The 44443-nt window shown below is 63.6% G+C and carries 43 protein-coding genes and 1 tRNA gene; 19 read left to right on the forward strand and 25 right to left on the reverse strand.

What is annotated here, in order from left to right; all coding sequences use genetic code 11:
• Positions 1–302 precede the first annotated feature (302 nt).
• The 8 genes from BZL41_RS20640 to BZL41_RS20670 form a co-directional block, all read right to left on the reverse strand.
• Positions 303–803: a DUF4411 family protein gene (locus tag BZL41_RS20640; protein ID WP_095601009.1), complete on the reverse strand. Its 501-nt coding sequence runs from the start codon at positions 801–803 to the stop codon at positions 303–305.
• The gene (locus BZL41_RS20645) at positions 800–1936 is read right to left on the reverse strand and encodes an ImmA/IrrE family metallo-endopeptidase (RefSeq protein WP_095601010.1); all 1137 of its coding nucleotides are present in this window, start codon (positions 1934–1936) and stop codon (positions 800–802) included. Before BZL41_RS20645 ends, BZL41_RS20640 begins: the two co-directional genes overlap by 4 nt.
• A gap of 316 nt (positions 1937–2252) precedes the next feature.
• Complete coding sequence (locus BZL41_RS28195) at positions 2253–2735, reverse strand: hypothetical protein (protein WP_143518137.1); 483 nt, start codon at positions 2733–2735, stop codon at positions 2253–2255.
• Between the two features lie 170 nt (positions 2736–2905).
• Positions 2906–2981 (reverse strand) — tRNA-Phe (locus BZL41_RS20650).
• 91 nt (positions 2982–3072) lie between these two features.
• Complete coding sequence (locus BZL41_RS20655) at positions 3073–3345, reverse strand: oxidative damage protection protein (protein ID WP_095601011.1); 273 nt, start codon at positions 3343–3345, stop codon at positions 3073–3075.
• Positions 3342–4409, reverse strand: a complete 1068-nt coding sequence (gene mutY, locus BZL41_RS20660; protein WP_095601012.1) for an A/G-specific adenine glycosylase — start codon at positions 4407–4409, stop codon at positions 3342–3344. Before mutY ends, BZL41_RS20655 begins: the two co-directional genes overlap by 4 nt.
• Positions 4406–6631 carry an AsmA family protein gene (locus BZL41_RS20665; RefSeq protein WP_095601013.1) on the reverse strand — a complete coding sequence of 742 codons (2226 nt, stop codon included), beginning with the start codon at positions 6629–6631 and terminating at the stop codon, positions 4406–4408. The genes mutY and BZL41_RS20665 overlap by 4 nt, the downstream gene beginning before the upstream one ends.
• A 60-nt stretch (positions 6632–6691) precedes the next feature.
• Complete coding sequence (locus tag BZL41_RS20670) at positions 6692–7795, reverse strand: NAD(P)/FAD-dependent oxidoreductase (protein WP_095601040.1); 1104 nt, start codon at positions 7793–7795, stop codon at positions 6692–6694.
• Between the two features lie 115 nt (positions 7796–7910).
• Here BZL41_RS20670 and BZL41_RS20675 point away from each other — a divergent pair, with 115 nt between their 5' ends.
• Both BZL41_RS20675 and BZL41_RS20680 read left to right on the forward strand, forming a co-directional pair.
• A complete protein-coding gene (locus tag BZL41_RS20675; protein ID WP_095601014.1) occupies positions 7911–8189 on the forward strand; it encodes an Hsp20/alpha crystallin family protein in 279 nt (92 codons plus the stop codon).
• A gap of 111 nt (positions 8190–8300) precedes the next feature.
• Positions 8301–9518 (forward strand): sterol desaturase family protein, encoded by a 1218-nt coding sequence (locus BZL41_RS20680; protein WP_095601015.1) that lies wholly within the window; start codon positions 8301–8303, stop codon positions 9516–9518.
• Here BZL41_RS20680 and BZL41_RS20685 read toward each other — a convergent pair.
• Entirely contained in the window at positions 9515–9913 is a 399-nt protein-coding gene (locus BZL41_RS20685; RefSeq protein WP_095601016.1) for an acetyl-CoA sensor PanZ family protein, read from the reverse strand. The genes BZL41_RS20680 and BZL41_RS20685 overlap by 4 nt on opposite strands.
• Positions 9914–10034: 121 nt before the next feature.
• On the opposite strand from BZL41_RS20685, the gene hisB reads away from it, so the two are divergent.
• The 7 genes from hisB to BZL41_RS20720 all read left to right on the forward strand — a co-directional run bounded on the left by hisB (position 10035) and on the right by BZL41_RS20720 (position 15630).
• Positions 10035–10628 carry an imidazoleglycerol-phosphate dehydratase HisB gene (gene hisB / locus BZL41_RS20690; protein ID WP_084335868.1) on the forward strand — a complete coding sequence of 198 codons (594 nt, stop codon included), beginning with the start codon at positions 10035–10037 and terminating at the stop codon, positions 10626–10628.
• Positions 10628–11266: an imidazole glycerol phosphate synthase subunit HisH gene (hisH, locus tag BZL41_RS20695; protein WP_095601017.1), complete on the forward strand. Its 639-nt coding sequence runs from the start codon at positions 10628–10630 to the stop codon at positions 11264–11266. The genes hisB and hisH overlap by 1 nt, the downstream gene beginning before the upstream one ends.
• Before the next feature lie 84 nt (positions 11267–11350).
• Positions 11351–12094: a 1-(5-phosphoribosyl)-5-[(5-phosphoribosylamino)methylideneamino]imidazole-4-carboxamide isomerase gene (hisA, locus tag BZL41_RS20700; protein ID WP_084335866.1), complete on the forward strand. Its 744-nt coding sequence runs from the start codon at positions 11351–11353 to the stop codon at positions 12092–12094.
• Positions 12095–12151: 57 nt separating this feature from the next.
• Complete coding sequence (gene hisF, locus BZL41_RS20705; protein WP_095601018.1) at positions 12152–12922, forward strand: imidazole glycerol phosphate synthase subunit HisF; 771 nt, start codon at positions 12152–12154, stop codon at positions 12920–12922.
• 259 nt (positions 12923–13181) lie between these two features.
• A complete protein-coding gene (locus BZL41_RS20710; RefSeq protein WP_095601019.1) occupies positions 13182–13919 on the forward strand; it encodes an ABC transporter substrate-binding protein in 738 nt (245 codons plus the stop codon).
• Positions 13920–14026: 107 nt separating this feature from the next.
• The gene (locus BZL41_RS20715; protein ID WP_095601020.1) at positions 14027–14782 is read left to right on the forward strand and encodes an ABC transporter substrate-binding protein; all 756 of its coding nucleotides are present in this window, start codon (positions 14027–14029) and stop codon (positions 14780–14782) included.
• A 92-nt stretch (positions 14783–14874) separates the two neighbouring features.
• The gene (locus BZL41_RS20720; protein ID WP_095601021.1) at positions 14875–15630 is read left to right on the forward strand and encodes an ABC transporter substrate-binding protein; all 756 of its coding nucleotides are present in this window, start codon (positions 14875–14877) and stop codon (positions 15628–15630) included.
• Positions 15631–15663: 33 nt separating this feature from the next.
• Here the strand turns inward: BZL41_RS20720 and BZL41_RS20725 are convergent, their stop codons facing one another.
• The 4 genes from BZL41_RS20725 to gpmI all read right to left on the reverse strand — a co-directional run bounded on the left by BZL41_RS20725 (position 15664) and on the right by gpmI (position 20740).
• The gene (locus BZL41_RS20725; protein ID WP_095601041.1) at positions 15664–16395 is read right to left on the reverse strand and encodes a divergent polysaccharide deacetylase family protein; all 732 of its coding nucleotides are present in this window, start codon (positions 16393–16395) and stop codon (positions 15664–15666) included.
• A 42-nt stretch (positions 16396–16437) separates the two neighbouring features.
• Positions 16438–17781, reverse strand: a complete 1344-nt coding sequence (locus tag BZL41_RS20730; protein ID WP_095601022.1) for a S41 family peptidase — start codon at positions 17779–17781, stop codon at positions 16438–16440.
• Between the two features lie 30 nt (positions 17782–17811).
• The gene (locus BZL41_RS20735; RefSeq protein WP_095601023.1) at positions 17812–19068 is read right to left on the reverse strand and encodes a murein hydrolase activator EnvC; all 1257 of its coding nucleotides are present in this window, start codon (positions 19066–19068) and stop codon (positions 17812–17814) included.
• A 136-nt stretch (positions 19069–19204) separates the two neighbouring features.
• Positions 19205–20740 (reverse strand): 2,3-bisphosphoglycerate-independent phosphoglycerate mutase, encoded by a 1536-nt coding sequence (gene gpmI / locus BZL41_RS20740; protein WP_095601024.1) that lies wholly within the window; start codon positions 20738–20740, stop codon positions 19205–19207.
• Between the two features lie 137 nt (positions 20741–20877).
• On the opposite strand from gpmI, the gene BZL41_RS20745 reads away from it, so the two are divergent.
• From BZL41_RS20745 to secB, 3 genes are read left to right on the forward strand one after another with little or no spacing between them, the layout of a single operon-like run.
• Positions 20878–21291: a rhodanese-like domain-containing protein gene (locus tag BZL41_RS20745; protein ID WP_084335858.1), complete on the forward strand. Its 414-nt coding sequence runs from the start codon at positions 20878–20880 to the stop codon at positions 21289–21291.
• A gap of 1 nt (position 21292) precedes the next feature.
• Positions 21293–21559: a glutaredoxin 3 gene (grxC, locus tag BZL41_RS20750; protein WP_095601025.1), complete on the forward strand. Its 267-nt coding sequence runs from the start codon at positions 21293–21295 to the stop codon at positions 21557–21559.
• Positions 21560–21609: 50 nt separating this feature from the next.
• Positions 21610–22098, forward strand: a complete 489-nt coding sequence (secB, locus tag BZL41_RS20755) for a protein-export chaperone SecB (protein WP_084335856.1) — start codon at positions 21610–21612, stop codon at positions 22096–22098.
• 54 nt (positions 22099–22152) lie between these two features.
• On the opposite strand, the gene trmL is transcribed toward secB, so the two are convergent.
• Positions 22153–22611: a tRNA (uridine(34)/cytosine(34)/5-carboxymethylaminomethyluridine(34)-2'-O)-methyltransferase TrmL gene (trmL, locus tag BZL41_RS20760; protein WP_095601026.1), complete on the reverse strand. Its 459-nt coding sequence runs from the start codon at positions 22609–22611 to the stop codon at positions 22153–22155.
• On the opposite strand from trmL, the gene BZL41_RS20765 reads away from it, so the two are divergent.
• Positions 22610–23050 (forward strand): hypothetical protein, encoded by a 441-nt coding sequence (locus BZL41_RS20765; protein ID WP_095601027.1) that lies wholly within the window; start codon positions 22610–22612, stop codon positions 23048–23050. The genes trmL and BZL41_RS20765 overlap by 2 nt on opposite strands.
• Positions 23051–23399: 349 nt before the next feature.
• Here BZL41_RS20765 and ntrC read toward each other — a convergent pair whose 3' ends face one another.
• The 5 genes from ntrC to glnA all read right to left on the reverse strand — a co-directional run bounded on the left by ntrC (position 23400) and on the right by glnA (position 28875).
• On the reverse strand, positions 23400–24836 hold the full coding sequence (gene ntrC, locus BZL41_RS20770; RefSeq protein WP_084335853.1) for a nitrogen regulation protein NR(I): 1437 nt from the start codon (positions 24834–24836) through the stop codon (positions 23400–23402).
• Entirely contained in the window at positions 24833–25918 is a 1086-nt protein-coding gene (gene glnL, locus BZL41_RS20775) for a nitrogen regulation protein NR(II) (RefSeq protein ID WP_084335852.1), read from the reverse strand. Before glnL ends, ntrC begins: the two co-directional genes overlap by 4 nt.
• 209 nt (positions 25919–26127) lie before the next feature.
• Entirely contained in the window at positions 26128–26736 is a 609-nt protein-coding gene (locus BZL41_RS20780; protein WP_174706192.1) for a DUF4124 domain-containing protein, read from the reverse strand.
• 2 nt (positions 26737–26738) lie between these two features.
• Entirely contained in the window at positions 26739–27305 is a 567-nt protein-coding gene (locus BZL41_RS20785; RefSeq protein ID WP_095601029.1) for a DUF4124 domain-containing protein, read from the reverse strand.
• 166 nt (positions 27306–27471) lie between these two features.
• Positions 27472–28875 carry a glutamate--ammonia ligase gene (glnA, locus tag BZL41_RS20790; protein WP_095601030.1) on the reverse strand — a complete coding sequence of 468 codons (1404 nt, stop codon included), beginning with the start codon at positions 28873–28875 and terminating at the stop codon, positions 27472–27474.
• 331 nt (positions 28876–29206) lie between these two features.
• On the opposite strand from glnA, the gene thiI reads away from it, so the two are divergent.
• Both thiI and typA read left to right on the forward strand, forming a co-directional pair.
• Positions 29207–30712: a tRNA uracil 4-sulfurtransferase ThiI gene (gene thiI / locus BZL41_RS20795; protein WP_095601031.1), complete on the forward strand. Its 1506-nt coding sequence runs from the start codon at positions 29207–29209 to the stop codon at positions 30710–30712.
• Between the two features lie 162 nt (positions 30713–30874).
• A complete protein-coding gene (gene typA, locus BZL41_RS20800; RefSeq protein WP_084335847.1) occupies positions 30875–32695 on the forward strand; it encodes a translational GTPase TypA in 1821 nt (606 codons plus the stop codon).
• Positions 32696–32767: 72 nt separating this feature from the next.
• Here the strand turns inward: typA and BZL41_RS20805 are convergent, their stop codons facing one another.
• Positions 32768–34132, reverse strand: a complete 1365-nt coding sequence (locus BZL41_RS20805) for a CSLREA domain-containing protein (protein WP_168191046.1) — start codon at positions 34130–34132, stop codon at positions 32768–32770.
• Between the two features lie 292 nt (positions 34133–34424).
• Here BZL41_RS20805 and BZL41_RS20810 point away from each other — a divergent pair, with 292 nt between their 5' ends.
• Positions 34425–35372 (forward strand): DUF808 domain-containing protein, encoded by a 948-nt coding sequence (locus BZL41_RS20810; RefSeq protein ID WP_095601033.1) that lies wholly within the window; start codon positions 34425–34427, stop codon positions 35370–35372.
• Here BZL41_RS20810 and BZL41_RS20815 read toward each other — a convergent pair.
• The 4 genes from BZL41_RS20815 to BZL41_RS20830 all read right to left on the reverse strand — a co-directional run bounded on the left by BZL41_RS20815 (position 35369) and on the right by BZL41_RS20830 (position 38977).
• Positions 35369–36121: an ABC transporter substrate-binding protein gene (locus tag BZL41_RS20815; protein WP_095601034.1), complete on the reverse strand. Its 753-nt coding sequence runs from the start codon at positions 36119–36121 to the stop codon at positions 35369–35371. The genes BZL41_RS20810 and BZL41_RS20815 overlap by 4 nt on opposite strands.
• 101 nt (positions 36122–36222) lie before the next feature.
• A complete protein-coding gene (locus BZL41_RS20820) occupies positions 36223–37278 on the reverse strand; it encodes a serine hydrolase (RefSeq protein ID WP_095601035.1) in 1056 nt (351 codons plus the stop codon).
• On the reverse strand, positions 37275–38366 hold the full coding sequence (locus tag BZL41_RS20825) for a serine hydrolase (protein ID WP_256578213.1): 1092 nt from the start codon (positions 38364–38366) through the stop codon (positions 37275–37277). Before BZL41_RS20825 ends, BZL41_RS20820 begins: the two co-directional genes overlap by 4 nt.
• A gap of 158 nt (positions 38367–38524) precedes the next feature.
• Complete coding sequence (locus BZL41_RS20830; RefSeq protein WP_174706193.1) at positions 38525–38977, reverse strand: YkgJ family cysteine cluster protein; 453 nt, start codon at positions 38975–38977, stop codon at positions 38525–38527.
• A gap of 133 nt (positions 38978–39110) precedes the next feature.
• Here BZL41_RS20830 and BZL41_RS20835 point away from each other — a divergent pair, with 133 nt between their 5' ends.
• From BZL41_RS20835 to BZL41_RS20845, 3 genes are all read left to right on the forward strand, one after another.
• Positions 39111–41561 carry a glycogen/starch/alpha-glucan phosphorylase gene (locus tag BZL41_RS20835; protein ID WP_095601037.1) on the forward strand — a complete coding sequence of 817 codons (2451 nt, stop codon included), beginning with the start codon at positions 39111–39113 and terminating at the stop codon, positions 41559–41561.
• A gap of 96 nt (positions 41562–41657) precedes the next feature.
• Positions 41658–43088, forward strand: coding sequence for a cardiolipin synthase (cls, locus tag BZL41_RS20840; protein ID WP_095601038.1), 1431 nt, complete (start codon positions 41658–41660; stop codon positions 43086–43088).
• 91 nt (positions 43089–43179) lie between these two features.
• Entirely contained in the window at positions 43180–43698 is a 519-nt protein-coding gene (locus BZL41_RS20845; RefSeq protein WP_095601039.1) for an N-acetyltransferase, read from the forward strand.
• Positions 43699–43749: 51 nt separating this feature from the next.
• On the opposite strand, the gene BZL41_RS20850 is transcribed toward BZL41_RS20845, so the two are convergent.
• Entirely contained in the window at positions 43750–44190 is a 441-nt protein-coding gene (locus BZL41_RS20850; protein ID WP_371916557.1) for a hypothetical protein, read from the reverse strand.
• Positions 44191–44443: the final 253 nt, after the last annotated feature.

Below are 44443 nucleotides of genomic sequence, written 5' to 3' on the forward strand. Positions count from 1 at the left end.
CTCACGCGCCTGCCGACGCAGAAGGCCAGCGCCCTGGCCGAGCTGCTGCCGCACAACTGGGTGCCCGCCGGCAAGGTGTGATGCCCGTTCGCTTACCACTAAGCTCGGTGTTGGTAGATTTTTAAGGCGCAAAACAAAAGCCCCGAAACTTTGCAGTTTCGGGGCTTCGGCATTCATGGTGCCCAGGGACGGAATCGAACCGCCGACACTGGCTGAAGACCTGTAAACCCGCTCTGAAGCAACTCCTTGGGGAGCTTGTAGGGCGTGAAGTGTACCCGGTGCGTGTACCCACGCCCAGAGGTTTAATGTTGTGGCAGCACGAATTGAGCGTCCAGAGCGTGGAGTAGCTCGAACGTATTCATATAAGGGACCTGAAAGTGCTTGCAGACATTGGGGATAATAAATTTCCGCTTCACTTCCAGGTTTAGGACCTCGTGGGTGACCACGGTGGCTCCTGTGCACATGGCTTTGGCGATAAGCCACGGGTCTGCCCCAGACAGAAATTCTTCCAATGCTCCTGGCTTCATGTTGGGGGACAGTTGGGCTACATGCGCGGCGACATCAATGTAGGCAGCCTGTGTCTGCTCATCGCTAATGGTGTGGAAGAAAGCCGGGTTATTGGCAGTCCATTCCGCCAACTCGTCTTTGCCTTTGGCTATCTCGTCCATCACTGATGTAATGCTGGCTAACTCCAGTGCTTGGTTCTGCAGGAGCAACCATTGCCAGAATGCAGGGCAGAAGGCCATGCCGTAATAGCGGTTCTTGGCTTCGATTAGAGTGTTCGCGTCGAGTAGATGCTTCATTCCGTGAGCTTATTGGCGAGAGTCCTTAACTTGGCCGGCTGCACACCCAGGATGAATCCCGCGTCGCGCAATAGAAGTCGGCCGCTCAGTGCTTCGTTTAGTACTGCTCTACTTAGGCGCGCGCTATTTTTTGCAGTCGCGTTCCTGTAGTAGTCGCCCATGCCACCTTCTTTGTCCTGAAAGTCCTTGAGGACGCGTCGATAATAGGCGCTGTATTGGTGCTGAGTAATGTACTCAAGGTCAAGCGCTCGACGGCCTATAGCCAGCTTGCTGAGATGGAAGCGCGTGGACATGGGGGCAAGATTTTCTTCCCAGGAAATTTGAGCATTCCACGCCGCTCGGAATAGGTCTTCTGGGGCAAGGAACTCACCTGCCACAGCGTTGCAGAAGCGCTCTTCTGCTCTGCCAGCAGCGGTATTTCCATCAGAAACACCACTGCTACCGATCCAGATATGCGCAAGCTCATGCATTAGCGTAAAAAGGCGCGCGGTTGGTGCATCGGCGCTGTTGATGAAAACGACAGGTGCGTACGCATTGCTGATAGCAAAGCCGCGAAACTCATCAACCTCTAATTTACGGTGAGTGTTCCCAAGGGCAATGCCGCTGCGCATTACCAAAACTCCGACATCTTCTGCTGCCTTGATGAGTGCGCGGCTGTATTTGTCGTAATCAAGCCGTGCAGCGTCAGGGTTAACCCCCAAGGTCGCGCGCATGTCGGCTACAACTGCCTTTACTGGAGATTGCGGTGTAAATCGGCCAACGAAGGGCAGCTCTTCACGTTGTTGGTCTTGAAGATATTCAAGGTACCAGTCTTGCTTGCGTATGGCGTCTTTCACAGTGTCCAGCAGATTAAGGCTGGGCCGCTCGGGAGCGATTCCTCGTACGGTTCTCAGGTCCGGTAGAGGAAGCTCTTCTGCTGGAGGCTTTGGAAGAAAGAGAAAGCCAAAAGGGATATGAGCAACATTTGCCCACTTTTGAGCCTGCAAGAACGTAGGTTTTGCCTCTCCTGCTTCCCATTTTTTGACGCTCTCAGGTTTGACGGGAAGCTTTTTAGCGACCTGCTCAGCAGACAGACCTGCACGTTCGCGGGACCACGTCAGAATGGTCGGATTTACCAAGGCTGCTTGGGTCATGGCATTACGGACGAGTAGAAGAGATAAGTAGGGCTTTTGACAGCATTGCCAGTAAATGTGCTTGGCCTTACTCGATCATAGCTATCTGGCATGGCCCTTCTCCTTGGCTCATCTCAAAGCGCCCTCTTGGGGGCGGTGAACTTTACGTTATTTGTAGGTGACGCGTTCGTCAATGTGATGGATGGTCGCAAGCCTATCCCCGCTTGTAGAGGCGGCGAGGTCCACCAAAAATTTCAAGGGGCATGTAACTGATGATCGCTCCGGCTATTTCCCCATTACTGGTGCTTCTATCGGCATACTCAGTGCGGTTGCATGGTCATCGTGATAGCGCTTGAAGGCTATCTCCGAGAGCTCCAGTGTTTGGCAAGGAACGCCTCTCGAAGGCTGAGCCATGGGCTGCCGGGGGGAGGTTGTGTCGAGACAGTTCTTCAGAAATGACGTTGTCGAGGCTCGCCATACGGCTTGATCCGAAGTCGCGCCGCTTCAGCATGTCCCTCGCTTTCCCTGCGCCAAAGCACGAGGCCAGTGTTTCTACATCGTCATCCGTGCAGATGAGCCATTGCTCAAAATTGCCTGATTGCTCGGAATTCTCAAGCTCACGCTTTGCCCACCATGCGGCCATCTGTACGGCATCACGAGCACTTGGTTGGCAGCCGCCCTGATTCTGAAGGCGCGCTCGGCCAAAGAGCTCTTCGGATCTGGTCCACTCTGCTGCGAAGCGGGTCTTGGCTTCGAGTCGGCAGGTCGTCTCAAGGCTGCGCTTGTAGAACTCGCCGAATTGGGGGAGTTGGGGCTTCACGTCCTTCGGGACGCGGCGGCGAATGTAGTAGATGCCGCTTCTTGGGTCTTTCCAGGGGGGGCCATAAACGCCATCGTGTACCCGCCGTGTGCACTCAAGTGGGGCGGGCTACAGCTCCTCCAGAAAGACGAAGCCCCCGAAACCTCGCGGAATCAGGGGCTTACATGTCATGGTGCCCAGGGACGGAATCGAACCGCCGACACGGGGATTTTCAATCCCCTGCTCTACCGACTGAGCTACCTGGGCAACGGGGCGCCATTAAACGGATTTGGCTTCGCAGTGTCAAGCGAGGCGAAGAAATTTTTTCAGGCTTGACGGGCGGTTACGTTTGTCGGTCTCACTGGCTCGGGGGTACGTAGCCTTCCGCCTGGGCGTATTCCTGGCCGGAAAGGAACTTGTCCATCTCCTGCTGGAGGAACTTGCGGTCCTCGGCGTTCATCATGTTCAGGCGGCGTTCGTTGATGAGCATGGTCTGGTGCTTCTGCCACTCGTCCCAGGCTTTCTTCGACACGTTGTTGTAGATGTCTTCGCCCTTGGCGCCGGGGTAGGGCGGGCGGTCGAGGCCGGGGAGGTCTTCGTTGTATTTGCGGCAGTGCACGGTGCGGGTCATGACATCTCTCCTGCATTCAACTCATCGGCGGCGCGCTTGAGCAGTTTTTTCACCGGTGCGGCGAGGCCCAGGCGCGGCGGGGTGGCGAGGTTATACCAGAGCCAGTCGGCCTCGGCCACGGCGGGGGTGGCAGTGTCTACCCGGACCAGCCAGGGCTCGATGGCCAGTTGGAAGTGACTGAACGTGTGAGTCAGGCCGGGCAGTTCGCGGCGCTCGCCGAGGCGCAGGGCGTGTTGGGCGGCGAGCGGGGCGAGGGCCTCGAGGTCGTCGAGTTCCGGCAGGCTCCAGAGTCCGCCCCAGAGCCCGCTGGAGGGGCGCCGGTAGAGCAGAATGGCACCTTCCCGGTTGGCCAGCAGGGGCATCAGGGTGCGTTTCTGCGGCAGTGCTTTGCGCGGTTTCGCCGCAGGGAAGTCGCTTTCCCGACCCAGCAGGTTGGCTCGGCAGCCGCTGCGCAGTGGGCAGAGCAGGCAGCTCGGCTTGCTGCGGGTACAGAGCGTGGCGCCCAGGTCCATCATCGCCTGGGTGTAGTGGTTGACCCGCTCGTAGGGGGTGAAGCGTTCGGCGGCGTCCCAGAGCTGGCGGGCCACCCTGGGTTCGCCCGGGTAGCCTTCCTGGGCGAGGTAGCGGGCCAGGACTCGCTTGACATTGCCGTCGAGGATGGGCGCACGCAGGCCCATGGACAGGCTGGCGATGGCGCCGGCGGTGGAGCGGCCGATGCCGGGCAGTTCGGCAAGCTGCTCGACGTCGCGCGGGAATTCGCCGTCGTGGCGTTCGACCACGATCTTCGCCGTCTTGTGCAGGTTGCGGGCTCGGCTGTAGTAGCCGAGCCCGGTCCACAAATGCAGCACTTCGTCTTCTTCCGCAGCGGCCAGCGCCTGGACGGTGGGCAGGGCGGCCATGAAGCGGTCGAAGTAGTCGAGCACGGTGCTGACCTGAGTCTGCTGCAGCATGATCTCCGAGACCCAGACCCGATAGGGGGTGATGCCCTGTTGCCAGGGCAGGTCCTTGCGGCCGTGGCGGTCGTACCAATCCAGTACCGCCGCGCCGAATTGCTCGGGTGTCATCGCTTGAACAGGCCCTTGAGTGCGTCTTTGAGTTCCGGACTGACTTTGTCGCCGAGTTTTTCTTCCAGCTTTTCGCTGATCTTGTCGCCGGCCAGCTTGGCGGCGATCTTGCCCATGCCGTCCTTGTCCAGACGGCAGGCCTTGGCGCCGAGTTCCAGCGGGCCACGGCAGTGCAGCGGCCATTCCAGGCCGACGTAGCGTTCGTTGACCTGGCAGGCCGGGTCTGGCATGGCGTTCTTGTCGCCTTCGATGACGATGCCGACGCGGTAGTCCATGCCCAGGACTCGCAGGTCCACGTCGCCGTTGCCGTTGACGGTCAGGCCGGGGATGCGGGCCTTGAGGTCCGGGTTGTTGGCCACGCCGTTGCGGAACACCAGGTTGCCCTTCAGCTCTTCGAAGGGAGTGTCCTTGCCGCGCGGCTCGCCGCTCAGCGACTTGCGGTTGAGCGTGGCGATGCCCTGGCAGAGCTGCTGTTCCAGGTTGGCGTCTACCAGTACGCCGTCGTTCAGGACGAAGCTGGCGTTGCCGTTGAGGGCATCCACCCAGGCCTTCTGGCTGTTGCCGCTGGTTTTGATGTCGGCGGTCATGTCCAGCAGCCCCTTGACCGGCGGCTTCTCGCCCTGGGTCTGGATCAGTTTTTCCACGGGAATCCGGGCGACGCGTTTCTGCACGCTCAGTTGCGGTACCTGCTGACGGACATCGAGCTGTCCCTTGGCTTCGAAGGTGCCGTTGTAGAGATTGCCGCGCATGTCTTCGAGGTTCAGCAGGCCGCCCTTGCCCTTGGTTTTCAGGGTGGCGTTCTCGATGGGCAGCTTGTTCAGGGTGAGCTGGGCGAGGCTGAGGGTCGCCTCGACGTCGAGTTTGCGCAATGGCTCCAGCGGCAGCACCGGTTCTTCGCTCCAGGCCTGCTGGGTCGGTGCCTTGGGCAACGGCGTGGTGCCGCTCTGGCCGGCGCTGGCGACGGCTTCCTTCACTTCGGTCTTGCGTGCGGCGCTGGCGCCTTCGGCTTCCTTGGACTTGGGCGGCAGGTAGCGGTCGAGGTCCAGACGGTCGCCCTTGAGTTGGACGCGCAGGGCCTGCTTGGCGAAGTCGGCGATGGCGATGCGGCCAGTGAAGCTGCTGTCGTCCAGTTTCAGGTTCAGCTCTTCCAGGGCCAGGCTGGCCGGGGTGCCGTTGAGGCGCGCGACCAGCTCAGCCTTGCCGAGAGCATCGGCGTCGGCCATCGGTGGCAAGGGTTGGCCAATACCTTCGAGGAATTCGCGCAGGTTGAATTGGGCGATGGATAGGCCGCCGGTGAGTTTCGGCTCCTTGTCCAGGTCACGAACCTTCAGTTCGCCGAGGCCGCGCAACTGGTTGGCCGAGAGTTTCAGGCTGTTCCATTCGGCGACCTGGGCGGCGAGGTCGGCCAGCAGCTCGCCCTGGGCGCCGAAGGTGAGGGTCTTGCCTTGCAGCGGCTCGCCGGAAACCTCGCCGGAGAGCTTGGCGTTTTCCAGTTGGTAGCGCTTGAGCGCGCGGTCGAAGCGCAGGTCGCCCAGCAGTTCGGTACGGGCGCGTATCACAGGCTGGTTGGTGCCGAAGAAGGCGCTGAGCTTGAGTGGAATGCTGCTGCCCTCACGGATGGCGCCAGTGGTGAGTTCGATGCCTTCGGCGCTGAATTGCTGGCCCGTCTTGGCGTCCTGGTAGTCGATCCGGGCGTTGTTCACGGTCAGGCTGTCGATGTCCAGCTTGATCGGTTGCGCCGGTTTTTCCTCGACCGGTTCGGTGGGTTGCGGCGCGGGCTGCGTTTCCGCCGGTTTCCCGGTGGTGGTGCTGGCCTGTGCGGGACGGCCGATATCTTCCCAGTTGCCACGGCCTTTTTCGTCGCGGCTGAGGGTCAGGTTGAGGCCCTCGATGCGGATGTCGCTCATCTGCACTTCCTTGCGCAGCAGCGGCAGCACGCGGACCGACAGACCGATCATCTGCAGGTCGGCGAACGGCTTGTCCGGTGTGGCGGCGCTGGCCAGGGTGGTCTGGTGCAGTTCGAGGCCGAGCCAGGGGAACAGGCTCCAGCCGATGTCGCCATTCAGGGCCAGTTCCAGGTTGGCCTTGTCGCGGGCGATCTGGCGGATCTCGTCCTTGTAGTCGTTGGGGTCGAACAGGTGGGTCAGGGCGAAGCCCAGTGCCACGACGATCAGTAGCAGACCGAGGAAGAAGAGGCCCAGGATCTTGCCAAAGGCTTTCATGGACGAGTCCTTGTGTGAGTGCAAAACAATCGAAGGCGAGGAGTATAGCGCTCCGGGCCCTCACGAACCGCCGATCCGCTCGGCGATCGCGAGGCTGGCTGTCAGGCCCGGCGATTCGATACCGAACAGGTTGATCAGGCCGGGGAGGCCATGATCGGGTGGGGTTTGGATGAGGAAGTCGGCGGCCGGTTCCCCGGGGCCGGAGAGTTTCGGCCGTATGCCGCTGTGGCCGGGGCTCAGGCGGCCTGGGTCGAGGCTCGGAAAGTAGCGGGCGATGGCTAGGGCGAAGGGCTCGCGCAGGGCTTCGTCCACCGTGTAGTCGAGGGCATCGAGATAGTGCACGTCCGGGCCGAAGCGCAGTTGCCCGCCCATGTCCAGGGTGGCATGGATGCCGAGCCCGGCCGTGTTGGCCTCCGGCATCGGGTAGATCAGGTGCTGGAACGGCGAGCGGCCGGAGTAGCTGAAATAGCGGCCCTGGCACAGGTGCAGCGGCGGTATCAGGTCGGCGCGCAAGCCTTCGGTTCGACTCGCGAGTTGCTGGGCGAATAAACCTCCGGCGTTGATCACCTGTTCGGCACGCAACTGAAATGGTTCGCCGCTGCTGACGCCTTCTACGATCCAGCCATCAGGGGCTTGCCGCAGGCGTTCGACGCGGGTATCCAGCACCAGTTGGGCACCGCGATTTTCCGCGGCGGCTAGGAGCGATTGCAGGTAGTGGTGGCTGTCGATGATGCCGGTACTCGGCGAGAGCAGGGCCGCCACGCCGCGCACGGCCGGTTCGAGGCGCTCCAGTTGGTCGCGTTCGAGCGGCTGCAGGTCGTGGACACCGCAGGCATCGGCATTGGCGGCCAGGCTTTCCAGTTTGCTGCGCTCGGCGTCTTCCACGGCCACCAGCAGCTTGCCGATGCGCCGATGGGGCACGCCATATCGCTCGCACCAGGCGTAGAGGCGTTCGCGGCCCTCCAGGCAGAGTTCTGCCTTCAGCGAGCCGGGTGGGTAATAGAGGCCGGCGTGGATCACTTCGGAGTTGCGGCTGGATGTGTGGCTGCCGATCAGTCTTTCCGCTTCGACGATCAGCAGGCTGCGCGAGGGCGAGGCCAGGCGCGCGGCACAGGCCAGGCCAAGGGCGCCGGCACCGATGATGAGGGTGTCGATACTGTCCATTCGGTAGTCGGTCATGGTTCTTTCGCTTGATGCAGGTCAAGGCCCCCCGGTGTCTTACGCATAGCGTTGAGAGGCGGCCATCCCGGCCGTTTCGAGTCCAAAGAGGAGGCCCGTCATGTCGCTTACCCGTTGGAATCCGCTGCGTGAATTCGATGATTTCTTCAACCATTATCCACGCCTGCTCGGCAAGAATTTCCCTTCCCTCAGCCAGGAGATGATGACCGCCACCGACTGGGCGCCGGCGGTGGATGTCAGTGAAACGCCAGAAGCCTACCTGATCAAGGCCGAGCTGGCTGGCGTGAAGCGCGAGGACATCCAGGTCAAGGTGGATGGCGGTCAGCTTTGCCTGCGTGGCGAGCGTTCGCCGCGCTCGCGGGACATCAGCGTCGAATGATGCAGCCGCCGGCCGGTTGGCGTCATGGGCCGGTGAATCTGGCGGCTTCGGCAGGCGGAGGAGGGAGCATCGGCGTTAGGCTCGAGGGACAAGAACGACGGAGCCTGTCCCATGAACGTCGCCGTACTCGCCTTTCCGCTTTACGTTCTGCTGATGCTGCTGGAGCTGGCCTATGAGCGCCATGCCGGCCGGCACACCTACCGCCTCGCCGATGCGAGCACCAGTATCAACACGGCGGTGCTGCGGGTACTGCAGGAAGGGCCGCTGCGGCTGCTGTTGATCGTTCCTTATGCCTGGCTCTACGAGCATGTCCGCCTGTTCGAGCTGGATGCGGCGTCGCCGTGGGTATGGCTGGGTGGCTTCGTGGCGGTGGACTTCTGTTTCTACTGGGCCCATCGCAGCCTGCATCGCTACAACCTGCTGTGGGGCGCGCACCAGCCGCACCATTCCAGCGAAGACTTCAACCTGTCCACGGCCTTGCGCAAAGGCGCCTTCCAGCCGGCCTTCGACTGGCCGTTCTATCTGCCGCTGGCGTTGCTCGGCGTACCGCTGCCGCTATTCCTGGTGCTGCTCGGCATCCAGTTGGCCTATCAGTTCTGGATTCATACCCAGCATGTCGGCCGCCTGGGTTGGCTGGAGCGGGTCTTGGTCACGCCCTCGCTGCACCGCGTCCATCATGGGCAGAACGCCTGCTATATCGACCGCAACCATGGCGGCGTCTTCATCGTCTGGGACCGGCTGTTCGGTACCTTCGCCGAGGAATCCGAGCCGGTGTGTTACGGTGTGACAACGCCGGTGCGGACCTTCGATCCGATCCGGCTGCAGTTCTCCTGGTGGCGCCTGCTCTGGGACGATGCCCGGGCGACCCGGCGCTGGTGGGACAAGCTGCGTCTGTGGTGGATGCCGACGGGCTGGCGGCCGGCCGACGTGCTGTGCCGCCCTTGGCCGAAGATGGGCGAGGAAAAATTCGCCGAGCGTTACCCGCCCGGTCTACGTGGTTATGCCCTGGTGCAGTTCGTTGCGATCAATGCGCTGGCGCTGGGCTTTCTCGCCAGCGTCGCGCGGGCCGCGTTCTGGGAGCCTTGGCTGCTGGCGTTTTCGATTCTCGCAGGTTGTGTCGGCCTCGGCCTGCTGTTCGAAGGCCATGCCGGCGCAAGAGTGGTGGAGATCGCCAGGTTGACGGGCATGGCGCTGCTGGCGTTGGTGTGGAGTCTGTGGCTGACGTCGGGCCAGCAGGCCTGGGGGCTTGGGTTGGCCGGCTTCTGTGTGGTCAGTCTGTTCTGGTTGCGTGGATCGAGGGGAAAGCCTTCGGCGCTGGGCCAACGCTAGAGCGATTCCATCGGTAATTGCAGGCGCGCCGCCAGCGCCTGGCTTTCCAGATGACCGTCCGGGGCCGCCAGATGCAGCGGCTTACCCGCCTCGAACGCCAACCGCCGGGCTTCGTCGAGCAGGCGCCGGCCGACGCCACGGCCGCGCGTGACCCGGCGCACGCAGAGATGGGACAGGACCCAGCGATCCGCGTACTTCCGCAGGCGGCCGGCGCCCAGCAGGCGGTCATTGAATCGACCGGCGATAAACGTACCGTCATCCAGGCAGGCAGCGATCAGGCTACCGGTATCGGCATGGGGGACGATCAGCCAAGCCGGCGCATCGGCGTAAATCTTCGCCAGGTCGGCGCGATCCTGTTCGCTCGGGGCACTGACGGCTTCGACGATCACGGGCATGGGCGGGCTCCTCGGCTGGGGGGTGAAGTGTAAACCCGGCCGACCGCCGCCGGTAGCCGCGCCCCCGGCCTCGCGCCTATAATGGCGGCCTTTTCCCCTTGAGTTTTTCGTGGAGCTGGTGATGGCCGAACGTACGGCATCCGTCGAGCGCAACACCCTGGAGACCCAGATCAAGGTCTCGATCAACCTGGATGGCACCGGTAAGGCGCGCTTCGATATCGGCGTACCCTTCCTCGAGCACATGCTCGACCAGATCGCCCGTCATGGCTTGATCGACCTGGACATCGAGTGCAAGGGCGATCTGCATATCGACGACCACCACACCGTGGAAGACGTCGGCATCACCCTGGGCCAGGCCTTCGCCAAGGCCATCGGCGACAAGAAGGGCATCGTTCGCTACGGGCATTCCTACGTGCCGCTGGATGAAGCGTTGTCCCGCGTGGTGATCGATTTCTCCGGCCGTCCCGGCCTGCAGATGCACGTACCCTTCACCCGTGCGGTGGTCGGCGGTTTCGACGTGGACCTGTTCCAGGAGTTCTTCCAGGGCTTCGTCAACCATGCTCTGGTTACCCTGCACATCGACAACCTGCGCGGGCACAACACCCACCACCAGATCGAGACGGTGTTCAAGGCGTTCGGCCGCGCGCTGCGCATGGCGATCAGCCTGGACGAGCGCATGGCCGGGCAGATGCCCTCCACCAAAGGTTGCCTCTGATGCAGACGGTTGCTGTCATCGACTACGGCATGGGCAACCTTCACTCGGTGGCCAAGGCCCTCGAGCACGTGGGCGCCGGCAAGGTGCAGATCACCAGCGATGCCGCCGTGATCCGCGAGGCCGACCGGGTGGTGTTTCCCGGCGTCGGCGCGATTCGCGACTGCATGGCGGAGATTCGCCGGCTCGGCTTCGACACGCTGGTCCGCGAGGTGAGCGTCGACCGGCCGTTCCTCGGCATCTGCGTGGGCATGCAGGCCCTGCTGGAGCACAGCGAAGAGAACGGCGGGGTCGACTGCATCGGCCTGTTCCCCGGACAGGTGCGTTTCTTCGGTAAGGATCTGCACGAGGACGGTGAGCACCTCAAGGTGCCGCACATGGGCTGGAACGAGGTCCGGCAGGCCGTCGACCACCCGCTCTGGCACAACATCCCGGACATGGGCCGCTTCTACTTCGTACACAGCTATTACATCGAGGCCGGCAATCCGCGCCAGGTCGCCGGGCGCGGGCATTACGGCGTCGATTTCGCCGCCGCGCTGGCCGACGGTTCGCGCTTCGCCGTGCAATTCCACCCGGAAAAGAGCCATACCCACGGCCTGCAACTGCTGCAGAACTTCGCCGCCTGGGATGGACGCTGGTGAGCAGCAAGCTTCAAGCGGCAAGCCACAAGCTTGATGCGTGCCTGCTTGCAGCTTGCCGCTCTTTTTGACGTTAGGAAAAAAGCAATGCTGATTATCCCCGCTATCGATCTGAAGGACGGCGCCTGCGTACGTCTGCGCCAAGGCCGCATGGAAGATTCCACGGTGTTCTCCGATGACCCGGTGAGCATGGCCGCCAAGTGGGTCGAGGCCGGTTGCCGGCGTCTGCACCTGGTCGACCTGAACGGTGCCTTCGAAGGGCAGCCGGTGAACGGCGAGGTAGTCACCGCCATCGCCAAGCGCTATCCGGAACTGCCGATCCAGATCGGCGGCGGCATCCGTTCGCTGGAAACCATCGAGCACTACGTCAAGGCCGGGGTCAGCTACGTGATCATCGGCACCAAGGCGGTGAAGCAGCCGGAATTCGTCGGCGAAGCCTGCCGCGCCTTCCCCGGCAAGGTCATCGTCGGCCTGGATGCGAAGGACGGGTTCGTCGCCACCGACGGCTGGGCGGAAGTCAGTCAGGTGCAGGTCATCGATCTGGCCAAGCGCTTCGAGGCCGATGGCGTTTCGGCGATCGTCTACACCGACATCGCCCGCGACGGCATGATGCAGGGCTGCAACGTCCCGGCCACGGCGGCGCTCGCCAACGCCACGAAGATCCCGGTGATCGCCTCCGGCGGCATCCATAACATCGGCGACATCCAGGCGCTGCTGGACGCCAACGCCCCCGGCATCATCGGCGCGATCACCGGCCGTGCGATCTACGAGGGCACCCTCGACGTCGCCGAGGCCCAGGCGATCTGCGACCTGAAATACAAAGTCGAGTAACGCCGCTACACGCGCAAGCTCAAGCACGATGGCCCGTCGTGCGATTCGGAGAACAGCATGGCCCTGGCAAAACGCATCATCCCCTGCCTCGACGTCGACAACGGTCGTGTGGTCAAGGGCGTGAAATTCGAGAACATCCGCGATGCCGGCGATCCGGTCGAAATCGCGCGCCGCTACGACGAGCAGGGTGCCGACGAAATCACCTTCCTCGATATCACCGCGAGCGTGGACGACCGTGGTACCACGCTGCATACCGTCGAGCGCATGGCCAGCCAGGTGTTCATTCCCTTGACTGTCGGTGGCGGCGTGCGCACCGTGCAAGACATTCGCAACCTGCTGAATGCCGGTGCGGACAAGGTGTCGATCAATACCGCGGCGGTGTTCAACCCCGAGTTCGTCGGCGAGGCCGCTGCCCGTTTCGGTTCGCAGTGCATCGTCGTAGCCATCGACGCGAAGAAGGTCTCCACGCCGGGCGAGACGCCGCGCTGGGAAATCTTCACCCACGGCGGGCGCAAACCCACCGGGCTGGATGCCGTGGCCTGGGCGAAGAAGATGGAAGACCTCGGTGCCGGCGAGATCCTGCTCACCAGCATGGACCAGGACGGTATGAAGAGCGGCTTCGACCTCGGCGTGACCCGTGCCATCAGCGAGACGGTCGGTATTCCGGTGATCGCCTCGGGCGGGGTTGGTAACCTCGAGCATCTCGCCGCCGGTATCCTCGAGGGCAAGGCCGATGCGGTGCTGGCCGCGAGCATCTTCCACTTCGGCGAATACACCGTGCCGGAAGCCAAGGCCTACCTCGCCAGCCGCGGTATCGTCGTGCGCTGAGCGTTCTGCGGGCGGCCGCGCTTCGGAGCGGTCGCCTGATTTGCGTCAAGGCCCACCCGGCCTGCCTCGTTACTATCCTGCCGACAGCGTACCGGTCAGAACCTGGCCGTCTATTTCGCTGCTGCCCGCACATATTAAATGTGTTGTTGTAAGCGACATTCCTGTGCGGTAGTCCACAAATGGATTCGGTGTTATCGGCTAGATTCCGCCGCCGCGCTTGTCCTCACATTTCACTCCCACTCTGCGACATGGAGTCCCTATGCCTATCTTCCGGCTACTCGCCGCCGTCTGTCTGTTCTGCCTGGCCGCTCCCCTGCGGGCCGAGTCCCTGGTCCTGCTCACCGAGAATCTGGCGCCCTTCAACATGGCGGCCAACGGCAGCAATTTCGCTCGCGACGAGGGCATCCAGGGCATCAGTGCCGATACGCTGCGCGGCATGTGCCGGCGCGCGGCGGTCGAGTGCCAGTTGATCCTGCGGTTCCCCTGGGAGCGCGTCTATCAGCAGGCGCTCGATGAGGCGGGCTACGGCATCTTTTCCACCGCACGGACGCCGGAGCGGGAAAACCTATTCAAGTGGGTCGGCCCCATCGCCAGCAACGACTGGGTGCTGTTCGCCCTGCCGGACAGCCCGATCCAGCTCAACAATCTCCAGGATGCCGCGCGTTATCGCATCGGCGGCTATAAGGATGACGCCAAGAGCCGCTACCTCACCGACCGTGGCCTGACCGTGCAGACCGCCCTGCGCGACAACGAAAACGTGCGCAAGCTGATGAAGGGGCAGATCGACCTCTGGGTTACTGCCGACCCCAACGGGCGTTACGTGGCGAAGCAGGAAGGTCTGGATGGACTCAAAGTGGTGCAGCGCTTGTACACCGCCGAGCTTTACTTGGCGCTGAATCGCGATACGCCGGACGAGCTGGTTCAGAAGTTGCAGAAAGCCTTGGACGAGATGCGGGAAGCGGGGGAGTTGCAGACGATCAAGGCACGCTATCTTTAGAGAAGGCCGATGGCCTGGCGCCATTTTTTCGCCATTATCACTGGGCTAGGATGGTGGCGCTGGGTATGCTGCATGTCTCCTTTTCAAAAAAGAATGCGAAATAGATCATGTGTAAACGCTTTCTGTTGGGGCTCGCTTGCATCGTTTTGGTGCTTGCAGGCGCTGCCCATGCTGAGGTGGACCCAAACTACGAGGTGGTGCTGCTGACGGAAAACTTCCCGCCTTACAACATGGCGACCAACGGTAAGAATTTCGCGCAAAACGAGAACATTTCCGGCATCGCTACGGAGATCGTTCGTGAGATGTTCGAGCGTGCGGGTGTGAAGTACAGCCTGACTCTACGTTTTCCCTGGGACCGCATCTACAAGCTAGCCTTGGAGAAGCCCGCTCACGGCGTGTTCGTGACCGCGCGGCTGCCGGAGCGAGAGGAGTTGTTCAAGTGGGTAGGGCCGATAGGGCCGGACGATTGGGTGATGCTGGCCAGGGCGGACAGCCCCATTACGCTGGCCAGCCTGGCGGAAGCCAAGGCCTACCGGGTCGGCGCCTACAAGGGCGATGCGATTGCCGAATACCTGCAGGAAAACGGCCTGGAGCCGATCACCTCACTGCGTGACCAGGAGAACGCCCACAAGCTGGTGCGTGGGCAGATCGACCTCTGGGCCACCGGCGATCCCGCCGGGCGCTATCTGGCACGCCAGGAAGGTGTGTCCGGGCTGAAGACCGTATTGCGTTTCGACAGTGCCAAACTCTATCTGGCGCTGAACAAGGAGGTACCGGACGAAGTCGTGGCGAAATTGCAGTCCGCACTGGACGGGTTGCGCGCCGAGGGCTTCGTCGATGGTGTCTTCGACCGCTACCTGTAAGTGGGCCGGCTGCCACCGGCCTGGGCCAGGATGGGCCGGATACACCCCAAGGGATGGTGACAATCAAAACAACGATGGGGAGCGCTGCAGTCATGCTGAAACTGTTGAAAAGGGCCGTTCTGCTGGGTTTGGTGATGGGGGCCAGCGTGGCCCGTGCCGAGTTGCCGCCTGACTACAAGGTGGTGCTGCTGACGGAAAACTTCCCGCCTTTCAACATGGCGGTGGACGACAAGAACTTTGCCCGCGACGAGGGTATCGACGGGATCAGCGCCGATATCGTTCGCGAGATGTTCAAGCGGGCCGGCATCAACTATACCCTCAGCCTGCGCTTCCCCTGGGACCGCCTGTATCGTCTGACCCTCGAAAAGCCGAACTACGGTCTTTTCTCCACGACTTTCACGCCCGAGCGCGAGCCGCTGTTCAAATGGGTGGGGCCGTTGGGGAGCACGTCCTGGGTATTGGTCGCGGGGCCGGATAGCAAGATCAATGTCAACTCGCTGGAAGAGGCCGCCAAATTCAAGATTGGCGCCTACAAGAACAACGCGGTGACGCAGCACCTGGAAAGCAAGAACATTCCCATGGTGGTTGCCTTGCGCGACCAGGAGAACGCCCGCAAGCTGGCCAAGGGACAGATCGACCTGTGGGCCACCGATGATCCTGCTGGTCGCTACATGGCCCGCCAGGAAGGGATCAGCGGTCTGCGGATTGTCATGACGTTCAACAAGGCCGAGCTTTACCTGGCGCTGAACAAGGACACGCCGGACGAAGTGGTACAACGTCTGCAGAAAGCGCTCGATGAGCTGCGTGCCGAAGGCTTCGTCGACGACATCACCAAGAACTACCTCTGACCGATCCCGATCGGGTTCCCGACAGGGAGCCCGTCAGCGGTAGATGCCCGCCTTCCCGTGCGCAGCCATTGCCCGATTGCCGCGCACGGCGATCATCTGCCTGATCTCTATCCATTCGATACCCTGTGCGGCGAGCCGCGGCAGCTCGCGTTCGAGCACGGCCAGGGTGGACGGGTAGGGGTGCCCGATCATCACCGCCGATCCCTGCCGGCGTGCCAGTTCGACGGCTCGCTCGAACTGTCGGGCGATGGCTTCGGGTGACGGATCGTCATCGAGGAAGATATCGCGCGACAGGCTGGCCAGGCCAATGCGCTGGGCTTCGGCGGCGGCGTGGGTGCTGGCGCTGGTCCGGCTGTCGAGAAAGAACAGATGGCGGCGCTGCAGTTCGTTCATCAGTCCGGCCATGGGCGGTATATCGGCAGTCATCCGGCTACCCATGTGGTTGTTCAGGCCACGGGCATGGGGCACGGCACGCAAGGCGGCCTCGATGCGCTCGAAGCGCTCGGCGGCCGGCTGTTCGGGGTGCCAGGAAAAAGGCCCTTCGGCAGGGTCCATGGGCAAGTGCAGCATGACCGTCTTACCGGCGGCGTATGCCTCCCGGGCCAGTTCGGTGGCGTGAGGTGTGTCCGGCAGGATGGCCATCGCCACGGGGCCGGGCAGGGCCAGGACGCGGCGGTCGCGCGTCAGGTTCTGGCCGAGGTCGTCGATGACCAGGCTGAGCCGGGCGGAATGACTTCGGGGCGCCGAAGGCTGGGCACAGGCCATTGCCGCGCCCAGCAGCAGTAGCAGCGCCCAACCCCGCACCGGTTATTCGCCGCGGGTGACGCTCAGGCCTTTCAGCAGGTTGAGGGCTTGCCCCAGCTGGTAGTCGTCGTCCTGCGGACGCGGGTCCTTGCTGCGCTCCTTCTGCTTGCTGCTTGGCCTGTCCTCGCCGCCGTTACCGTTGCCGAGGTGCCCTTGCAGGTCCGCTTCGCGGAAGTTCTCACCGTCCTGTTCGCGGGTCAGCTTGGCGCGGCCGACTTCGATGTCCGGCTCGATGCCCTGGGCCTGGATCGAGCGGCCGTTCGGCGTGTAGTAGAGGGCGGTGGTGAGCTTCAGGCCGCGGTCGTTGTTCAACGGCAGGACGGTCTGCACCGAGCCCTTGCCGAAGGTGTCGGTACCCATCAGCACGCCGCGCTTGTGATCCTGGAGGGCGCCGGCGACGATCTCCGAGGCGGAGGCACTGCCGCCGTTGATCAGCACCACCAGCGGCACGCCTTCGCTGGCGTCGGCCGGGTCGGCGGAGAAACGTAGCTCGGAGTTGGCGATACGGCCCTTGGTGTAGACGATCAGCCCCTTGGTGAGGAAGTGGTCGGAGACCTCTACGGCCGCCTGCAGCACCCCGCCGGGGTTGTTGCGCAGATCGAGGACCAGACCGTTGAGTTTCTTGCCGCCGTTGTCCTTTTTCAGCCTGGCGAGGGCCTTGCCGACTTCTTCGCCGCTGTTGATCTGGAACTGGGTGATGCGGATGTAACCGTAGCCCGGTTCGAGCAACTGGCTCTTCACGCTCTTGACCTTGATCACCGCGCGGGTCAGCTCGACGTCGAAGGGCTTGCCGCCTTCGCGCACCAGGGTCAGCGTGATCTTGCTGCCGGGTTTGCCGCGCATCTTTTCCACCGCTTCCATCATCGACAGGCCCTTGGTCGGCTGGCCGTCGATCTTGACGATGAGATCGCCGGCCTCGATGCCGGCCTTGGAGGCAGGGGTATCGTCGATCGGCGAAACGACCTTGATGAAGCCGTCTTCCACGCCGACTTCGATGCCAAGACCGCCGAATTCGCCGCTGGTGCTTTCCTGCAGCTCGGCGAACGCCTCCGGCTCGAGGTAGGCCGAGTGCGGGTCGAGATTGCTGAGCATGCCCTTGATGGCGTTTTCCAGCAGGGTTTTGTCATCCACCGGCTCGACGTAGGCAGCCTTGATACGGTCGAGCACCTCGGCGAAAGTGCGCAGCTCGTCGAGCGGCAGCGGTGCCTTGTTCTGCGCGGGGACCGCCTCGGGGGCCGGTGCCGTGGAGGCCGGCGGCTCCTGGGCCCAGGCGTTGCCGATGGCAACGCCCAGCGTCAATGCCAGGGCGAACGAGGTGGGGCGGGCAAAACGGCGCACTTGCGGCATGTTCAACTCCAAAGGGTGATGAGGGGCGCGCTATCCTTGCGCACGACACCATAAAGCGGGGTCGCTGGGGCGGCCCTGCTGGCGAATGGCGAAGTACAGCGCGGGCGTATTCTGGCCGCCGCTGGTACCGACGGTGGCGATAGGCTCGCCAGCCTTGACGATGTCTCCGGCATCTTTCAAGAGGCTCTGGTTGTGCCCGTAGAGGCTCAGATAACCATTGCCATGGTCGAGAATGACGAGAAGCCCCGCGCCGCGCAACCAGTCGGCGAACACCACGCGTCCGCCGTGGACGGCGCGTACCTGGCTGCCGGCCGCGGCGCCGATCAGAACGCCGTCCCACTTGGTTCGAGCGTCGCTGCCGCGCGGAGTGCCGTAGCGGGCGACGAGACGGCCATCCACCGGCCATGGCAGCTTGCCCTTGGCCTGGGAGAAGGGGCCGCCGTAGCTGGTGCCGGCGCTGGACACCAGAGGGCCGTCGGTCGGGGCCGGGCGACCGGGGCGTGACTGTTCCTGCTGCTGGCGCCGCTGCTCGGCGAGTGCGCGCTGGCGGGCTTCCTCGGCTTCCCGGGCCTGGCGTGCCAGGGTTTCCTCGATGGTCTTAAGCACCTGGGCCAGTTCGGCCTGCTCCTGCTGGCGGGCTTTCAGCTTCTGGCCGCCAGCGGAGTATTCGCGGTTCAGCTTGGCCAGTGCCTGCTGGCGCTCCTGGCGTACCGCCGCGAGCTGTTCGCGGCGGCCGTCGAGGGCGCTGCGCTGCTCCGAGAGCTGGGCCTGCTGGGTGGCGATGTCGTTTTCCACATTGGCCAGTTGGCGCAGGGTTTCGTTGAAGGTTTCGAGCTGCTCCAGCCGCGCTTGGCTGAGGTAGTCGTAGTAGGTAAGGGTGCGCGAAAACTTCTCCGGCTCCTGCTGGTTGAGCAGCAGTTTCAGGTATTCCTGGCGACCGCTCTGGTAGGCGGCACGGGCCTGGATGCCGATCAGTCGTTGTTGCTCAAGGCGCGCGTCCTGGAGTTTTTTTTTCTCCTGGTTGAGGCGCTGGATCTCGTCCTCGCTCTTCTTCAGCTCGTTTTCAAGGCTCTTGACCTGCTTTTCCAGCTCGCCCATTTCGGTTTCGGTGGAGCGCAGCTCTTTCTGGACGCCGGATTTCTCCTGCTGCAATTGCTCGAGCAGCTTCTTCAGTTCGGCGACATCCTTGCGCGCCGCCTCCAGTTGCTGCTGAGTTTCGGCGCGTTGGTCGGCAATGGCCTGGTTGAACAGGCCGGCAAGAACAACGAGGGCGAGGGCGCGGAGCATGGCGTGCGACACCGGGGGAGAGGAATCGGCCCTAAGTATGCCTAAAAATTCGGCGTCGGGCTGCAAGCCATGTCGGCAATCCGAGCGCCTGGCGGCGATGGGCCGCCAGGTTGCCGAATGGCCCGCAGCGCCGGGCTCAGTCCAGTTCGACGATCGAGCGACCGGTCATTTCCGACGGTTGCGGCAGGCCGAGCAGCTTGAGCATGGTCGGCGCCACGTCGGCCAGCACACCGCCTTCGCGGATGTGCAGCTTGCGCTTGCCGACGTAGATGAACGGTACCGGTTCGCAGGTATGCGCGGTGTGCGCCTGGCCGGTGGTTTCGTCTTCCATCTGCTCGACGTTGCCGTGGTCGGCGGTGATCAACGCTTCGCCGCCCACCTTGTCCAGCGCGTCGACGATCCGGCCCATGCAGGTATCCAGGCATTCGACGGCCTTGACCGCCGCCTCGAAGACTCCGGTGTGGCCGACCATGTCGCCGTTGGCGTAGTTGACCACGATCACGTCGTAGCGCTGCTGTTCGATGGCTTCGACGATGCGGTCGGTGACTTCCGGCGCGCTCATTTCCGGCTGCAGGTCATAAGTGGCGACCTTCGGCGACGGGATGAGGATGCGTTCCTCGCCTTCGAACGGCTCTTCACGGCCGCCGGAGAAGAAGAAGGTGACGTGGGCGTATTTCTCGGTCTCGGCGATGCGCAGCTGGGTTTTACCGTTCTTCGCCAAGTATTCGCCGAGTACGTTGGTCAGCGGTTCCGGCGCGAAGGCGCAGGGAGCCTGGATGCTGGCGGAATACTGGGTGAGCATGACGAAGCCGGCCAGGGGCGGTACGCGGCTGCGCTCGAATTCTTTGAATCCGGGCTCGACGAAGGCGCGGGTCAGCTCGCGGGCGCGGTCGGCGCGGAAGTTCATGAACACCACGGCGTCGCCGTCCTCGACCCTCACCGGCGAGCCTATGGCGGTGGCCTTGACGAACTCGTCGCTTTCGCCGCGCTCGTAGGCGGCATTGAGGCCGTCGACCGCCGTGTCGGCGAGGTGCTCGGCCTTCCCATCGACGATCAACTCGTAGGCGGCCTGGACGCGGTCCCAGCGGTTATCGCGGTCCATGGCGTAGTAGCGGCCGATCAGCGAGGCGATGCGGCCCTTGCCGAGACGGGCGAAGGTGGCGTCGAGCACTTCTATGTAGCTCTGCGCGCTCTTCGGCGGCGTGTCGCGGCCGTCAAGGAAAGCGTGCAGGTAGATTTTCTCGGCGCCGCGCTTGGCCGCCATCTCGGCCATTGCGGCCAGGTGGTCCTGATGGCTGTGCACGCCACCATCGGACAGCAGGCCGAGGATATGCACCGCCTTGCCGGCACTGACGGCCTTGTCCACCGCGGCGACGATGGCCGGGTTGTCGAAGAACTCGCCGTCGCGGATCGCCTTGGTCACGCGGGTGAAGTCTTGGTAGACGACACGGCCGGCGCCGAGGTTCATGTGTCCCACTTCGGAGTTGCCCATCTGGCCGTCCGGCAGGCCGACGTCCATGCCCGAACCGGAGATCAGACCGTGCGGTTGTGTGGCGCGCAGGCGGTCGTAGACCGGGGTGTTGGCGGCATGAATGGCGTTGTATTCGGGGCTGTCGCTGTGACCGAAGCCGTCCAGGATGATCAATACCAGAGGTTTGGGCGTCGCAGTCATGGGGTCGACTCTTGAGGGGTGGTCGAAAAGGTCGGCATTCTAATGTCTGACACGGTTGGCGTCACGGCTCATCAGGGTTCAGCCAGCATCGGGGCCTGTGTATACTGGCCGGCATTTTACCGTCCTGGAATCTATCGATGGTCGCCAAGCTGATTGAATTTATCTCTCATCACTATGTGCTCAGCAGCCTGTTCCTTGTGTTGCTGGTGCTCCTGATCATCACCGAGCTGCGCCGTGGCGGCCGGAGCCTCTCCACTCGCGAACTGACCGCGTTGGTCAATGGCGAGCAGGCCGTGGTGTTGGACGTGCGCGCGAAGAAGGAGTTCGATGGCGGGCACATCGTCGACGCCTTGAACATTCCTTATGAGAAGCTGGTCAACCGCATAGCCGAGCTGGAAAAGCACAAGGCCAAGACCATCATCGTGGTCGATGCCATGGGCCAGCACGCCGGCACCGTCTGCCGCGAGCTGAAGAAGGCCGGCTACACGGCCGCCAAGCTGTCCGGTGGGATTGCCAGCTGGCGGGGAGACAACCTACCGCTGGTGAAGTGATATGTCCAAGATCGTTATCTATACCACCGCCTGGTGTCCCTATTGCATCCGCGCCAAGCAGTTGCTGAACCACAAGGGCGTTTCCTTCGAGGAAATCCCAGTCGACGGCAAGCCTGACCTGCGTGCCGAGATGGCCCGCAAGGCGGGACGTACCTCGGTGCCGCAGATTTGGATCAACGGTGCCCATATCGGTGGCTGTGACGATCTTTATGCGCTGGAGCGCGCCGGCAAGCTGGATGCGCGTCTGGCGGAAGCTGCCCAATCCTGACTCGGGGGCTTTCCGCCCCCTCTCGCAACGCAAGACAAGAAGGCTCTGCCATGACCGACCAACAAGCGAACGGCTCCACCCAGAACGGCCAAGGGCCGCAATTCTCCCTGCAGCGCATCTATGTGCGCGACCTGTCCTTCGAGGCCCCGAAAAGCCCTGAAATCTTCCGCCAGGAGTGGTCGCCGAGCGTTTCCCTGGACCTCAATACCCGCCAGAAGCACCTCGAGGCCGATTTTCATGAAGTGGTGCTGACCCTGTCGGTTACCGTGAAGAACGGTGAAGAGGTCGCTTTCATCGCCGAAGTCCAGCAGGCCGGTATCTTCCTGATCAAGGGCCTGGACGCGGCGTCCATGAGCCATACCCTTGGCGCCTTCTGCCCGAACATCCTGTTCCCCTATGCCCGCGAGACGCTGGACAGCCTGGTCACCCGCGGTTCCTTCCCGGCGTTGATGCTGGCTCCGGTGAACTTCGACGCCCTGTATGCCCAGGAACTGGCGCGCATGCAGGCGGCCGGCGAGGCGCCCAGCGCGATTCAGTAAGTCGGTTGCGGCAATGCCATGAAGCGCCCCTCGGGGCGCTTTTTTATCGCCTCTCTACAGGGCGAACCCCTGTTGTCGCCAAGCCTCGTAGACGGCGACCGCGACGGTGTTGGACAGGTTGAGGCTGCGGCAGCCCTCGCGCATCGGCAAGCGCAGCCGCTGCTCGGCCGGCAGGCTGTCGCGGATTTCCTGTGGCAGGCCACGGCTTTCCGGGCCGAAGAGAAAGGCATCGCCCGGCTGGTAGCGGACCTCATGGTAGGGCTGGGTGCCTTTGGTGGTGAAGGCGAAGACGCGAGGATGGCCAAGGCTGTCCAGGCAGGACGACAGGTCCGGGTGGCGCTTCAGCGTGGCGTATTCGTGGTAGTCCAGGCCGGCGCGGCGCAGGCGCTTGTCGTCCAGTTCGAAGCCCAGTGGCTCGATCAGATGCAATGCGCAGCCGGTGTTGGCGCAGAGCCTGATAATGTTGCCGGTGTTCGGCGGTATTTCCGGTTGAAAGAGGATCACGTGAAACATGCACGGCTCCGACACTGAGGACGGGCAGCATTCTAACCCCGAAGAAGACCCTCGGCCGCGCCTGTGGCTGCGCTTTCTCGCTTCGCTGGCGCTGACCGGCTTTCTGGTCGGGCTGATGATCGGGCGTCTCACGCAATCGGAGCCGGCGGTCCTGCAGCGGGTCGAAGAGCATCCGGCGGGGTTGGTTCTGTGGTTCGACCATGAGCCAAAAGTGTTCGTGGAGCACTTGGATGGTGCATTTGCACTGTCCGTCGAGGCGGTTGCCCGAGCGCGTACAGGACGCGTCGAACTCGCGGGAAAACCCGTTAATTGGCGGCTACAGAGAGGAGATAAGGGGTTTTTACTGCGATTCGTGGCTGCCCGCCCACTCCGCGGCGCCTGGGAGGCTGCGGAAGTGGACGGGCAGTGGCGGCTGTCGATCAGCCTGCGGGAGGAATAAAAGAGGGGAATCCCCGGCCTGCCTGTACCAAGGCCCCCGAAACTGGTGGTCACTTTCCATAATGCAGGGCGCGTGCCAATTTCTCAGAGGCCATCCTTGGAAGCGCTCGGATACCGCCGAGGTATTATTGGTCCTTTTCGTGACCGTATAGTTTCAGTCTCGCTCGAATTTTTCGTTGAAGACGCCGGACCAGCCCGAGGTGCTTCGCCTTGGCTGGGCTGTGCTGTCTATGGGGGGAGTGTTAGGGCAAAGAAGAGAGGGCGAATGAATTCGCCCTTACGAGAGGAGGGGCCGGGGCGGTGAGTAGTGGGGCCGGATTGAACCGGCCGTGGCCTTGTCGGATGAAGCCTTAGGAGTCGTCGCCTTCGTCGTCGTCGCCGCCATCCACCTTCATGCCCAGCTCCTTGATCTTACGGGTCAGGGTATTGCGTCCCCAGCCGAGCAGGATGGCGGCATCGCGGCGGCGGCCGGCGGTGTGTTTCAGCGCGGTTTCGATCATGATCCGCTCGAAGGTCGGCACGGCGCTGTCGAGCAGGCTGGACTGCCCGCGTGTCAGCGCCTGATCGGCCCACTGGCGCAATGCCTGTTCCCAGTTGGTCACTGGTGTTGCGTCCTGGGGCTGGGTCAGCAGTTCCGGCGGCAGGTCGTCGACGTGCACCTCGCGCCCGGAGGCCATCACGGTGATCCAGCGGCAGGTGTTCTCCAACTGGCGAACGTTGCCCGGCCAGGGCAGGTTCATCAGGTAGTCTTCGGTTTCGCTCTTGAGCAGCTTGGGTTCGACCGACAGTTCCTGGGCGGCGCGGCTGAGGAAATGGCGGGCCAGGGCGGGGATGTCCTCGCGGCGGTCGGCCAGGCGCGGAATGTGGATGCGGATGACGTTGAGCCGGTGGAACAAGTCCTCGCGGAACTTGCCGGCCTGGACCAGGTTTTCCAGATTCTGGTGGGTGGCGGCGATGATCCGCACGTCCACCTTGACCGGTGTATGGCCACCGACCCGGTAGAACTCGCCGTCGGCCAGGACGCGCAGCAGGCGGGTCTGGGTGTCGGCCGGCATATCGCCGATCTCGTCGAGGAAAAGGGTGCCACCGTCGGCCTGCTCGAAGCGGCCGCGCCGCTGGTTGGCCGCGCCGGTGAAGGCGCCTTTCTCGTGACCGAACAGTTCGGACTCCATCAAATCCTTCGGAATCGCCGCCATGTTCAGGGCGATGAACGGGGAGGCCGCTCGCGGGCTATGCCGGTGCAGAGCATGGGCGACCAGTTCCTTACCGGTGCCGGACTCGCCGTTGATCAGCACGGTGATGTTCGAGTGGCTCAGGCGGCCGATGGCGCGGAAGACCTCCTGCATGGCCGGCGCTTCACCAATGATCTCCGGCGTGCGCGTCAGGTTGGCCGGAGTCTCCAAGCCCTGCTGTTCCTGGGCGTGAAGGTTGGCGCGCTTGACCAGGGAGACCGCTTCGTCCACGTCGAACGGCTTGGGCAGGTATTCGAAGGCGCCGCCCTGGTAGGACGCCACGGCGCTGTCCAGGTCGGAATGCGCGGTCATGATGATCACCGGCAGCCGCGGATACAGCTCGCGGATTCGGGCCAGCAGATCGAGGCCGCTGGCGCCGGGCATGCGGATGTCCGAAATGATCACGTCCGGCTGCTGGCGGGACAGGCGGTTGAGCACGCTGTCCGCATTGTCGAAGCTCTGGATGGTCATCCCTTCCTGTTGCAGGGCTTTTTCCAGTACCCAGCGGATGGAGCGGTCGTCGTCGACGATCCAGACGGTTTCGCTTCGGCTCATGGGGATACGGCTCCTTGTTCCAGCGGCAGGAAGATCGAGAACACGGTATGGCCGGGATGGCTTTCGCACTCGATCAGGCCCTGGTGCTGACTAATGATGTTCTGGGTGATGGCCAGCCCCAGCCCGGTACCGTCAGGGCGGCCGCTGACCATGGGATAGAAAATGGTTTCCTGCAGCTCCTGCGGGATGCCGGGGCCGTTGTCGATGATCTCCACCTTGCACACCAGCCGGTGACGGGTGTGGCCGATGGTGAACTGGCGCAGCGTGCGGGTGCGCAGGCTGATGCGGCCGAGGCGCAGGTCGCTCTGGCTGGCCAATGCCTGCATGGCGTTGCGCACGATGTTGAGCACCGCCTGGATCATCTGCTCGCGGTCGATCAGGACTTCGGGGATGCTCGGGTCGTAGTCACGCACCAAAGTGATGCGTCCCTGGCTTTCGGCCTCGACCAGGCTGCTGACCCGCTCGAGCACTTCGTGGACGTTGGTCATCGCCAGCGACGGCAGCTTGTTCGAGCCGAGCATGCGGTCGACCAGGTTTCTCAGCCGGTCGGCCTCTTCGATGATGACGTTGGTGTAGTCCTTGAGGCTTTCGTCCGGCAGCTCGCGGGAGAGCAGTTGCGCAGCGCCGCGGATGCCGCCGAGCGGGTTCTTGATCTCGTGGGCTAGCCCTCTTACCAGCAGCTTGGTGGTCTCCTGCTTGGAGAGCTGGGCCTCTTCCTTGGTGATCCGCAGCAGCCGGTCGCGCGGGTGGACTTCCAGCAGCAGCAGGGTTTCGCGCCGGTTGATGATGGGCGTCACCGCGTAATCCACCGTCAGCGTCTGGCCGGTCAGCGAGGTCAGCATCGCCTCGCGCTTGGTGAAGGGGTGGGCCTGCTCGACCGCCTGGCGGAGCGACTGCAAGGCCTCGGGCGACTCGGTGAACAGCTCGCTGATGAATTGCCCGTGGCTACGTTGACCGCTGACCGCCAGCAGCATCTCCGCCGCCGGGTTCATGTACTCGAGGCGCAATTCGGCGTTGAGCAGAATGGTCGCGGTGGTGAGGTTGTCGAGCAGCAGTCGGTGCAGGGTGTCGTTGATAGTCATGATCGGGGTCTACAAACCCATAGCTCCGGCGTTGGGCAGAAAAATGCAAAAAGCAAACCAAAGCCCCGAAAAGACGCGTATCGACTGCGCCCTGGGTGCGCGCCGGCACGTTTCGGCGCAAAGCAGTGAAGGGAGGCGAACCAATTTGGGGAAAGTATAGGAAGTGGTGCAGCTATGTGCACCGAAATGGTGCGCATCGTGTTTCGAGGTCAGAGGAAGGGCAGGATGCTGGGCTTTTCCTTGGGTTTGTCCTTCAGCGGGCATTCCGGGCGCACGCCGTAGTCGTCTTTCTTGCAGGGGTTGGCCAGGCGCTTCTGGGCCAGGGAGATGCGCTTGATATGGACGGGCTGGTTCGGAGTACGTTCGAGGATGCGTCCGCTCTCGTCGATGATTTCCGCCGCCAGCTGATGCGTGCCGCGATCCAGGTTGCTCAGCGGAAACACCGGGCTCCGGCTCGGTGCGCCGGCGGGCTGGCCATCGACGAACAGCCGGTAGGTGTGCCCCGCCAGCAAGCCCGGTTCGCTGACCAGGGTGACGATGAGGTTGCCGGTGTTGTCGCGGATGGTGGCGTCGGGTTCGGGAAGCAGAATGCGCAGGAGCTGGTAGGCTGGCGCGATCACTGTCTGGGGTGGGGAAGGCGGTGCGATGACGACCGGTGCTGCCGGCATGGCATTGGCTGGCGCGAGCAGGATGCGCTCGGCGCTGCCGGAGCGCGGTCGGTCGGTGAAAACACGATTTCCCTCGGCATCGATGTAGGTGTAGACCTCGGCGACGGCCGGCAGGCCGATCAATAGCAGGCAGAACAGCAGGCTTCGCATGATCAGTTGCTGGGTTTCGGGGTGGGCTTGGGAGCAGGTGCCGGGCGCAGGGCCGGGCTCTTGGTATTGACCCGTTGCACGGCGAAGGTCTTCGCGTCGCTCCGCTGGACGACGTGGTCGCCGCTGAGTACTTCCACCACCAGGCTGTGTTCGCCCCGGTCGATATTGACCAGTTGTATGTGGGGCACGTTGGTGGGCTGGCCGTAAGGCTGGCCATCCAGGACCAGACGCAGCAGGTGGCCACGCTGCAGGCGGGGCTCCAAGGCCACGCCCACGCTGAAGGTCCCGTTGTTGGCGCGCATCGCCTCGTCATCCGGAATACCGGTCAGTTCGAGTACGCTGTACGGGTTTCCGGCGGCGGGTTGCTCGGCCTGGCTGGGAAGCGCAGGGGGCGGTGCGCTCATTTCCACCGTGTTCGGCGCCTTCACGTCCACCTCTTCGGCCTGCACGCCTTCCGGAGGCTGGTTGGTATAGACGACATTGCCGTTGGCATCGGTGTATTTGTAGATCTGTGCGGCCGTGGCCGACAAGGCCAGGGTGCCGATCAGGCAGGCAATTAGCAGGCGCATGGCGCTCTCCCGTGAGTTTCTGGCGCTAAGCCTTGCACCGTGCGGGGCACCTGGCAAGCACGATGACTCAGGAGCGTGTCACCGCGCAAAATCTTTCGGGGCGCAAATAAAAAGAGGCCTCCCGAAGGAGGCCTCTGAGTCATGCCGCTCGCGCGGTATGTCTGGATCAGACGCTGTAGTACAGGTCGTATTCCAGCGGGTGCACGAAGGTGCGCACCTTGATTTCTTCTTCGCTCTTCAGCTCGATGTAGGCATCGATGAACTCGTCGGTGAACACGCCGCCCTTGGTCAGGAAGGCGCGGTCGGCGTCCAGGGCTTCCAGCGCTTCCTTCAGGCTGCCGCAAACCTGCGGGATTTCCTTCGCCTCTTCCGGCGGCAGGTCATACAGGTTCTTGTCGGCGGCATCGCCGGGGTGAATCTTGTTCTGGATACCGTCCAGACCGGCCATCAGCAGAGCGGCGAAGGCCAGGTAGGGGTTGCACGCCGGGTCCGGGAAGCGCGCTTCGATACGGCGGGCTTTCGGGCTGTTGACGTACGGGATACGGATCGAGGCGGAACGGTTGCGAGCGGAGTAGGCCAGCATGACCGGGGCTTCGAAGCCCGGAACCAGACGCTTGTAGGAGTTGGTTGCCGGGTTGGTGAAGCCGTTCAGGGCCTTGCCGTGCTTGATGATGCCGCCGATGAAGTACAGGGCGGTCTCGGACAGGCCGGCATAGCCTTCACCCGCGAAGGTGTTCTTGCCGTCCTTGGAGATCGACATGTGCACGTGCATGCCCGAGCCGTTGTCGCCATACAGCGGCTTCGGCATGAAGGTCACGGTCTTGCCGTAGGCGTCGGCAACGTTGTGCACGCAGTACTTCAGGGTCTGCACTTCGTCGGCCTTGGCGACCAGGGTGTTGAACTTGACGCCGATTTCGTTCTGGCCGGCAGTCGCCACTTCGTGGTGGTGAACTTCGACCACCAGGCCCATTTCTTCCAGGGCGTTGCACATGGCGGTACGGATTTCGTGGTCGTGGTCGACCGGCGGTACCGGGAAGTAGCCGCCCTTGACGCCCGGACGGTGGCCCTTGTTGCCGCCGTCGATGTCGGCGTCGGTGTTCCAGGAGGCTTGCTCGGAGAAAATCTTGAACATGGAGCCGGAGATGTCCGACTTGAACTTCACTTCGTCGAAGATGAAGAACTCGGGCTCCGGACCGAAGAAAGCGGTGTCGCCGATGCCGGTGGACTTCAGGTACTCCTCGGCGCGGCGGGCGATGCCGCGCGGGTCGCGCTCGTAACCCTGCATGGTGGAGGGCTCGATGATGTCGCAGACGAGGATCAGGGTCGGCTCTTCGGTGAACGGGTCCAGGACGGCGGTGCTGTCGTCCGGCATCAGGATCATGTCGGACGCTTCGATGCCCTTCCAGCCGGCGATCGAGGAGCCGTCGAACATCTTGCCGTATTCGAAGAAGTCGTCGTCCGCATCGCGGGCCGGCATGGTGACGTGCTGCTGCTTGCCTTTGGTATCGGTGAAGCGCAGATCAATCCACTTCACGTCATTGTCTTTAATCAGTTGAAGCGCCTTCGACATGATGTCCTCCAGGTGGATGAGGGCAGGGTCTGTTATGCCCCCACGAATGGGTGAAGCCGGCGGGAATATTCCGCCAGGGCAACCTGCCTCACAAGGGAGCAAATTGCATGCCAGTGCCCTGGAATGGTGTGAGCCGCTTCAAGTCAGGCGTAGCGGGGCTTGGCAGGATATTTAAAGGAAAATTGCGCACCTTTTCAGTGCGCCATTTAAATCAATAGCTCTATTTTGGTGCATTGCAAATCGAGGCAGAGATTGCTGATTAAACCTTGAGCAATTTCCGCTATAATCCGCGCCCCTCTTTTTCGGCGCCCCGTCCCACACCGGCTTTTTCATGAAACTCATCGTCAAGGTCTTTCCGGAAATCACCATCAAGAGCAGTCCGGTGCGCAAGCGTTTCATTCGCCAGCTGGCGAAGAACATTCGCACGGTGCTGCGTGACCTTGATCCCGATCTGGTGGTGAACGGCGTGTGGGACAACCTCGAGGTGGAAACCTCGGTCCGCGAGCCGAAGGCTCTGCGCGAGATGGTGGAACGCCTGACCTGCACGCCGGGCATCGCCCACTTCCTCGAAGTGCACGAATATCCGCTGGGCGATTTCGACGACATCCTGGAAAAGTGCAAGCTGCACTTCGCCGACCAGTTGCCGGGCAAGATTTTCGCCGTGCGCTGCAAGCGCGCCGGCAAGCACCCTTTTACCTCCATGGAGGTCGAGCGCTATGTCGGCGGCTGTCTGCGCCAGCAGTGCGGTGCCGCCGGGATTTCGCTGAAGGCGCCGGAAGTGGAAGTGCGGATGGAAATCCGCGACCAGCGGCTGTTCATCATCCATAGCCAGCACGACAGTATCGGCGGCTATCCGTTGGGCTCGCTGGAGCAGACCCTGGTACTGATGTCCGGTGGCTTCGATTCCACCGTGGCGGCCTACCAGATGATGCGTCGCGGGTTGATGACGCACTTCTGCTTCTTCAACCTGGGCGGCCGCGCCCATGAGCTGGGGGTGATGGAAGTCGCCCACTACCTCTGGGAGAAGTTCGGCCGTTCGCAGCGCGTGCTGTTCGTCAGCGTGCCGTTCGAAGAAGTGGTGGGTGAGATTCTCGCCAAGGTCGACAACAGCCAGATGGGCGTGGTGCTCAAGCGTATGATGCTGCGCGCCGCGACCCGCGTCGCCGAGCGTCTGCAACTCGATGCACTGGTCACCGGCGAAGCGATTTCCCAGGTGTCCAGCCAGACCCTGCCGAACCTCTCGGTGATCGATTCGGCCACCGACATGCTGGTGCTGCGTCCGCTGATCGCCAGCCACAAGCAGGACATCATCGACACCGCCATGCGCATCGGTACCGCCGAGTTCGCCATGCACATGCCGGAGTACTGCGGCGTGATTTCGGTGAACCCGACCACCCGGGCCAAGCCGGCACGCATCGTCTACGAAGAGTCGCAGTTCGACATGGCGATCCTCGAGCGTGCCCTCGAGCGGGCCCGGCAGGTGACCATCGACCGGGTGATCGACGAGCTGGACGAAGATTTGCAGGTGGAAGAGGTGAGCGAAGCGCTGCCCGGCCAGATCGTGCTGGACATCCGTCACCCGGACGCCGTCGATGACGAACCGCTCGACCTGGACGGCGTCGAAGTCAGAACCATGCCGTTCTATGCGATCAACAGCCGCTTCAAGGAACTGGATGAGAATCGCCAGTACCTGCTGTATTGCGATAAAGGTGTCATGAGCCGCCTGCATGCTCACCACCTGTTACACGAAGGGCATGCGAATGTGCGTGTCTACAGGCCCTTCGGGCAGGCCCAAGCCGCAAGCGACAAGCTGCAAGGGAAGAGCGAACAGTCATGAGAACCTGTCACATTCGTCGCAGCGCGCGGCGCCGCCGGCATCCTCCCGACCGGCTTTTCAGGGCTTTTACTTGCAGCGTGCGGCTTGAAGCGTGCTGCTGCCTTTAATGCTTTTACTTGCAGCTGCGGCTTGAGGCTTGCCGCTCTCTTCTAGGAAAAAACCGTGATCGAAAAACTTCGCAACATCGCCATCATCGCCCACGTCGACCATGGCAAGACCACCCTCGTCGACAAGCTGCTCAAGCTGTCCGGCACCCTTGACCGCAAGGAAGCCGAAAGCGAGCGCGTGATGGATTCCAACGACCAGGAAAAGGAACGCGGCATCACCATCCTGGCGAAGAACACCGCCATCAAGTGGAACGGCTACAACATCAACATCGTCGACACCCCCGGCCACGCCGACTTCGGTGGCGAGGTGGAGCGCGTGATGTCGATGGTCGACTCCGTGCTGCTGGTGGTCGACGCCCAGGACGGCCCCATGCCGCAGACCCGCTTCGTGACCCAGAAGGCGTTCAAGGCCGGCCTGCGTCCGATCGTGGTGGTGAACAAGATCGACCGTCCCGGCGCGCGTCCGGACTGGGTCATCGACCAGATCTTCGACCTGTTCGACAACCTTGGCGCCACCGATGAGCAGCTCGACTTCCCGATCGTCTACGCCAGTGCCCTGAACGGCATCGCCGGCCTCGACCACGAGAAGATGGACGACAACATGGACGCCCTGTTCCAGGCCATCATCGACCACGTACCGGCCCCGGTGGTGGACCTCGAGGGCTCGTTCCAGATGCAGATTTCCCAGCTGGACTACAACAGCTTCCTCGGCGTGATCGGCATCGGCCGCATCACCCGCGGCCGGGTCAAGGCCAACACCCCGGTGGTCGCCGTCGACGCCAAGGGCAACAAGCGCAACGGCCGTATTCTGAAGATCATGGGTCACCACGGCCTGCAGCGCGTCGAAGTGCCGGAAGCCGAAGCGGGCGACATCGTCTGCGTCAGCGGCATGGACGAGCTGTACATCTCCGATACCCTGTGCGACCCGCAGAACGTCGAGGCGCTGCCGCCGCTGACCGTCGACCAACCGACCGTGAGCATGACCTTCCAGGTCAACGACTCGCCGTTCGCCGGCAAGGAAGGCAAGTTCGTCACCAGCCGCAACATCAAGGATCGCCTGGAGAAGGAGCTGCTGCACAACGTGGCCCTGCGCGTCGAGCAAGGCGACAGCCCGGAGAAGTTCAAGGTCTCCGGCCGTGGCGAACTGCACCTCTCCGTGCTGATCGAAACCATGCGCCGCGAAGGCTTCGAACTGGCCGTGGGCCGTCCGGAAGTGGTGATCATCGAGAACGAGGCCGGCGAGAAGCAGGAGCCCTACGAGAACGTCACCATCGACATCGAGGAGCAGCACCAGGGCCCGGTGATGGAGCAGATGGGGCTGCGCAAGGGCGACATGACCAACATGATCCCCGACGGCAAGGGTCGTATCCGCCTGGAGTACATCATTCCGGCGCGCGGCCTGATCGGTTTCCGTAACGCCTTCCTGACCATGACCTCGGGCACCGGCATCCTCACCAGCACCTTCAGCCACTACGGCCCGATCAAGGCTGGCGAAGTGGCTCACCGCCAGAACGGCGTGCTGGTGTCCATGGCCACCGGTACCGCGCTGACCTACTCGCTGGAAACCCTGCAGGACCGCGGCAAGCTGTTCCTCTCCCCTGGCGACGAGATCTACGAAGGCCAGTTGGCAGGCATCCACAGCCGCGACAACGACCTGGTGATCAACCCGACCAAGGCCAAGAAGCTCGACAACATGCGTGCTTCCGGCAAGGACGAGACCATCCAGCTGACCCCGGCGCTGAAATTCACCCTGGAGCAGGCTCTGGAATTCATCGACGAAGACGAGCTGGTGGAAGTGACGCCGAAGTCCATTCGCCTGCGTAAGAAGCTGCTCAACGAGAACGACCGCAAGCGCTACGAGCGCAGCAAGGTCTGATTCGCAGCGGCGATGAAAAAGCCCCGCCCGGGTGATCCGGGCGGGGCTTTTTCTTGGGCGGTTGATGGCCGGTCAGAATGGCTTCAGCTCATACGCTCCCAGGTCGCACACCGCCACGCCATCACCGTTGCCGTCCTGTGGACGGGCGACTCTGCGCTGGTCGGTTTGCGGGCAATTGCCGATAGCGGCATCGATGGCCGGGCTGTTCTCCAGTAACGGATACAGGGGAGTGGCGAGGGAGGGATCGGCGAGGGGTTCGAGGATCTGGGTGAACGTCAGGCTGTCGTCGATCGGCAGGTCGGCGGCGCAGCCCTGGTTATCCTTACCGAGCATCAGGCCGCGGGCTTGAAAGCTGGCGCCTTCGCCGTTGCGGCAGTTGGCCGGGCGGTTAGGGCCTTCGTCAGGAATGAAGTAGTTGCCGGCGACGATGCTGTTGCGTGCGGTCAGCTTGCCCAGGTTGAGCAGGGCGGCGCCGCCGGTGTTGTCGGCAATGGTGACGTTGATCAGCAGCGCTTCGGTGTTGGCGTTGTTGCGGCTGCCCCATTGGCCGTTGGAGAAGGCACCGGTGCCGTAGTAGCCGCGGTTACCGCTGAGGGTGCTGTTGGTCAACTTGAGCAGCCCGCCCTCGGCATTGAGGATGGCGGAGCCGTTGCCGTACTCGCCGCCCTTGTTGCCGATGAACGAGCTGCGGGCGATGTCGGCCAGGCCTTCGTTATAAAGGGCGGCGCCGCGCCCCGTGTCGACGTTGTCGTAGCTGACGTTGCCTTCGAAGACGCTGGTGCGCACTTCCAGCCAACCCTGCGCGGCGTTGTAGATCGCACCGCCTTCGCCGGAGCCAGCATCGGCGTAGGTTTCGTTGTTGGAAAAGCGCGAAGAGGTGATGTTCAGCCGGCCGAAGTTGGCGATGGCGCCACCGGCACCGATCTCGGCAATCGCCGCGCTGTTTTCCATCGCGACCTTGCGCAGGTTGGTCTCTCCCCGGTTGCGTAGCGCGCCGCCGAAGCTGGAGGTGAGGCCGTTCTGCAGGATGACGCCCCGCAGGTTGAGTTGTGTGCCTGGATGGACGTCGAACAGGCGGTCGTTGCGCAGGCCATCGATGACGATCCGGCCGGCGCCGACGGTGTAAATGGTCAGGTCACTGAACATCACATCGAGATCACCGTTCTGGTTTTCGTCCTCCTGCAGGATGCGGGCGCCGTCACGGGCTGGCGCCAGGCTCAGGCTGTAGGTGCCGGACGTCAGAATGATGCGGTCGGGCTCGGCGGTCATGTTGGCGTGTTGCACGGCTTCGCGCAGGGAGCAATCGGCATCGCAGGCGCCGTCGAGGCTATCGGTGAACTTGGTGACTCTCAGGTCGGCGGCGTTGGCCTGGCAGGCCAGGAGGGCGAGCAGGAAGCCGGCATGGGCCGGCCGGAAGGTAGGCAGGGCAGTGAGCATTGACTGTATCTCCATATGGTGCGGATAAACGCACGGATACAGCCTGGCTTCCGTGTCGGCTCGCTGGTGAGCTTCGTTTATGACCCTCCCGCTCGTGGGCGGTGCTTGCCGTTCGTCGGCTGGCAGAGGGGCGTGATCGACTGCACGGTTCGTGCGGCAGATCGGCACATCGTCTGCCTTCTCTCGCCGAACCGGTGCGCCGTCTGCGGGTCTCTCGCTAGACTGGGCTGCTCTGCGGCATCGTCCGCACTATCATGTCGCCCCCGATTTCCATCCTTTCAAGGAGCAACCCGTGGCCGGAGCCAGCCTGTTAACCCTGATCGACGATATCGCCAGCGTTCTCGACGATGTGGCCGTGATGACCAAGGTCGCGGCGAAGAAGACCGCCGGCGTGCTGGGCGATGACTTGGCGCTGAACGCTCAGCAGGTCTCCGGCGTGAATGCTGACCGCGAGCTGCCGGTGGTCTGGGCGGTGGCCAAGGGATCGATGCTGAACAAGGCGATCCTGGTGCCGGCGGCGTTGCTGATCAGTGCCTTCATTCCTTGGGCGGTGACGCCCTTGCTGATGGTCGGCGGCGCCTTCCTCTGCTTCGAGGGCTTCGAGAAGCTGGCGCACAAGCTGCTGCACAGCAAGGAGGAGGACAGCGCCGAGCACGATCAGTTGGCGGAGGCCATCGCCAATCCCTCGGTGGACATGGTGGCGTTCGAGCGGGACAAGGTGAAAGGCGCGATCCGCACCGATTTCGTACTGTCGGCAGAGATCATCGCCATCACCCTGGGGACTGTCGCCACGGCGACGTTCGCCTCGCAGGTGGCGGTGCTCTGCGGCATCGCGGTGATCATGACGGTGGGGGTCTACGGCCTGGTGGCCGGCATCGTCAAGCTGGATGACGGCGGGCTTTACCTCAGCCGCCTGGGCAGCCCGCTGGCGCGCAGCCTCGGACGCGGCATCCTGCGTGCCGCGCCGTTCCTGATGAAGGGACTGTCGGTCGTGGGGACCGCAGCGATGTTCATGGTCGGCGGCGGCATTCTCACCCACGGCATTCCGCTGGCGAACCAGGCGATCCATGACCTTGCCCACGCTGCCGGTGGCGTGGCGGGGATCGGTGGCCTGCTGGAGGCGCTGGCGCCGACGCTGCTGAACCTGCTGTTTGGCATCCTGGCCGGTGCCGTGGTGCTGGCGGTGGTCGGGCCGTTGCAGCGGCTATATCGGAAGCTGGCTCACCAGCAGCCCGGCTAGAGATCCGTATAGCGCTCGATGATGCGGGGAATGTCGCCGTTCTCGTAGCCACGGCGAATGACTTCGTTGAAGGCGCGTAGCGTCGCGCCACGGTGCAGGCTCTTGTGGAAGGCGAGGTAGTTGGGATCGCGCAGCAAGGGGATGGGCAGTACCTCGAATTCATCCGCCCGTGACGCCAGTTCGGCGTCCTGTTGCAGGGCGCGGAGCAGGCCGGCGCGGCCGGGGTTGATCAGGGCCGCGTCGATGCGACCGGCGAGCAGCTTTCTCAGGCGCATCGTCGGTCCGTTGTCCTCCACCACCACCAGGCTGCCTTCCCGTTTCGCCCGTTCGAAGGCTTCGCCGAACGAGCCTCCCAGGCCGATGCCGACCCGGCGCCCACGCAGGTCCTCGATGTGCTTGAACGGAAAGGCCTGGCCCCGGCGCACCACCACGATGACCTCGTCATAGAACACCGGCTCGGAGTAGTCGAAGATGCCCAGCCGTTCCTCGGTCATCGACAGGCCGATGATGCCCGCCCGCGCGTGCTCGGCCATGTTGTAGGCCCGTGCCCAGGGATAGAGCTGGAGGTCGAAGCGTTCATCTTCCAGCACCTCGTCGGCGTAGCGCACGATATCCGCCAGGATGCCCAGCGTCTGCCCTTTCTCGCTGTAGATCTTCGGCGGCGAATAGGCATTGCCCACCAGCGGCGTCTCCTCGGCCGTGGCGTGCAGGGAGAGGAGCAAAAGCAGGCAAAGTACAAGGTGGCGCATCCCGATATCCCGTCAGGCGGGGCCTTTCGGCCCGATCGTCAGCAACCATAGCAAGCCGGATAGGGCTCTGCCGCCGCTCCGTTCGGGTTTTGTGCCCCCCGTCAATGGAGCAATGTGTCGGACACCAGACTGCCAAGCGTTTCGAGCGTCTGCGCGGCCTGTTCCTGCCCGGCTCCTTCGACGCAGGCGGCGATCACGATGGGCTGTTCGCTCTTCGGATCGATGATGCCCATGTGGCAGGCCCGCTCGAACTGGGTTCCGGTCTTCTGGGCGAACGGGACGTCCTTGCCGAGCCCGGCTTCGAGGCGGTAGGCGTGGTACTCATCGAGCCCCATCAGGTCGAGCAGGAGGTCGGTGTTCGCCCGGGACAGCAGGTGGCCGCGCGCCAGTTTTTCCAGCATGCCTCCGTAGGCGCGCAGGGTAGCGGCATTGAGGCGGCGCGCATAGTAGCGCTGGTAGGCCTGCTTCAGGTTGTCCGCACGCAGCTCGGAAAGATCGACGTCGAGTGTCCTGGCCAGGGCTCGCACCCGCTCCCGGCCCAGTGGGGCCGATGCCAACTGGATGATGTCGCGGTTGCTCAGGTTCGCCGCGTCGGGATGCAGCTCGCGGTACAGCTCGTGGCGCACCCGCAGCAACGAGGTGATGTAGCCGAAGCCCTGGTCGGCCATGCTCGACGCAATGCGCCGGTTCAGTTCGTCTTCGCCGATGCGGTTGATCAACATGTCGGCGGCGGTACTGTCGCTGCGCTGCAGCATTTCTTCCAGCAGCGTTTTCAGGTCGTATTCGCTGCCGGGGTCCTGCCAGGCCAGGCCGCCGGAGCCGTCCACCTTGTCCTCGTTGCGCAGGGCGAGCCGCTGATTCAGCGGCCATACGCCTTCATCGACGCGTTGCAGGGTGGCGATGGCCACCGGGACCTTAACCGCCGAGGCCAGGTACCAGTAGCGTCCGGCCTGATGGTCGAGCTCGCCGTCGTCGCCCAGGTGCTTGATGTACACGCCGAGGTCGCCGGGTGTGCGTTGGTCCAGCCGGAGAATTTTCCCTTGAAGTTGCTCGACCCAGGGTGGTTCCGGCGCGCTGCGCAGTGCCGCCCAGACCAGTGCCCCGCATAACAGGGCGACTACCGGCAGGGCGGCAATCAGCAACGAACGTGTTCTCATCGCTGCGCCTCCAATTCCTCCGGCGCCGGCAGCAGCGCACCGGATTGCCAGACAGCTTGGCCCACCAGGCGCAGCGCGGTTTCCGAGCGGGCCAGCGACGAATCGCCACGGGTGCAGGCGGCGACGATCAGGCGCTTGTCGCCGCCCGTCCCGGCGGTACGGACGATGCCGAGGTCGCAGAAGCGGGAACGCTGGGTGCCGGTCTTGTGGAGGAACGCCGCGACGGTTGGCAGCCCGGCCTTGATCCGCTTGCGTCCGGTGGCGACGCGTTCCATCAGCCCCAACAGATGGGCGCTGCCCTCGGCTCCCAGGGCCTTGCCGTTGACCAGGGCTTCCAGCAGCTCGCCGTAGGCGCTGAGCCGGGCGGAGTTGAGCCGGGTGGCGTAATAGGCTTCGAAGGCTTCGCCCAGGCTGAGTGGGCGCAGTTGGGTGGGGGCGACGCCGAGCTGTCGGGCGAGAGTGGCGCGCCGGGCCGTGTCGCTGCGTTGTTGCTTCAATTGCAGGAAATCCCGGCCACTCAGGCAGAACGCGGCCGGATGCAACTGACTGTAGGCATGCCGGCGGACGTCCGCCAGCGAGGTGATTGGTTGGAAGCCGCCCGGCACCAGCTCCTCCACGACCCGATTGACCGCCTCGATGCCGACCAGCCGGATCAGGCGGTCGGAGGCGCTGTTGTCGCTGTGGATCACCATTTGTTCGAGGAGGAAGCGCACGCTGAGCCGCGTACCTGGCGGATGACGATTGGTCTCGCCGGCGCCATCGACGTAGTCGGACACTTCCAGGAGCAGGCGATCATCGAGCGCGAACTCGCCACGCTCCACGCCACGCAGAACGGCGATGGCCACTGGCACCTTGATCCCTGAGGCCAGATACCAGGTTTCTTCGCCACGAAAGGAGATCGACAGGCCGCTATCCAGATCCTTGGCGAAGACGCCGAGTTCGCCGGGGTAGTCGGCGTCGATCCGGCTCAGTTCCTCGAGCAGCCGCTCGGGCCAGCCGAGGCCGGCGTCTTGCGGGGTTGCCGCAGTGGCCAGCGCGCAGAGCAGAAGGAGCCCAGGAAGCGGGAGGAAACGCGCGGAAGTCGGCAACCGTGATCGAGGCATGGCGAAAGGAGCGTACTGGCGCGGGGCGATACAGTTCTAGACGCGGCCGGGCGGGGGTTGTTCCGGGTGCCTTGGGGATGGCTATGAGCCAATCGCGAGTGAAGCCTATGGTGTAGGGGCGAAATTTATTCGCCCTGCGCCCATCAGCCCTGGTTTTTCGGCCGATACGCGCAATAGCCCGGACGAGGGCCTATTCTGGGATGGTTGCGGCAGGTATCCGGGCGCTTCGTGTAGATGGTACAGAGCCGCGTCTTCCGGTCCAGGTAGAGGCAATCACCGTTCGCCAGGCGGGTGAGGGTGAACACTTCCTGCTTGTGGTTGAAGTGTTCGACGATGCCGTCCTTCATCAATCGCTTGGCGATCTGCTTGGCCGGTTCGCCGCGCTCGAATTCGTCGACCAGCCCGATGCGGATCAGATCGCCGATGCGCACTTCCACCGGCAGGGTGCAGCAGCTCGCCATGCAGTCGCGGCACAGGCTGTCCTTGTATTTCACCCAGGTTTCCAGGCGGTCGATGTCGGCGGCGGCGATGATCGGCTTTTTCATGCTCGGGTCTGCGAAGAATGCACGGCGGGCGCGGATGATAGCGACCGCCATGGGTTTTGCCAGCCTTGTCCGCTGGCCGGCGCGCCCGACCGATTTTTTCCGAACCCTGGGTTCCTGCCGGGGGTCACAACGCTGAGATCGGAAGAAGATCCGCTGTACATTCACAGCCTACGAGGACGCAGCAATGCCCAAGGAGCCTCTCGTTTCCGCCGATGAAGTTGCCGCTTTCCGTGCCAATGTCCTTTCCAAACTGACCTACTCAGTGGGCAAGGACCCCGAGCACGCCTTCGATCACGACTGGTTCGAGGCCATCGCCCTGGCCACCCGCGATCACATGGTCGATCACTGGATGGACCACACCCGGCAGATTTATCGCAAGGGACAGAAACGGGTCTATTACCTCTCCCTGGAGTTTCTCATTGGCCGCCTGCTGCTGGACAACCTGAGCAACCTCGGTCTGCTCGAAGTGGCGCGCCAGGCGTTGAGTGAGCTGGATGTCGATATCGAGCGCATCCGCACTCTGGAGCCGGACGCCGCGCTCGGCAACGGAGGGCTCGGCCGGCTTGCCGCCTGCTTCATGGAAAGCATGGCCACCCTCGGCGTGGCCGCCCACGGCTACGGCATCCGCTACGAGCACGGCCTGTTCCGCCAGGCGATCATCGATGGCTGGCAGCACGAGCAGACCGAAACCTGGCTGGATTTCGGCAACCCCTGGGAATTCGAGCGCCCCGAAGTGAGCTACCTGGTCGGCTTCGGCGGCAGCGTGGTGCCGATGGTGGACGAGAACGGCACCTTGCGCCAGACCTGGCACCCGGCCGAAGCGGTCCGCTCGATCGCCTACGACACACCCATCGTCGGCTGGCGCGGCGCCAGCGTGAACACCCTGCGTCTATGGCGTGCCCGCGCCGAGAGCGAGTTGCACCTGGAACGCTTCAATGCCGGCGACCACATCGGCGCGGTGGTGGAGGAAGCGCGGGCGGAAAGCATCTCTCGGGTGCTCTACCCGGCGGACAGCACCGAGGCCGGCCAGGAGCTGCGCCTGCGCCAGGAATACTTCTTCGTCTCCGCCTCGCTGCAGGACTTGCTGCGCCGTCATCTCAAACAGCGCGGCACCTTCCTCAACCTGCCCGAATACGCCGCCATCCAACTCAACGACACCCACCCGGCCATCGCCGTGGCGGAGCTGATGCGCCTGCTGGTGGACGAGCACCTGCTGCCCTGGGAGCAGGCCTGGGAGTTGACCGTCGGCACGCTGTCCTACACCAACCACACCCTGCTGCCGGAGGCCCTGGAAACCTGGCCGGTGAGCCTGATGGAGCGGCTGTTGCCGCGGCACATGCAGATTATCTACCTGATCAACGCCTACCACATCGACCAGTTGCGCGAGCAGGGGTTGCATGATTTCGACCTGCTGCGCGCCGTGTCGCTGATCGAGGAAGAACATGGCCGGCGGGTGCGCATGGGCAACTTGGCGTTCCTCGGTTCGCACAGCGTCAACGGCGTATCGGCCCTGCATACCGATCTGATGCGCAGCACGGTGTTCGCCGAGTTGCACCGCCTCTACCCGCAGCGGATCAACAACAAGACCAACGGCATCACCTTCCGCCGCTGGCTGTACCAGGCCAACCCCGGGCTGACCGAGCTGCTGGTGGAGTCGGTGGGAGAACAGCTACTGGACGATCCGGAAAACCTCCTGCCGAACCTGGAGCCGTTCGCCGACAAACCGGCCTTCCGCAAGCGCTTCGCCGAGCAGCGCCGGCGCAACAAGGAGGCTCTGGCCAACCTGGTTTACGAGCGCCAGGGTATCGTTCTCGATCCCGGTGCGCTGTTCGACGTGCAGGTCAAGCGCATCCACGAATACAAGCGGCAACTGCTCAACCTGTTGCACACCGTGGCGCTGTACCAGGCCATCCGCGACGAGCCGAGCATGCCCTGGGTGCCGCGGGTGAAGATTTTCGCCGGCAAGGCGGCGGCCAGCTATCACCAGGCCAAGTTGATCATCAAGTTGGCCAACGACATCGCCCGCGTGGTCAACGGCGACCCGACCGTGCGCGGCATGCTCAAGGTGGTGTTCCTGCCCAACTACAACGTCAGCCTGGCGGAGAGCATCATCCCGGCGGCTGACCTGTCCGAGCAGATTTCCACCGCCGGTATGGAGGCCTCGGGCACCAGTAACATGAAGTTCGCCCTCAATGGCGCCCTGACCATCGGCACCCTGGACGGCGCCAATGTGGAGATGTGCGAGCGGATCGGCCAGGAGCACATGTTCATCTTCGGCCTCCGCGCCCAGGAGGTGGAGGCGCGCAAACGGGTCGGCGAGTTCAACGCCGAGGCCATCGTCGCCGCCTCGCCGCGGCTGCACGAGGTGCTGATGGCGATCCGTAGCGGGGTATTCTCGCCGGACGATCCGGGACGCTATGTCGGGCTGGTCGATGGCCTGACCTGGCACGACACCTTCATGGTCTGCGCCGATTTCGATGCCTACTGGGAGGCCCAGCGCCAGGTCGAGCTGTGCTGGAACGACCCGAAGCAGTGGTGGCGTTCGTCGGTGCTGAATACCGCACGGGTCGGCTGGTTCTCCTCCGACCGCACCATCCGCGAATACGCCGGCGATATCTGGCGGGCGCTGGACTGATCGGCCTGGCGCCGGAATGACCATCAACGCTTCCGGCGGCCCGCGCCTCGGGCCGCTCGGCTATGCTGCGTCTGATCGGGAGGAAGCGGATAGGCCATGGAGTTCCACCTGCTGGGGTATCTGCTCGCTGGCGTCCAGACGCTCGGCGTGCTGGCGGCCATTCATGCGGTGTTGACCGTGCGTACCGCCCAGGGTGCCATCGCCTGGGCCATTTCCCTGGTGTTCATGCCTTACCTGACGCTGCTGCCGTACCTGGTGTTCGGCCGCAACCGTTTCGATGCCTACATCCGCGCGCGGCGCGAGGCCGATCACGAGATGCGCCGGGCCATGGTCGACGTGGACTGGCGGCCCTGGGTGGAAGAGGCCCAGGCTGCTCGCGAGAGCGAGGCCTACCGGGGCCTGCGGGTCCTGGCGAAGCTGGCGCGCCAGCCGACCCTGGCGAACAACCGGGTACGCCTGCTGATCGATGGCGACGCCACCTTCGATGCGATTCTCCAGGCCATTGCCGAGGCACGGCAGGTCGTACTGGTGCAGTTCTTCATCATCCGTGACGATCCGCTCGGGCGGCGTCTGCAAGCGGCGCTGTTGGAGCGGGCAGCCGCCGGTGTGCGGGTGTTCGTGCTGTTCGACAGTATCGGCAGCCATGCGCTGCCTCGTAGCTACGTGCAGCGGTTGCGCGACGGCGGTGTGCAGGTGCACGGCTTTTCCGCACGCGGCGGGATGATCAACCGTTTCCAGCTCAACTTCCGCAACCACCGCAAGATCGTCGTGGTGGACGGGCTGCGCGGGTTCGTCGGCGGGCTCAACGTCGGCGAGGAATACCTGGGCCTCAAGCCGCCGCTGGCGCCCTGGCGCGACACCCACCTGGAGATCCGTGGGCCGGCCCTGGCCTGCCTTCAGGAATCCTTCGCCGAGGACTGGTTCTGGGTGACCCGGCGCTTGCCGCCGCTGCTGCTACCGGATGCCTACGAGAGCGGCGGGGTGATCTGCCAGGTGGTGACCAGCGGGCCGGCGGATGCCCAAGAAACCGGCTCGCTGCTGTTCGTCGCGGCGATCCATGCGGCGCGCCAGCGGGTGTGGATCACCAGCCCCTACTTCGTACCCGACGAGGCGGTGTTCGCTGCCCTGCGCCTGGCCGTGATGCGCGGCGTGGAGGTGCGCATCCTGCTGCCGTCGCGGGCGGACCACCGGGTGGTCTACGCGGCGTCCAGCCTTTACGCCTACGAGGCGGCCACGGCCGGTATCCGGGTGTACCGCTACGTGCCGGGCTTCCTGCATCAGAAGGTGATGCTGATCGACGACAGCGCCGCGGCGGTGGGCAGCGCCAACCTGGACAACCGCTCCTTCCGGTTGAACTTCGAGGTGACGGTGTTCACCGTCGACACCGCCTTTGCCAGCGGGGTGGAGCGCATGCTGCTCGACGATTTCGCCCAGGCACGTGAGCTAGGCGTGGAAGATCGCCGCCGTCTGCGTCATTTGCAACGGCTCGGCATGCGGGTGGCGCGGCTGATTTCGCCGATTCTCTGATGCGCCTGCGGGCGACGAGCGGAACGGTGCCCGTTCATCGGGGCTCTAATACGATAACGCCGGCCTCGCCGGTTTCGAACGAGGACTCCCGATGATCAGGAAAGGCACACCGGATGACCTGGAAGCGGTGCTGACGATATGGCTGGAAGCCTCCCTGCATGCCCATGACTTCATCGAGCCGGCCTTCTGGCAGAGCAAACTGGAGGATATGCGCAATCATTACCTGCCCAGTGCCGATGTCTGGGTCTTCGAGGAAAACGGCGTAATCCTCGGTTTCTTCGCCTTGCAGGCCCATGTGCTGGCGGCGTTGTTCGTTTCTCCTTCGCAGCATGGTCGCGGTATCGGCTCCAGGCTGCTGGAGAAAGCCAAGTCCCTGGCCGACGGGCTGGAGTTGTCGGTCTATCAGCGCAACAGTGACGCCGTGGCCTTTTACCAGCGCCATGGCTTCCGGCAGATCGATCTGCGTACCGACGCGCGCGCCGGGCATGTCGAACTGGTCATGAAGCAGATCGATGAAATGGCGCCGGTCGAGCGCCGGATCGCGGATCAGGGAGACGTCGCCTTGCTGATCGGCTCCCCGGTACCGATGGCTTCGTCGCCGGAAAGCTGACGGGGAGCGCCGGGGCGACGCACGGAGCGTCGCCCCTATGGAGCAGCCGTCTCAGTGGTGGCGGTGCTTCTTCCAGTGTTTCTTGTGCTTGCGGCCGTAGCGGTGGTCGTCGTCATGGTCACGGACGTAGTAGTGGCGGCCGCCTTCGCTGCCACCGTCACCGTAATGGTTGCCCAGCGCACTACCGGCGCCGCCACCCACTGCTGCGCCAATCACGCCGCCGGTGGTGCCACCGACTTTCTGGCCGATCACGTTGCCACCGGCCGCACCCAGGCCGCCGCCAATCGCCGCTTCGGTCTTGCTGCCGCGGTTGGCGCTCACCGCGCCGCCGGCTGCGCCACCCAGGCCGGCCCCGATGGCCGCGCCGGTATCGCCGCCGACCTGCTGGCCGACCACCGAACCTAACGCCCCGCCCAGCGCCCCGCCCACGGCGGCCTGGGTATCGCCACCGAAGGCGGCGCCGCTGGCCAGTCCCAGGGACAGTAAAAGCATCGACGAGAAGTTCTTCATGAAAGGGACAGCCTCTGTGGGGTTGACGGGCCGATCCTCGCCTTCGGATCACGCGCTCCGCAAGCGCCAGCCGACGAGTTGCACGTACTTTCTCGCATGGTGTAAGTAGTTGTTTTTTATCGGGAACTTAGCGAAAGCGAAACGGTCGCATATTGCTTCGGGGCGCCTGTTTCGACACGCTCTCACCTCTCACCTCTCACCTCTCACCTCTCACCTCTCACCTCTCACCTCTCAC

The sequence above is a fragment of the Pseudomonas sp. PIC25 genome (genome assembly GCF_002286785.1).
In the GTDB taxonomy this organism is placed as follows: domain Bacteria; phylum Pseudomonadota; class Gammaproteobacteria; order Pseudomonadales; family Pseudomonadaceae; genus Pseudomonas_M.

Excerpts from the sequence above, each read along its gene's own strand:
- BZL41_RS20645 (WP_095601010.1), bottom strand. The coding sequence starts at position 1,936 with ATGACCCAAGCAGCCTTGGTAAATCCGACCATTCTGACGTGGTCCCGC.
- mutY (WP_095601012.1), bottom strand. The coding sequence starts at position 4,409 with ATGACACCCGAGCAATTCGGCGCGGCGGTACTGGATTGGTACGACCGC.
- BZL41_RS20655 (WP_095601011.1), bottom strand. The coding sequence starts at position 3,345 with ATGACCCGCACCGTGCACTGCCGCAAATACAACGAAGACCTCCCCGGC.
- BZL41_RS20745 (WP_084335858.1), top strand. The coding sequence starts at position 20,878 with ATGGTCGCCAAGCTGATTGAATTTATCTCTCATCACTATGTGCTCAGC.
- hisA (WP_084335866.1), top strand. The coding sequence starts at position 11,351 with ATGCTGATTATCCCCGCTATCGATCTGAAGGACGGCGCCTGCGTACGT.
- BZL41_RS20785 (WP_095601029.1), bottom strand. The coding sequence starts at position 27,305 with ATGCGCCTGCTAATTGCCTGCCTGATCGGCACCCTGGCCTTGTCGGCC.
- hisF (WP_095601018.1), top strand. The coding sequence starts at position 12,152 with ATGGCCCTGGCAAAACGCATCATCCCCTGCCTCGACGTCGACAACGGT.
- BZL41_RS20675 (WP_095601014.1), top strand. The coding sequence starts at position 7,911 with ATGTCGCTTACCCGTTGGAATCCGCTGCGTGAATTCGATGATTTCTTC.
- BZL41_RS20715 (WP_095601020.1), top strand. The coding sequence starts at position 14,027 with ATGTGTAAACGCTTTCTGTTGGGGCTCGCTTGCATCGTTTTGGTGCTT.
- hisH (WP_095601017.1), top strand. The coding sequence starts at position 10,628 with ATGCAGACGGTTGCTGTCATCGACTACGGCATGGGCAACCTTCACTCG.
- secB (WP_084335856.1), top strand. The coding sequence starts at position 21,610 with ATGACCGACCAACAAGCGAACGGCTCCACCCAGAACGGCCAAGGGCCG.
- BZL41_RS20665 (WP_095601013.1), bottom strand. The coding sequence starts at position 6,631 with ATGAAAGCCTTTGGCAAGATCCTGGGCCTCTTCTTCCTCGGTCTGCTA.
- BZL41_RS20835 (WP_095601037.1), top strand. The coding sequence starts at position 39,111 with ATGCCCAAGGAGCCTCTCGTTTCCGCCGATGAAGTTGCCGCTTTCCGT.
- thiI (WP_095601031.1), top strand. The coding sequence starts at position 29,207 with ATGAAACTCATCGTCAAGGTCTTTCCGGAAATCACCATCAAGAGCAGT.
- BZL41_RS20765 (WP_095601027.1), top strand. The coding sequence starts at position 22,610 with ATGCACGGCTCCGACACTGAGGACGGGCAGCATTCTAACCCCGAAGAA.
- BZL41_RS20805 (WP_168191046.1), bottom strand. The coding sequence starts at position 34,132 with ATGCTCACTGCCCTGCCTACCTTCCGGCCGGCCCATGCCGGCTTCCTG.
- BZL41_RS20730 (WP_095601022.1), bottom strand. The coding sequence starts at position 17,781 with ATGCCGCAAGTGCGCCGTTTTGCCCGCCCCACCTCGTTCGCCCTGGCA.
- BZL41_RS20780 (WP_174706192.1), bottom strand. The coding sequence starts at position 26,736 with ATGCGAAGCCTGCTGTTCTGCCTGCTATTGATCGGCCTGCCGGCCGTC.
- cls (WP_095601038.1), top strand. The coding sequence starts at position 41,658 with ATGGAGTTCCACCTGCTGGGGTATCTGCTCGCTGGCGTCCAGACGCTC.
- BZL41_RS20845 (WP_095601039.1), top strand. The coding sequence starts at position 43,180 with ATGATCAGGAAAGGCACACCGGATGACCTGGAAGCGGTGCTGACGATA.
- trmL (WP_095601026.1), bottom strand. The coding sequence starts at position 22,611 with ATGTTTCACGTGATCCTCTTTCAACCGGAAATACCGCCGAACACCGGC.
- gpmI (WP_095601024.1), bottom strand. The coding sequence starts at position 20,740 with ATGACTGCGACGCCCAAACCTCTGGTATTGATCATCCTGGACGGCTTC.
- hisB (WP_084335868.1), top strand. The coding sequence starts at position 10,035 with ATGGCCGAACGTACGGCATCCGTCGAGCGCAACACCCTGGAGACCCAG.
- glnL (WP_084335852.1), bottom strand. The coding sequence starts at position 25,918 with ATGACTATCAACGACACCCTGCACCGACTGCTGCTCGACAACCTCACC.
- BZL41_RS20685 (WP_095601016.1), bottom strand. The coding sequence starts at position 9,913 with ATGCCCGTGATCGTCGAAGCCGTCAGTGCCCCGAGCGAACAGGATCGC.
- BZL41_RS20640 (WP_095601009.1), bottom strand. The coding sequence starts at position 803 with ATGAAGCATCTACTCGACGCGAACACTCTAATCGAAGCCAAGAACCGC.
- BZL41_RS20670 (WP_095601040.1), bottom strand. The coding sequence starts at position 7,795 with ATGGACAGTATCGACACCCTCATCATCGGTGCCGGCGCCCTTGGCCTG.
- BZL41_RS20720 (WP_095601021.1), top strand. The coding sequence starts at position 14,875 with ATGCTGAAACTGTTGAAAAGGGCCGTTCTGCTGGGTTTGGTGATGGGG.
- BZL41_RS20680 (WP_095601015.1), top strand. The coding sequence starts at position 8,301 with ATGAACGTCGCCGTACTCGCCTTTCCGCTTTACGTTCTGCTGATGCTG.
- BZL41_RS20735 (WP_095601023.1), bottom strand. The coding sequence starts at position 19,068 with ATGCTCCGCGCCCTCGCCCTCGTTGTTCTTGCCGGCCTGTTCAACCAG.
- grxC (WP_095601025.1), top strand. The coding sequence starts at position 21,293 with ATGTCCAAGATCGTTATCTATACCACCGCCTGGTGTCCCTATTGCATC.
- ntrC (WP_084335853.1), bottom strand. The coding sequence starts at position 24,836 with ATGAGCCGAAGCGAAACCGTCTGGATCGTCGACGACGACCGCTCCATC.
- BZL41_RS20850 (WP_371916557.1), bottom strand. The coding sequence starts at position 44,190 with ATGCTTTTACTGTCCCTGGGACTGGCCAGCGGCGCCGCCTTCGGTGGC.
- BZL41_RS20725 (WP_095601041.1), bottom strand. The coding sequence starts at position 16,395 with ATGGCCTGTGCCCAGCCTTCGGCGCCCCGAAGTCATTCCGCCCGGCTC.
- BZL41_RS20815 (WP_095601034.1), bottom strand. The coding sequence starts at position 36,121 with ATGCGCCACCTTGTACTTTGCCTGCTTTTGCTCCTCTCCCTGCACGCC.
- BZL41_RS20710 (WP_095601019.1), top strand. The coding sequence starts at position 13,182 with ATGCCTATCTTCCGGCTACTCGCCGCCGTCTGTCTGTTCTGCCTGGCC.
- BZL41_RS20820 (WP_095601035.1), bottom strand. The coding sequence starts at position 37,278 with ATGAGAACACGTTCGTTGCTGATTGCCGCCCTGCCGGTAGTCGCCCTG.
- glnA (WP_095601030.1), bottom strand. The coding sequence starts at position 28,875 with ATGTCGAAGGCGCTTCAACTGATTAAAGACAATGACGTGAAGTGGATT.
- BZL41_RS20830 (WP_174706193.1), bottom strand. The coding sequence starts at position 38,977 with ATGGCGGTCGCTATCATCCGCGCCCGCCGTGCATTCTTCGCAGACCCG.